This is a genomic window from Marinobacter psychrophilus, from assembly GCF_001043175.1.
Lineage (GTDB): Bacteria > Pseudomonadota > Gammaproteobacteria > Pseudomonadales > Oleiphilaceae > Marinobacter > Marinobacter psychrophilus.
The window spans coordinates 633978-690796 of record NZ_CP011494.1; the positions used below are offsets into that span (position 1 = coordinate 633978).

Sequence of the window (56819 nt, forward strand, 5' to 3'; positions counted from 1 at the left end):
GTAATCAGTGCGGTATGGTGCTGCGTCGTATTGAAGTAAAGATACCGGAAATTGACGATCTTTCACTGCCCAACATCGTCAAAGAGTTGGCTATGACCAAGCGCGGGCTGATCATGTTTGTCGGCGCCACCGGTACAGGAAAATCTACCTCGTTGGCTGCGATGATTGGCTTCCGCAACCACAACAGCCGCGGCCATATCATTTCTATTGAAGATCCGATTGAGTTTATCCACCAACATCAGGGTTGCATTGTGACCCAGCGCGAAGTGGGCATAGACACCGACAGCTTTGAGGTGGCGCTGAAAAACACCCTGCGCCAGGCGCCAGATGTGATTTTGATTGGTGAGGTGCGAACCCGCCAGACCATGGAATATTCGGTACAGTTCGCCGAAACCGGTCACTTGTGCCTGGCGACTCTGCACGCCAACAACGCCAACCAGGCTCTGGACCGGATTATCCAGTTTTTTCCGCCCGAACAGCACGGCCAAATCTGGATGGACCTGTCGCTGAATCTGCGTGCCATTGTGGCGCAGCAACTGGTGCCCACGCCAGACGGCAAGGGCCGGAAAGCGGTTATTGAAGTGCTGATCAATACCCCGCTGGCGGCCGACCTGATTCGCAAGGGCGATGTGCACAAGCTTAAAGATCTGATGGCTAAATCCAACGAAATTGGCATGCGCACTTTTGATCAGGCGCTGTATGAGCTGTATTCCGAAGGTTCAGTGACTTATGAAGATGCTCTGGCACATGCCGATTCAGCCAACGATTTGCGTTTGATGATAAAGCTTGGAACCGACGCCCAAGGGGCGGACAAGTTGTCGTCTTCGGTGGACAAGCTGACCATTCAGCAGGATTAAAGCACTCACAAAAATGTATTGAAGAATGTGTTATAAGCAATTGATGACAATTGCAATTGTGACGGCCGCAACCACCTGAGTATACTCCGGCCGTTCATAATCAGGAGTCATCAATAAAATGAAATCGACCCGTCTTGCCCTTGCTATCCGCCTGACCACTCTGGCTGTCATCGCAGCGCCCGCGACTGTCTATGCCGGTGGTTTTTCCCTTAACGAGCAGAGCGCCAGCGCGATGGGCGTGGCGAATGCGGGTGCGGTAGCAAATCCGGAGAACGCATCCACGGTGTTTTTTAACCCGGCGGGTATGAGCCAGTTAAAAGGCACCAATATGTCATTTGGTGTGGCTGTTCTGGATATTGATGCTGAAGCTAAAAGAGGCAGCACTATTGCGACGGACGCATTAGGCGATCCAGTTAAGGGCTCGGGCGGTGGCGATATTGCCGGCTTGGCCGTGCTGCCCAACTTTTTTATGACTCACGAAGTGAATGACTCTATCGATGTGGGTTTTGGTATCCATGCCCCTTACGGGTTGGCGGCGGACTACGATGACGATTTTTCTGGCCGCTACTTTGCCGATAAAACCGAGCTAACAGCGATTTCTTTTACCCCTACTATCGCTCTTAATAATGGCAAAGGTCTGTCAATGGGCCTGGGCATCAACATCATGTATGCCGAAGCTCGGCTGACAAAGTTTCAAGATATTAGAGCAGGGTTTGCAGCGCAAACTAGTGACGCCACGGCTCGCATGCTGGCAGAAAACTACGAAGCGGCTTACGGGGCGCCCTATTCTGATGTTAACGGCGATGATATTGCCGTTAACTTTCGCGTTGGCTTTTTGTATGAACTATCTGACCGAACTCAATTTGGCCTGACGGCACAAACCGGAACCGAGTTCGAGTTGAAAGGCGATGCCGAAATAAGTGGTTTTCCCGAGCCGCAAGCGCCAGGCGTATTTGTGCCGATCACGATGAAAGAAGGGGCCAATGTGCCGCTGGCTATCCCGGAGAGCATTACCGTAGGTGCTCGCCATCAGCTGAACGATTCAGTGACCCTGCTTGCAGGCGCCACTTACGCGCGCTGGAGCCGGTTCGAAGGCCTTGACGTGTTCAGCACGGAAGGTGACGGTGGCCAGATATCTCAGGCTCTTGGGCGTACAGGTGATCAACCGCTCAGTCACGTGACTGAAAAATGGCAGAATACCTGGCAGTTCAACGTTGGTGGAATCTGGCAAGCTACGCCTACATGGGCGTTCAAGGCTGGCTACGCGTGGGATGAGTCGCCGGTCGACGAATTCGTAACCGCCCGCGTTCCTTCATCCGACCGTCATTGGCTAACACTGGGTACGCAGTGGAAAGACGCGCAAAGCGGCTGGACGGTGGACGCCGCCGTTGGCACGTTGTTGTTCACAGACGATCCAAAGATTGACGAGTTCGTTTATCAATATGATGCCCCCAGTCAGAAAGATCCGGCCGCGCGCGATTCAAACTACAAAGGCGAATACGAGCTCGACGCCTGGAGTGCCTCGGTGCAAGTCAGTAAAGCCTTTTAACGACTGATTTCAAAAAAATAAAAGCAGACTGGTTTAACCTAGTACCTGTCCGCGGTAGATAATTTTTTTCTTCCGCGATAGGTCCGCTTCTTGGCCTGCTCCCGTTATCCTGGCTACTTCTGTGTCATCGATAATGTCTATTCCCCGATAGATTTTTTTGGAGTGTTCCTCCGTTTTCATTCTCAGTTCCGGCACCTGGGCCAGCAGGCACTCCCAGGTATCGACTAACGTCTGGGAACTGCTTTTACCGGCATAGGCTGCTAAATGCTGCTCTAGGTGTTCTTCTGTCAGATGCAGTTGTACTCCAAATTCGGATCTAATTAGTCGGCGGCACTGATAAACAAGTTTTAGCAGGTTGCGGTCAAGTAACCAGCTGCGCTCACGGGTTAGAGATGTCATTTTCAGGTACCGTTATGGGTGTCACAACATGGGCGCCACCGGTGCGATGGTGAGCAGGCGACGATCGACTTGAAAGAGGCAGCGAATTTCGTGCCATTCCGGAGTCTGAGGCCAAGGCGGGGGGTTGAGTGCGGAAGAGCGGGGGTTTGTAAAGTTTTACGATGCAAATGCGCACAATTTCAGTGCGCGAGCGGCTGAAAATGCCCCAAGCTGGGTTGTCTATTGTAGCTCCCCCGGCTGGGGGAGCTTTCAGGGAGAAGCCCCCTTTTGAGGCTCGGTAGGTTTACTAGTTAGCCAGAAAGAGTACTAGTGTGCTTGGTCCCAGTTATCACCCACGCCAGCCTCTACCAGCAAGGGCACAGCGAGTTCCGCAGCGCCCGACATGCGCTTGATCAGTCCTTCGCGCACTGCTTCTACCACTTCTTCTTTTACTTCGACGATCAGTTCGTCGTGCACCTGCATGGTCATGCGGGCGCTGTCCGGGTATTCGGCCAGCAGCCAGCGCTCCACTTCAATCATCGCGAGCTTGATAATGTCGGCAGCGGTACCTTGCATGGGCGCGTTAATCGCGGTGCGCTCGGCTGCTTGCTGCAGTTGCTTGTTGCGGGTGTTGATCTCAGGCAGGTACAAGCGCCGGCCAAACAGAGTTTCCACGTAGCCGTCTTCATGGGCCTGTTTGCGAATCTTGTCCATGTATGTCAATACGCCGGGGTAACGCTCAAAGTAGCGGTCGATGTATTGCTGGGCTACTTTACGCTCGATATCCAGTTGCCGCGCCAGGCCAAACGCCGACATGCCGTAAATCAGTCCGAAGTTGATGGCTTTAGCGCTACGCCGCTGGTCGCTGTTTACTTCTTCCAGTGTTACCCCGAACACTTCCGCTGCGGTGGCTTTGTGAATGTCTTCGCCCTTGGCAAACGCGGTTAGCAGGCCTTTGTCTTCCGACAGGTGCGCCATAATGCGCAGTTCAATCTGGGAGTAGTCTGCTGCTAGCAGCTTGTAGCCTTTCTCGGCGACAAACGCCTGGCGAATGCGTCGGCCTTGCTCGCTGCGAATGGGTATGTTCTGCAGATTGGGCTCTGACGATGACAGGCGCCCGGTGGCCGTGACTGCTTGATGGTAAGACGTGTGCACGCGTCCGGTGCGATGGTGGATCAGCTCTGGCAGGGTGTCTGTGTAGGTGGATTTGAGCTTGCTCAGGCTGCGGTGTTCCAGCAAAAGCCTTGGCAGTTCGTGGCGGTGGGCCAGTTCCTGCAGCACCGGTTCGGCCGTTGAGGGCGCACCTTTGGGCGTTTTTTTGAGAACTGGCAAACCCAGCTTTTCATAAAAAATAACCTGCAGCTGTTTTGGCGAGCCAAGGTTGAAGGTCTCCCCGGCAGCTTCATAAGCGGCCGTTTCCAGTTCGGCCATGCGTTCAGCCAGTTCCTGGCTGTGCTGGCGTAGGGTGCTGGCACTGATTAGCGTGCCCCTTTGCTCCATGCGCGACAGCACGGGTACCAAGGGCAAATCAATGTCTTCATACACCGACTGCAGCTTACCGGTGGCGGCTAGTTGCGGGCGCAGTGCCTGATGCAATCGAAGGGTAATGTCGGCGTCTTCGGCGGCGTAAGGGCCGGCTTTATCAAGCTCCAGCTGGTTGAACGTCAGCTGCTTGGCACCTTTACCTGCCAGGGATTCAAAAGTTGTGGTTTCCTCGCCCAGATAATGCAGAGCCAAGGCGTCCATATTGTGGCGTGAGGACACCGAGTTCAGCACGTAGGATTGCACCATTGTGTCTTCGGCAATGCCTTCCAGACAGATGTCGTGGTTGGCCAGCACGTTTTTGTCGTACTTCAGATTTTGCCCCACTTTTTTATGATCGGGGCTCTCCAGTAGCGGTTTCAGCTGGGCCAGTACCGTGTCGCGGTCCAGCTGTTCGGGCGCGCCCATGTAGTCGTGGCAAAAGGGCACGTAGGCCGCTTCAAACGGTTGCACCGCAAATGAAACGCCAACCACCTCTGCAGCCATATATTTCAGGCTGGTGGTTTCGGTGTCAAAGGCAAACAGCTCTGCGGCGTTCAGGCGCTCTACCCATTCATCCAGTTCTGCCTGGTCGGTAATAATGCTGTAGTGCTTGTCGCGGGACTGAGCGGGTTCAGGCGGGCTGCTTTGATGTGCGGCGCTCTGATTAGACGCGCTTTGATCTGACTCGCTTTGATCAGATGTACCTGGGTCAGCACCGGATTGCGCAGCGGCAGGGCCTTTTGTTTGGTCGCCTAGGCTTTCAAGCTCGTTTATCCAGCTGCGCAATTCGTATTCGCGGAACAGCTCAAGCAGGGCGCTGTTGTTCTGCTCCCGTTCCTGAAGATCTTCCAGCCCGAACGCCAGTTCTACGTCCAGTTTGATGGTGGCTAGTGTCCGGCTCAGGGGTAGGGTTTCCCTGGCATCCCGAAGGTATTCCCCAACCTTGCCTTTGACCTTATCGGCGTTGGCCATCAGATTGTCAATGTCGCGGTATTCCTGCAGCCACTTTACCGCGGTTTTCGGGCCGCATTTGTTTACGCCGGGTATGTTATCGACTTTGTCGCCCACCAAGGCCAGGTAATCGATGATCTGTGCCGGTGTTACGCCGAACTTTTCTTCAACGCCGGCGGCGTCCATGTGAGTGTTGGTCATGGTATTGATCAGGGTCACGTGTGGGCTTACCAGCTGCGCCATGTCTTTATCTCCCGTGGACACTACGACATCTATGCCTTTGCTGGTGGCCTCGTGGGCCAGGGTGCCAATCACGTCATCGGCTTCCACGCCATCCACAATCAGCAGTGGCAGGCCCATGTGTCTGACAATCTGGTGAATGGGCTCAATTTGCAAAGCCAGGTCTTCAGGCATCGGCGGACGGTTTGCTTTGTAATCTGCGTAAAGGTCGTTGCGGAAGGTTTTGCCCTTGGCATCGAACACCACCACAATTTTGGAGCCGGGGAAATCCAGATCTATCCGGCGTATCATGGCAATAACGCCCTTGATGGCCCCGGTTGGGTGGTTTTTGCTGGTCATGAGTGGAGGAAGTGCGTGGTAAGCGCGGAAAAGATAAGAGGAACCGTCTACAAGAACCACGGGTGGAGTGTGTTGTTCAGTCATAGCTGCCTGGGCCTGCAATCGTGTTGAAGCATGGGTTGCCTTGTGTAACCTTAATAGTAACAAATGCACCGTAAACAAATGATCAAAAGGGTGTCACGAATATGAAAAGAATCATTTTACCACTCGTGTTGCTGGCCTGGCCGGTTGCGACCGTTATTGCTCAGGAAGCCGGCAATCTAGACGACACCGTTGTGGAAACACCAAAACAGCCGGTGATCATCTCGGATTATCAGCCGTCTAACGCTGGCACCCAGATTGTTATCCGCAGCGGCGAAAAAGAGGTGTATTACGAGTACCGGGTGAACGGCCAGGTGATGGAAATAAAGGTTGTGCCAGAGATAGGGCCGGAATACTACCTGGTGCCTGCCGACGGTGGCTGGGCCCGTGAAAGTGAATCCGGCATGCTGGTGCCAAGCTGGGTGCTATTCCGCTGGTAGTGATGAATGCGTTGTTAACCGGGCTGGCAGAATAATTTGTAAACGATGTTTGGTTTTAGTGTGAACACTCTAACTTTTCTCCTTAACCTGCACCCATCGATCGAAAACACTTTTGATCAAAAAGCGCAGCACAGGAGAATTACCATGGGTGTACTCACCACTTATCAGCAACAGCTTCAGGATATGGTTAACAAAGGTATCGACGCCGCTGAAAAGCAGCAGAAGCGTTTGTCTGCCAAGCCTTTCGATATGGCTGAAAAACTTGAAGAAAGCGCTCGCACTCACAGCGTAAAATCCTTGCGTAAGAGCTACTACGGTTACAGCGAAAACGCATTTGACCAACTGCGTGAATTGAACGGCATGGTTGGTGAGTTCACCTCTCAGCTGATCTCACGCGTTGAAAAGCAAGTCGCTGAAAGCGCTGATGTCGTAGAAGAAGGCGCAATCGATGTTGCTGCAACCGCAGAAGACGTAAAAACAGCGGTTGAGCCTACCAAACCGGCGCGCAAGAGCAGCCCTAAGAAAGCCAAAGCCGCTCCTGCAGCTGCTGCCAAGGCTGAAAAGGCCGAAGATAGCAAAGAAGTAAAAGCGGAAGAAGCTGAGCCGGCCAAACCCAGCGACGCGAAAACTGAGAACACAGCCGCTGTCTGATCGCGTTCAACGGCCCGTAAACTCACCAAGAGTGTGGGTTGGCTGAAATCGGCGAATGCCAATAAAAAAGGGAGACTGATTTAGTCTTCCTTTTTTTTGTCGGTCAATTGTTGCAGCCGGCGAATATCTATTTCGTAAATGTCCTGTTGGGTCTGAATGTGTTGGGTCTGGGTTTTAATTTCCTGTTCAATATCCAGTATCTGCGTCTCCAACCGCCGCATTTTCTCCAGAGTCGCCTCGGGAATCTGTCGCCCGGAGCGTTCCAGATCGGCGGCGCGGCTCTGTTCAGCGTTTAACTGCCCGGAGATGACGGTAATATTGCCTTTTTTCAGACGGATCAGCCCTTCCAGCTCGCGAACTTTCCGGTTCATGGCGCTGCGCGCCTGATCTGGGTGACTGAAGCGTTTCAGCAGTTTTCGGTCTTGTTCGCGTTGGACATCGAGGGCGTCTTGGCGTTGTTGCTCGGCGCTGCGTTCGGCCAGTTCCTGTTCCGTTGGGGCGGGCGCAATAATGGTAACGACACGCCCATTGTTGTTAAGAATGTCATAGCCGCGTTGCGTTGCTTCCTGTGGAACGCTGCTGCCAATGACCACCTGGCCGTTTTCATCCGTATACCGGTACATGCCGGCGTGGACCGAAGTGGCACTGATGGCACTGGTGCCAATCAGGCTGAACATGAGGAGTGAAGCGGTCAAGTGTTTTGCCATTCGTTAAACTCCGTAAGATTCCCGGTAGCGCGTCACCGCATCAGCGTGTTGGCCGAAAGCGGGGTTGCGACTGATGTAGTCCAGTACCTGGTCAAGCCCGATAATGCTGACCACGGGTATGCCGAATTGCTGTTCTACTTCCTGGATGGCAGACAATTTGCCTTTGCCTTTTTCCTGGCGGTCCAGTGCGATCAATACCCCGGCCGGTTTGGCACCGGCCTGATGGATGATCTCAATTGCTTCGCGAATAGCGGTGCCGGCGGTAATGACATCATCTATAATCAATACCCTACCGTTCAGTGGTGCACCGACGATGCTTCCGCCTTCACCGTGATCTTTCTTTTCCTTACGGTTAAAGGCAAAAGGTTTATTGTTACCCGCTTTTGCTAACGCCATAGCCGTTACGGTAGCCAACGGAATGCCCTTATAGGCGGGCCCGAAAATAATGTCATAATTCAGAGCACTGCGTTCAATGGCTGCTGCGTAGGCTTGGCTTAACTGTAGAAGATCATTACCGGTATTGAACAGGCCCGCGTTAAAAAAGTAGGGGCTGATGCGACCGGATTTGAGTGTAAATTTGCCAAAACGCAGTACATTGCGCTGTATGGCGAACTCGATAAAATTTTTCTGGTAGTCATGCATAGCGCGGCTTCTAGGGCTGTTGGTCTTTAAAATCTGCTCAAAATCGGTATCATACACACAAACCGAATCAGGGAATACGTATGCGGGTAGTATCAATCAGCGTCAACGGTCTTGAACAGGCTGTTGGAAAAGGTTTTTTTGACTGGATAGCAGGGCAGGATGCCGACGTTATCTGCGTTCAGGACCATCGCATGCGCGCCTACGAGGTTGAAGACCGCCAGCTGGTGCCAGAAGGCTATGAAGCCTATTTTATTGACGGCGAAAACAATGAAGATGGCGGTGTTGGAATTTACACTCGTCACTTCCCCAAAGCCATCATGTATGGCTTTGCGAATGAGCAAGCTGACCGCGAAGGCCGGTTTATCCAAGCCGATTTCGACAAGGTCTCCGTAGCCTGCGTGCTGGCGCCCTGTGCCCTTGGTCTGGAAGACGACCCGATTGGTGGGGATGACCTGACCGTTCTGGATCGTAAAGACGATTTTATGGACGCGTTTGGCGTACACATGCAAAAAACCCTGCGTAAACGCCGGCAGTTTATTGTGTGTGCCAACCTGCAAAGCGCTCATCACGTCACCGATGCCAGTCCGCGCTACCACAAATTGGACGTATCCGGTTTTTTGCCTCACGAGCGGGCCTGGCTAGACCGTCTGTTTGAAGAAATGGGCAGCATTGATGCGTTCCGGGATATTAACAAACAAAGCAATCAGTTTACCTGGTGGCCGGAGTGGGCTGCAGGTTGGCGCAAGCAGTCGGGTATTCGGGTGGATTATCAGATTGCTACGCCAGGTATTCGCAAGACCATTCAAGATGGCTGGATTGACGACGACACGCGGTTTTCCGATCATGCGCCGGTAGTGATGGATTACGACATTGAAATTGGATTTTAGGTTGGCCTTGAACATAGGGGACGGATTTAAAATCCGTCCCCGGTTTGGGCCAAATCTCTGGCCCTCAACACCCTGAGTTTTGAGTTAGCCGTTGAGCGCTTCGTTTTGCAGCGCGAATAACGTTTCAATACCCTTTTTTGCCAGCACCAACATGCTGTCCAGTTCTTCCTGAACAAAAGGTGCGCCTTCTGCCGTGCCCTGGATTTCGATAAAGCCGCCTTTATCCGTCATCACCACGTTCATGTCAGTTTCCGCAACCGAATCCTCCGGATAGTCCAGATCCACAACCGGTTTGCCTTTGAATACGCCGACGGATACCGCGGCAACCATCTGCTTCAGTGGCGATTTCTTCAGGCGCTTTTGTGCTACCAAGAAATTCAGCGCGTCTACCAGCGCTACGCAGCCACCGGTAATGGCGGCCGTGCGGGTGCCGCCGTCGGCTTGAATAACATCGCAGTCGATGGTGATGGTGTGCTCGCCCAGTGCCTTTAAGTCCACCGCAGCGCGCAGCGAACGGCCAATCAGGCGCTGAATTTCAACCGTGCGGCCACCTTGTTTGCCGCGGGCTGCTTCGCGCCCCATACGGCTATTGGTAGAGCGGGGCAGCATACCGTACTCCGCGGTAATCCAGCCCTGACCTTCGCCGCGCAAGAACGGCGGCACCTTGTTTTCCACCGATGCCGTACAAATCACCTTGGTGTCGCCGAACTCGATCAGCACAGAGCCTTCGGCGTGACGGGTGTAGTTACGGGTAATGCGAATGTCTCTGGGTTGTTCGGGGGTTCTGCCACTGGGTCGCATATAAAAGATTCCTGATTGGTTAATGATCAGCGTGTCTGGGCCGCAGGCCCGCTGGTGTAAATGAATGGGCGCGAAGTATAGCACGGCCGTGCCGGCTTCCGACCCGCCAGACCCAAGCAGCGTGGCGCCGCCGCGGAATCCGCTTACTGCGGTTCGCTGCTCGGCGCTCTAGCCTGATAGACTCTGTAAAAGCCTGGCTGATCAGGCCGATAAAACGATGCTGGAGTTATCATGATTCGAAGTATGACTGCCTTTGCGCGCCAGGAAACTCGTGGCGACTGGGGTGTACTCACCTGCGAAATTCGCACCGTTAACCATCGCTACCTGGAGCCGTCATTTCGCTTGCCGGAGTGCCTGCGAGGGCTGGAAAACGATTTTCGCGAACAGCTGCGCAAACAATTGAAGCGCGGCAAGGTAGACGTCAGTCTTCGGCTGCACGCCAGCGACCAGGTCCAACACAGCTTCGCTATCGACGTGCCGCTAACCCAAGCGCTGAACGACGCGGCCAAACGTATTAGCCGGATTCTGGACAACCCTGCCCATATCAGTGCGCTGGACATATTGCGCTGGCCGGGTGTTATGGCAACGCCCGAGCAGGATTACACCGAGGCCAAAGCCGCAGCGACCAGCTTGTTTGAGCAAACCGTAAACGAACTGGTGGCGGCACGAACACGTGAAGGCGAGCGCTTGCTGGCTATTTTGGAACAGCGTCTGGTCGCCATACACGCCCAAGTGGCTGACGTGCGTGAACGTATGCCTCAGCTGCTTGAGGCTCAAGAGCAACAGCTGCGCGAGCGTTTTGAAAAAGCCAAAATAGAGCTCGATTCGGAACGCATAGCTCAGGAAATGGTGATGTTGGCGCAAAAAAGCGATGTTGCCGAAGAACTGGATCGGCTGGACGCCCACGTGGCTGAAGTACGCGATACCCTGGCCAGTGAAGACGCCGTCGGCCGACGCCTGGATTTCCTGATGCAGGAACTGAATCGCGAAGCCAATACCTTGAGCAGCAAAAGCATTGACGCAGGCCTGACCCGCGCCGCGGTGGACCTGAAAGTGTGGATTGAGCAGCTGCGCGAGCAGGTTCAGAATATAGAGTGATGTTCCTTTGGCTTGCGGTTAGCAATAAAGCATGAAGTAAGCTTGGTCTATTGCAGCGGGGAATGAGCGCATGGGTGCACTGGTTCAAGTTGGTGATGACTGTGGCACAGGTGATAGTCGGCACGTTTTTGAGGCTATTGCGGCAGACTTGCTGGAAAAAGGCTACAGCATCAAACCCAACGCTGTACCCACAAACCTGTTAGACGGGCTTTGGCAACAGCTGCGCAGTACGCCCAGCCATCAGTTTGATCCCGCGGGCGTAGGGCGGCAGCGAGCTCATATGGTCAACAATTTTATTCGAAGTGACACCATAAGCTGGATCGAGCGCGAAACGGTTGTGGGCGAGAATTGGCTGAACTGGGCGGCCGAGTTGCAGCAATATCTTAATCGCCGTTTGTTTCTCGGTTTATTCTCTTTTGAAAGTCATTTTTCGCACTATGCGCCGGGTGACTTTTATAAGAAGCACCTGGATGCTTTCAAAGGGCAGTCAAACCGGGTGTTGTCGGTGGTGCTGTACCTGAATCCGGACTGGATGCCGGACGATGGCGGCGAGTTGGCTCTTTATCACAGCGATCATAGCCATCACGGCGAACGGAGTCAGAACGTGCTGAAAGTAACTCCCAACATGGGCACCTTCGTGGCCTTCCTTAGTGAAGAGTTTCCCCACGAAGTCCTTCCTGCCAAGCGAGACCGCTACGCCATAGCCGGCTGGTTTCGCGTGAACACCACCAGCGCCGAGCGGGCAGACCCGCCGAATTAGAACGCCTTTGGTTTGCTTTTTAGCCGGTTTTACCCCGATTACGATTACGTCGGCAGCGTTCTGAACAATGCACTACGTGTTCCCAGCAGCTTTGCCACTTTTTACGCCAGTGGAACGGGCGGTCGCAGGTGGGGCAGGTTTTTTGCGGCAGAGGTTTTTTGGCGGTCATTAGCGTCTTCTTTGATGGAAGTTGTTACTGCCGGGGGCATTTACGTGGCGTTGTAATACCCGCTCGGCTTCCTGTTTTACGTCCGGCCTGCTGCGCCAATCCCACAAGCGATCTCTAGCAGCAGCAGATGCCGGTGCGAGTTCGAACAGCGGTGCCGGGTAGTGGTCACCAATGTGCAGGCCGAACATCTGTTCTTCCATCGGCGTCAGTAACCAAGGCTTATGCAATAAAGTATCTGGCAGCTCTGCCAACTCCGGTACCCATTGACGAATAAATGTGCCCTTTGGGTCTTGCTCTTGCGACTGCAGTACCGGGTTATAAATCCGGATGGTGTTAATGCCCGTGACCCCAGCCTGCATCTGAAATTGCGAATAATGAATACCCGGTTCGTAATCCAGAAACAGCCGCGCCAAGTGATGTACGCCCCGCCGCCAGTCGATATTCAGTAAATGGCACAAAAAACTCACCAGCATGGCGCGCATGCGAAAGTTGATGTAGCCGGTAGCGTGCAGGCAGCGCATACAGGCATCGACCAGCGGGTAGCCGGTGCGGCCGTCTTGCCAGGCTGCCAGGTCGGCGTTTACGCCATCATCTGTGCGGTAGGGGTAAGCCAGATAGCCACGATTCACGGGCCGCTGCTCCATGGCGCATTCGCTTTCAAATTTCTGAATGAAATGGCAGTGCCAGTGCAGCCGCGAGGCAAAAGCTCGCAGTGATCGGTCCCAGCCCGGGGTTTGTCGGTTGGCGCGATACGTCTGATAGGCCTGGCGCAGGCTGAGATTGCCAAAGGCGAAATAGGGTGAAAGCCGCGAACAATGGGTGCGACTTGCAATGGGGCTAGATACCGAGCCACTGTAAAATTGGCCCCGAGCGTTGAAAAAGCTATCCATCCACTGGTTTGCGGCGAGCTCTCCGCCCGCTTGAAACTGCGAATCGGGGCGCTGCCATTCGTGGGGAGGCTGCCAGTCGGGCAGGGCTGTAAGGCGTATAACGCGAAGCTGCCGCAGGTCAGCATTTTGCTGCGGGGCGCCTATTACCTGTTGCCAGTGGCGGTCCCAGCCATCGCGGTTAAACGCTCCTCGAATCACCGCGTTGGTGGCGAATTCCTGCCAGTGTGCGCCCTGCTGCTGGCACCAGTGTGTTATCTTTTGGTCGCGTTCAAAGGTGCTGGCATCGCCGGTTTCTTCATGGCTGAACAGGGTGTGAATACGGTGATGTTGTTGCAGTTGTTCCAGCGCCTCAACGCATTCGCCGTGTACCAGCGTAACGCCGGCCTCACAACCAGCGCGTTTGAGCTGGTTGTTCATATCGCTGATCGACTCAATGATAAAGCGCCAATGGCGCAGGCTAAGGTGCGGGTTCTGCCGCTGTGACGGTTCCACTACGTACAGCAGTAATATTGGCAGCCCCGATTGGCAGGCCACGTGCAGAGGTGAGTGGTCTGTCAGCCTAAGGTCGCGTTTGAACCAGACCACGTTGATCAGTGCTTGCTGAGGTGTCATATCGTGCGTGTTCCGCATACTTTGGATGTAATGCTCACATTAAAATGATGTGGAGTAATGCCATGCAATCCCGAAGTTGTTTTACGTTGCGTTGCGTCAGTCGGGTTGCTGATACGTTCTTGGTATTTTTTACCGAAGGCGGCATTATTTCGCAGCAACCGAAAAGATAAGCCGATAGTAGGGTGTTTATACCCTGTTGTTTCGCCGTGGTTCAAATAAGGAAAGGGTCAGAGTATGTTACACACCGTAAGCGACACTTTGCCCACCTATGCCGATGTTGTCGATCTGACCCGCTATCCGATACACCGGCTGGACAGTGACGAAGGTCGGGCATTAATAAATAACTGTCGCTGCGTGCTGGCGCAAGACGGCTGTTGCACCTTACCGGGTTTTTTACAACCGATTGCGGTTGCCGAAATGGTGCAGCTTGCAAATCGCCTTGAGCGCAGCGCTTGGGTCAGCAACAATCGTCACAACGTCTATTTTGAAGCGTTTGACAACAGCGTCGAACCGCATCACCCGTTAGCCCATCAGGAACGTTCTGCCAAACACGGCATTGCTTACGATCAGATTCCAGACCAGGCGCCACTGCGACGGTTGTACGAGTCAGACGATCTGACGCGTTTTATCGCTGCAGTGCTGGAAAAGTCGGTGTTGTTCCGCAGCGCCGACCCCTTGGACGCGCTACAGATTACCCGCTTCCACCCCGGTGAAGAGTTGGGTTGGCACTTTGATCGCAGCGAATTCTCCGTCACGGTTATGTATCAGCGCGCCGAAGAAGGCGGAGACTTTGAGTACGTGCCGGAGTTGCGCACCAAACAGGATGAGCGACACGACGATGTGACAAAAGTGTTGCAGGGTGATCGCAGCCGAATAACAGTGCAGTCCGCTGCGCCGGGTACTTTGGCGTTTTTTCAAGGCAACTGTGCCATGCATCGGGTTACCTTGGTGAAGGGTAGCTTGCCACGTATTAACTCGGTGCTGACCTACGGCGAGCACGAAAACATGCGCCTGAACGACCTGACGTCGCAGCTGTTCTACGGCCGAACGTCGCCGGCGTCTGCCGAGTTGTAAAAGCCGGCGATGCGCGGTGAAACTGAGGTGACTTGATTGCGCCAGTAGCAGCAGTTCGGGTGCGCTGGGGTGCGGTGCCGGGTCAAAGGCCGTATAATTTCGTTTTAATGGTTCTGCTGACGGGCCGCCATTTCAGACTGGGAGTTATTTGCATGAGTCATGCCGGAGAGCAGGGCACCCTGTTTATTATTTCTGCCCCCTCCGGGGCCGGTAAAACCAGCCTTGTAGCGCAAATGCTGAAGCACGATGAAAAGCTTGGGGTGTCGGTATCACACGCGACCCGCGCGATGCGCAGCGGTGAGCAGGATGGCGTGAACTATCATTTTGTCAGCCGCAGCGAATTCGAGCTTATGATTGGTGGCGGGGATTTCCTGGAACACGCAGACGTGTTCGGCAACTACTACGGTACGTCGAAGTCATGGGTGCGCCAGGCTCTTATGGCGGGGCGTGATGTCGTGCTGGAAATTGACTGGCAGGGAGCCCAGCAGGTTCGGCGCTTGCAACCAGATTGTGTGAGTGTTTTTATTGTGCCGCCGTCTGCCGAAACACTGCGGCAGCGCCTGATTGGCCGTGGGACCGACAGCGTGGAGGTGGTTGAGAGGCGTTTGGCGGAGGCTGAAGATGAGTGTAGCCATGCCGTCGAGTTTGATTATCTTGTTGTTAATGACGATTTCGACCATGCCCTGGCGGATTTGCTAGCCATTGTTCGCGGTCAGCGTTTGCGTATGAACGTGCAGCAGCAGCGCCATGCTGCGCTTTTGGCCGGGCTTTGCAATCATCGCGGGCTGCACGGGTAAGGGCTTTTACGGTATACAAATTGATCGCCTGGCAGTACACTGGCTGGTCTGCAAAATTAGTCATTCTATTTGTCGGGGAAATCATGGCACGAGTTACCGTTGAAGATTGTCTTGAACACGTTGATAACCGCTTTCAGCTGGTGATGCTGGCTACCAAGCGCGCGCGCCAGATTGCCACCAAAGGTGCAGAGCCAATGGTTCCGCCAGAAAACGACAAGCCGACTGTTATCGCGCTGCGTGAAATCGCTGCGGGTTTGGTCAGCCGTTCGTTACTGACCGAAGACTTAGACGAGTAGTAATAGGGCATTGAAATCTGTCCGCACGGTTTTATAGTGTCACTATAGCAGCGCGCTTTAAGGACTATGGAAGGACCCGAATGCATGCATTCGGGTTTTTTTGTTTCCGGGGATCATAAATAAGTGAGGGCACGGTGTCATCAGAAGCAGCGGTAGACATGTTAACCAGAGAGCTGAGCAGCTATCTGGACACCAATCGCATCAATCAGGTGCGCAGAGCGTATTATTTTGCGGAACAGGCCCATGAAGGGCAAATGCGCAAGAGTGGTGACCGTTATATAAGCCATCCCTTGGCCGTCGCCCGCATTCTTGCTGAAATGCGGTTGGATCACCAAAGCCTGATGGCCGCAATGCTGCACGATGTGATTGAAGATACCGGCATACCCAAAGATGCGCTCGCTGACCAGTTCGGTGAGGATGTTGCTGAGCTGGTGGATGGTGTCAGTAAACTGACGCAGATTGAATTTCGCACCCGCGCCGAAGCCCAGGCCGAAAATTTCCAGAAAATGACGCTGGCCATGGCCCGCGACATTCGCGTGATTTTGGTAAAGCTGGCGGACCGCCTGCACAACATGCGCACCTTGGGCCCCATGCCCTATGAAAAGCGCAAACGCATCGCGACTGAAACATTGGACATTTACGCACCCATCGCCAATCGCTTGGGCATGCATAGCATTTCGACGGAGCTGGAAGACCTCGGGTTCTCGACGATGTATCCCATGCGTTCGAAGTTCATTTCCAAAGCAGTGACCAAGCTGCGCGGCAGCCATCGGGAAATCATTGATGAAATTCGTGGCCGCCTGCACGAAAAGCTGGAAGAGCGGGGCATGCCCGGCCGGATTTTAGGGCGCGAAAAACACTTGAACAGCATTTACAACAAGATGAAGTTCAAGCAGAAATCATTCCGTGAAATCATGGACGTATACGCGTTTCGTATCATTACTGACAACGAAGACGATTGTTATCGAATCCTGGGTGCCGTGCACAGCTTGTATAAGCCCATGCCCGGGCGTTTCAAAGACTATATCGCCATGCCCAAGGTTAACGGCTATCAGTCGCTGCACACCACCTTGTTTGGTATGCACGTGAATATCGAAGTTCAGATTCGCACCGAAGAAATGGAGAACATTGCCAACAACGGTATTGCCGCTCATTGGCTGTACAAGAATGAGCCGTCTAACGGCACTAGCGTAAACCAGGCCCGGGTAGACCGCTGGGTGAAAGGCCTGATGGAAATGCGCGAGCGCGCTGATGATTCGCTAGAGTTTATTGAAAGCGTTAAAGAAGACCTGTTTCCTGACGAAATTTACGTGTTTACGCCGCGCGGAAAAATCATGGAACTGCCCGGCGGTGCCACGCCGGTGGATTTTGCCTATGCCATCCATACCGATATTGGCAACGCCACTGTGGCTTGCCGTATCAACCGTAACCTGGGCTCGCTAAGCCAGCCTCTGCAAAGCGGGCAAACGGTGGAAATCATTACCGCGCCCGGCGCCAGGCCAAATTCGGCTTGGCTCAACTTTGTGGTAACCGGCAAGGCTCGTGGCAGTATTCGTCATGTGGTTAAAAGCGATAAGCATGCCGAGTCTTTGGAACTGGGGCATACGCTGCTTAAGCGTTCTCTGAAGGGCTTTAATACGCGTCTGGGTGACATTACAGAGGCTCAGAAACAGCGGGTTGTGGCTCACAATCAGGTTAACAGCTTCGAGGATCTGATTAGCGAAATTGGCCTGGGCAACCGCATGGCGTTTCTGGTGGCACGCCAGTTGGTGGTGGGCGCGCCCGAAGCAGAGGGTGATGCCCCAGCGGCTAGCGCGATTGAAGAGAGTGGGCGTCAGGGCCCGGTAACCATTTGCGGCTCAGACGGCCTGCTGCTGAAATTTGCCAGTTGCTGCAAACCCATTCCCGGTGACCCGATTGTGGGCATCATGGATTCGGGTAATGGCATGTTGATTCACTCGGATACCTGCTCACATCTGCCAGACGACGAGCAGGGCAGGGCCATGCTGACTGATCTGAAATGGGCGAAGGATATTACCGATCAGTTTTCAGTAGAGTTGCGGGTGGAAATGGAGCGGCAGCGTGGCATTATTGCGGAGATGGCCAATGCAGTAGCAATGGCCGACGGCAATATTGAGCGCATTAACGTGGAAGATCAAAATGCCCGTTTTGGCGTTGTCAGCCTGGTGGTACACGTGACCGGCCGACACCATCTGGCGCGGGTAATGCGACGGGTACGCAATATTCGGGCGGTTACCCACATCAGCCGGGTTCGCTACTAAAGGCACCTAGGTCTCTGTTATCGTAGGTTTGCCAGATTTGACACCCGGCGTTATGGCGGGTGAGGATTTTTATTTATTAACAACAGGGATATAAATAACCATGACCAACAAATCGATTATTGAAACCGAAAATGCACCGCAAGCAATCGGGCCTTATTCTCAGGCTGTAAAGGCTGGTGACACCGTGTACATTTCTGGTCAGATTCCGCTGGTGCCAGAAACCATGGAACTGATACAGGGCGATTTTGCGGCAAACACCCGTCAGGTATTCGACAACCTGAAGGCGGTTTGTGTGGCATCCGGTGGCTCATTGCAGGACATTGTCAAGCTGAACATTTATATGATCGATCTGGCTAATTTTGCGGTTGTGAACGAAATCATGGCCACCTACTTTCAAAAGCCTTACCCGGCTCGCGCAGCGATGGCCGTTGCTGCGCTGCCAAAAGACGTACCCATCGAAATGGAAGCGGTGATGGTGTTGACCTAAGCGCCCTTGCGCTGACCGATCAGTTCACGGTATCCGGCGCGGAAGTCCGGATACCGGAATTCAAATCCGGTTTTCAACAGACGCCGGTTACTGCACAGTTTGCTGCCCACCCGGCTGCCATCGCGAGCGCCCTCTGCCGGTTCTGCGCAATCGGTATGCTGGCGAACCCATCGCACCACTTGATCCAGCCGTATCGGCTCGCAGTCGCTGGCCAGATAGCAGGCCTGCAGGGTTTCACCAGACGCCGCCATGGTGCTTAAATACACCATAGCCCGAACAGCATCTTGCTCGTGAATGCGGTTGCTGTAATTAGAGTGGGCCGGTGGATTCAGCCGCCCATCAATCACTGCTTGCAAAAAACTCTGGCGCGACGGGCCATAAATGCCACTGAACCGGACCACTGTGGCGGCCATGCTGCTGGCCAGCGCGGTCTGCTCTCCCAGCAATACCTGCTGGCCGCTGAACCCGCTCGGCTGCGTAGGGCTTCTCTCATCCACCCAACCGTCATCGTTTTGCCCATAAACCCCGGTGCTGCTTATAAAGAACAGTCGGTTTGGTGTCTGGCCCTGTAATTCCCATAGCAGATTTTCTAGGCCTTTTACATAGGCTGCGTGGTAGCCCTGCTCGGTATAATCCGACGGTGTCAGGCAATAAATAACCTGATCTAGCTGTGGCGGGAGCTTGTCACTCAGGGTTTCCGGTAGGGTCAAATCTGCGGTTATCGGCGTAACACCTTGGGGTAGTTGATCCGTTCTGCGGCGCAGACCAAACACCTCAGCCCCGGATTGCAGCAGCAGGGTGGCAATGGCACCCCCCAGATTGCCGCACCCTGCCAGCAAAATTCGTTGTTTTTTCAGGCCTTCAGCGATTGCCATAGACAATATCAATCCTTATGCTTTGAACCATAGATAAATCAGACACCGAACGTTGTTCAGCACCGGAGCCCGCCATGACTCTTACCGAGTTACGATACGTTGTTACGCTTGCCCGTGAAAGGCATTTTGGCCGCGCCGCGGAGCGCTGTCACGTTAGTCAGCCCACCCTTAGTGTGGCGGTACGAAAGCTTGAAGAAGAGTTGGGTATCCCATTGTTTGAGCGTAGTAAAAGCAATATTCGGGTCACCGAAAGCGGGCTGCGCATTGTTGAGCAGGCGCAGCGGGTGCTGGACCAGGTGGGTGTGATTAAAGACATGGCCCAGGATGGCAAAAACCAGCTTAGCTCTCCGCTAAAGGTCGGAGCCATTTACACCATAGGTCCCTACCTATTTCCGCATTTACTGCCGGAGTTGCGGCGAGCAGCGCCAGATATGTCGTTGTATATAGAAGAAAACTACACCGCGAGTCTGCGCCAGAAACTACGCCATTCAGAATTGGACGCTATTATTGTGGCGCTGCCGTTCGAGGAAGCCGAAGTGGTTACCCTGCCGCTTTATGACGAGCCCTTTGTGGTGCTACTGCCGGCAGATCATCCGCTGACCGCCTGCGATGAAATTACCGCGGAGCAGTTGGCGCAAGAGCAGCTTCTGCTGTTGGGGCCGGGGCACTGCTTTCGCGACCAAGTGCTGGAGTCCTTCCCGCTTTTGGTTGCAACCGTTACCCGGCGCAGGGAAGGCAATGGCCCCACGCTGGTGACCGAAGGCAGCTCGCTGGAAACCATTCGCCATATGGTAGCCTCGGGCCTGGGTGTGACCGTTTTGCCGCTGTCAGCGGCAACCGGTATGCGCTATCACGAAGGTGTGCTTGCGGTTCGGCCATTTGCTGCCCCCGTGCCATTTCGGACCGTAGCTCTGGCTTGGAGGGTGACTTTCCCGCGGCCCAAAGCGATTGACGTGCTGTCGCTGGCGGCGAGCCAGTGCCGGGTTGTGGCAAAGGCCAGTGCCGCTAAACCAGCAGCGGCTAAGGGCTAGGCCGGCGATGATGGCACTGGACGATATACCGGTCACTCAGCTTAAGGGCGTTGGCAACGCACTTGCAGAAAAGCTGGGCAAGCTGGGTATCGCCTCGCTTCAGGATTTGCTGTTTCACTTGCCTCACCGCTATGAAGATCGCACCCGCATTACAGCCATGGGCAGCCTGCGCATTGGCGACGTGGCAGTGGTGGAAGGTGAGGTCATGAAAACCGACATTGTGATGGGCAGGCGCCGCAGCTTGCAGGTCACTCTCAAAGACCACAGCGGCTTTGTCAGTCTGCGTTTTTTTCATTTTAACGCGGCCCAGAAGAACCAGTTTGCCGACGGCACCCAGGTGCGCTGTTTTGGCGAAGTGCGGGCGGGCCGTTCCGGCTACGAACTGTACCACCCCGAATATCAGACCCATCCGACGCCTATGGCGGATGAAGGCAGTGCCACATTAACTCCGGTATACCCACTTACCGAGGGTATTCAGCAGCCTCGGGTGCGGGCTTTGTGCCAGCAGGCGGTAGCGTATTTGAAGCGTTATCCCATTTACGACTGGCTGCCGCCCTGGGTACTGGTGGACTATCAGTTACCGACTATCACTGCCGCAGTAGAACTGGTGCATTCACCACCGGCTAGTGCTTCGGTGGCGCAATTGCTGGAAGGACGCCATCCGGCCCAGGAGCGGTTGGTGATGGAAGAACTGCTGGCGCATCAGTTAAGTCTGTTGCAAGTGCGCGAACAGATTCAGACGCGCCAGGCGCTGCCGTTGCTGCCGCAGGGCGATTTAAGCGAGCGCTTTCTAGAGTCTTTGCCATTTCGCCTAACCGGCGCTCAACGCCAGGTGCTTCAGGAAATCCGCCAAGACCTCACCCAGCCACTACCGATGCTGCGTTTGGTACAAGGTGATGTTGGCTCTGGCAAAACCGTGGTCGCGGCGCTGGCGGCCTTGCAGGCCATTTCAGCGGGCACTCAAGTGGCGTTGATGGCACCCACTGAAATTCTGGCGGAACAGCACTACCAAAATTTTTGCGCCTGGCTTGCGCCGCTGGGCATCCAACTCACCTGGCTGACGGGCAAAGTGAAAGGCAAGGCGCGCGCGCAAGCCATGGCGGCGCTTTCAAGTGGTGCCGCTGGCATTGCTATTGGCACCCACGCGCTGTTTCAGAACGACGTGGCATTCGACCGTTTGGCTTTGGTGATTATTGACGAGCAGCACCGCTTTGGCGTGCATCAACGTCTGGCATTGCGGGAAAAAGGCGCCGCCGGCGCGCTGGCGCCCCATCAGTTGATTATGACGGCCACGCCCATTCCGCGTACGTTGGCTATGAGCGCCTACGCCGACCTGGACACATCGGTCATTGACGAACTGCCTCCAGGGCGCAAACCCATCGAAACGATTGTTGTGCCCGACGGGCGCCGTGACGATGTGGTAGAGCGAGTACGCAATGCCTGTCAGGCCGGGCGGCAGGCATATTGGGTGTGCACACTGATTGAAGAATCTGAGGTGTTACAGTGTCAGGCGGCAGAAGTAAGTGCGACTGAACTCGCCGAACGCTTGCCAAACCTGCGCATCGGACTGGTTCATGGGCGATTAAAAAGTCAAGAAAAAGCGGAAGTTATGGCACAATTCAAGAGCGGTGCGTTAGACCTTCTAGTGGCCACCACCGTAATAGAGGTGGGAGTGGATGTGCCCAACGCGTCGCTGATCATTATTGAAAATCCTGAACGCCTGGGTCTGGCCCAGTTGCATCAGTTGCGGGGCCGTGTAGGGCGTGGCGAACAGGCCAGTTACTGCGTGCTGATGTACCATCCACCGTTATCGCTCAACAGTAAAGCGCGGCTGCAGGCCCTGCGCGACAGCCAAGACGGTTTTGTGATTGCGGAAAAAGACCTTGAACTTCGTGGTCCCGGTGAGGTTCTGGGTACTCGCCAGACCGGCATGATGCAGTTCAGGCTGGCTGATTTCGAGCGCGATCAGCACTGGATTGAAGTGGTTCGTGAAATAGCTCCGCGACTTATGGGCAATAAAGTCGCGGTGCAGGGGCTGGTGCGGCGCTGGTTGGGTGAAAAAACCCGCTACGGTGAAGTCTAAATCTCGTCTGCATTTAATGAAAGGCTACGTTGTTATCCTTAGGTGGGCTACTGTGATAACAGAAGAATGGTAAATACGAGGTTATGCCCAATGGAAGTTCCGGCTACGGTTCGCCAGGCTCTTGGTGAATGCGCAACCAGCATTGCATTGCGGGACGTCGATAAAGCCGACCCGGATCAACTGCTGCGAATGGTGTTGCTGAGCGACGGCTGCCATAAGCTTCAGGTAATCTACCGCAGTTGTGACTTGCTGGACCTTGAAGCGCTGAATACACATTTGCGCCATAGTTACACACTGCTACCTGCTGCCGAACAGCAAAGGCTGTGTAGCCGGCTGGGGCTGTCTGAACTGTCTGAGCTGCCTGCGCTGCCGGCTCTGACTGGTTGGCGTACGGTTATCGATTCGGCGGTAGATGCGGGCTCTGCAGTGGCCCTGATGTTGCAAAATCCTCACTTGGCCATGGTTATGCCCGCACATGATTTTATGGATCTGTGCGGCGAGGCCGGTCGCCTGAACTGCGCAGTTGCTGTAGCACCCCTGGTCGAGGCTATTGCAGACCACGGGAATGATCGCGAGCAGGTTCATTTTGCCATCAAGCGCTTTTCCAGTTTGCGGATACGCCAACGCCTGGAAGACACGCTGGAGCTACCGCCGCTTCCGGAAACGGCCCGCCGTATTATTCGCCTGCGCACAGATCCCAATTCTGTAATGGCTGATCTGGTAGACATCGTGGAGAGCGATCCCAGCCTTGCAGCGCAAGTCATCAGCTGGGCATCGTCGTCGTTTTACGCGGCTCCCAGCCGGGTAAACTCGGTGCACGATGCCATATCCCGTGTGTTGGGATTTGATATGGTGATGAACTTGGCAATGGGGCTATCGCTGGGCCGGGTGCTGCGTCCGCCGACACTGGGCATTCGCGGCTACGAGGATTACTGGCAGCAGGCCGCTTGGCTGGCTAACGGTGCCGGGCTGCTTGCCAGCCTGATAGCCGGCGCCGGGCGCCCTGTTTTCGGTTTGGCTTATCTGGCTGGCTTGCTGCACAATTTCGGCACTCTGGTGCTGGCTCATGTGTTCCCGCCCCATTTCAGTCTGCTGTGTCGCGCGCAGGAGGTAAATCCGGGCCTGGACTCGTCCATCGTCGAGCGCCACTTGCTGGGTATTACTGGCGGGCAGATTGCAGCACAACTGATGGAAAACTGGAGCATGCCGGAGGAGGTAACCAGTGCCGTTCGTCAGTATAAAGACCCTGCTGCTGCGAGCGAGCATCAAGTTTATAGTCAGGTACTCTGGCTGGCACGGCAGCTGTTGATTGAACGCGGAATAGGGTTGGGAGTGGTTAAGCCCATCACCCCCGGAATTTACCGACAGCTAGGGCTGGATCCGAAGCGGGTGCACGAGCGTTTCGACCGGCTGGTTACTAATCGCGATAGTGTGCTGGAGATGGCCAGTATGTTAACGCCCCGCTAGCTCACACCCTCGCTAAAAACATATGCCCGAATGGCAGTGGCTGCGAGGCGAATTTCGTCGGCGTGACCCTGTTCAATGGCATAGCGTTCCTTGTCCATCTTACTGACAAACTTCGGCTCAGTTTCTAGCCGGGCCTGATGGGTGGGCATGTGTTGTAGTTTGTCGTGCACCTGCTGAAAAACGGCAAACGGCGATTTTTGTAGCAGCGTCGGCTCCACGTGATCCAGCAAGCCTTTGATCCGCAAACAGGCCTCAGAAGACTCAACCTGACCCGCCTCTACCGCCTGTGCCAAGATACGAATACTTTGAATCATCGATTCCCGCCGCTTGCGCGCAAACTCGCCCGCTTTTTCGCTACGTCGCTGATCAGCGCTTAATGCATCGCGTTGGCGGTATATAAACAGTGCCAGAAGGACAATGGCGCCCAAACCAAACGCAATTAACAGCCATTCTTGCCAGCTTTCCATGGAGTGCTCCGTGTTGACGATATGTATGCGGGCTCTGGATGTGCTTTAAGCTTTTGCAAATATACGAGTGGTGGGCCTTGCTGGACTTGAACCAGCGACCAATCGATTATGAGTCGACTGCTCTAACCAACTGAGCTAAAGGCCCGTAACGCGGGGTATTCCAATGTTTCTGTTTGCGCAGTACAAACAAAAGCGAGCGCCAGTATAGCGATGAGAGCAGGCGCTCGCCAGTGTTGTGACGCTTAAGTGTTGCCTTGATCGTCGATAAAGCCGCGCAAATGGTCTGAACGCGATGGATGACGCAGTTTACGCAGGGCTTTGGCTTCAATTTGACGAATCCGCTCGCGGGTAACATCAAATTGTTTACCAACTTCTTCCAGCGTGTGGTCGGTGTTCATTTCGATACCAAAGCGCATGCGCAGTACTTTTGATTCGCGGGCGGTTAAGCCGGCCAATACCGAGCGAGTGGCTTCGCGCAGGCCTTCGGCGGTGGCGGAATCTACCGGCGACAAGGCTTGGATGTCTTCAATGAAATCGCCCAGATGGCTGTCTTCGTCGTCGCCAATCGGGGTTTCCATAGAGATAGGCTCTTTGGCAATTTTCAGCACTTTGCGAATCTTATCTTCCGGCATTTCCATCCGCTCGCCCAGTTCTTCCGGCGTGGGCTCGCGGCCCATTTCCTGCAACATCTGGCGCGAAATGCGGTTCAGCTTATTGATGGTCTCAATCATGTGCACCGGAATACGGATGGTGCGAGCCTGATCCGCGATGGAGCGGGTAATGGCCTGACGAATCCACCAGGTAGCGTAGGTTGAGAACTTGTAGCCACGACGATATTCAAACTTGTCAACGGCTTTCATCAGGCCAATGTTGCCTTCCTGAATCAGGTCGAGAAACTGAAGGCCGCGATTAGTGTATTTTTTGGCAATGGAAATCACCAAGCGCAGGTTCGCCTCTACCATCTCTTTCTTGGCGCGGCGGGCCTTGGCCTCACCAATGGATACGCGGCGATTGATTTCCTTGATGTCGACAACGTCTAAATCTACTTCCAACTGAACGTTTTTGATGCGCTTTTGCAAGCGCACGATTTCGTCCAGGCGCTCGGAAATCGCAGAAGCATAGGGCTTTTTGCTGCGAGCAATTTTTTCAGCCCAGTCTAAGTTGATCTCGTTGCCGGGAAACGATTTGATGAATTCTTTACGATCCATTTTACTTTCGCGAATACAGATGCGCATGATGGTGCGCTCATTCTGACGGATCATGTCGTTGGTGGAACGAACAACGTTCACGAGTCCATCAAACGCTTTGTTACCTAGTTTAAACGGGGCAAACACCGCGCCCAGCTCGTTCAGGGCTTTCTGGGTACGTTTGTCGCTGCGGCCATGCTGTTCTAACAGCTCATTGGCGACGGCCAGTTTTTCTTTTAGCAGGTCAAAGCGCAGACGGGTCTCTTCGGGATCTGGGCCGCTCTCAGTTTCTTCTTCTTCGGCATCATCCGCATCGTCGTCGCTGTCTGATTCTTCGGCGCTGGCAGGCACCGCTGGGGCAGGCTCTTCTGGCATGAACGGTTCGGCGTCGTCCGGATCAAGAAAGCCGGCAACAATATCGCTCAACCGGCCTTCATTCTCGACAATGCGATCGTAGCCCTGGATGACCGTGCCGGTGGTGCCGGGAAAGTGTGCAACCGCCGCCATCACGTCGCGAATGCCTTCTTCGATACGCTTGGCGATAACAATTTCGCCTTCGCGGGTCAGCAGTTCAACGGTACCCATCTCGCGCATGTACATTCTAACCGGGTCGGTGGTGCGCCCAGCGTCGGATTCTACTGCAGCCAGAGCCGCTGCGGCTTCGGCAGTTGCGGCTTCATCGGCGGTTGAATCACCATCAGTCATAATCAACGTATCAGCGTCTGGTGCAACTTCAGTTACCTGAATGCCCATGTCGTTGATCATGCGAATGATGTCTTCGACCTGATCCGGGTCAGCGATGTCTTCCGGAAGGTGATCGTTCACCTCGGCGTAAGTCAGGTAACCTTGTTCCTTGCCTCGCGCGATGAGGTCTTTTAAACGTGATTTTTGCGAATTGCCCGACATAGACACCCTGTAAGCCCGCTAAAGTAAATAAATATTAAGCAACCAGTATAGCTGCCGACCTAATGCTCTGCCACCGAATGGATAGATGGTGACCAGTGCTTAAATTTTCAAGTCCCGTTGTTCTTTGTGCCACTGCCTAATGTACGTAATTCGATGCGTTCTTCGGGACTCAGATTGGGCAAATTACGCACCAATTCGACAAACCTTTGTTGCCGCGATGCTTCCTCAGTTGGGCTGAGAAGTTCCCGTGCCGCTTCCAGTGTGTGCTCGCGTGCGGGTATATGCTCAATGCCGTCAAACAAATGAAAAAAACGGTCTCTGGCTTGAACATCTGTCGCTAAAGCGCTAATGAGTGCCGGTTGATTGGCGAGTTTGCTTTCTAAAATCCAGTTGGCGAACGCCGCTGCCTGAATAAATTGCCGTGAGCCACGAGCAGCTTCGGCTACTTCTGAGGCCAGATCTGGCGCTTCCGTCAAAGCGAGACACAGTAAGCTGTCTTTGCTCAGTTTTACGTCAATCCGCTGTTCTTGTATTCGTTCCCGTTGCCAGCTTTTGTTGCCGCCCCGTTCTTGCCAGGGTTTTTTTTGCCATTGGTCGCGACCGCTGCAAAGGCGAAGCATTTCATGCCACATGGCGTCGCGTAGCGTGCACTTGGGCATTTTGTTGAGCATGGGCTCAGCCCGGGCGCGCAACTCTCCGCGGTGCTCGGGCAGTTGCAAGTCGAGGCCATCGCTCTGGCGATCGAACAAATAGCGTGACAGCGGTATAGCCGCTTCAATCCGTTTACTGAAGGCTTCGGCACCTTCTTTACGAATCAGAGTGTCCGGGTCTTCGCCTTGGGGCATCATCAGAAATTGCAGATGCAAACCGTCGGCCATCAGTTCCAGTGCGTTTTCCAGCGCGCGATCTGCCGCGTGATAACCCGCTGTGTCGCCATCAAAACAGAACACAATGTGGCGCACCTGGCGCATTAAAGCGCTCAGATTATCCTGATTGGTGGCGGTACCCAGTGTGGCCACAGCAAACTTGATGCCATGCTGGGCTAGGGCGATGACGTCCATGTAGCCTTCAACAACCAACAACTTGTCCAGCTGTTTCAGGTTTTGCCGCGCCTCATAGAGACCGTATATTTCACGGCTCTTATGAAAAACGTCAGACTCCGGCGAGTTGATGTATTTGGCTTTGTCGTCACCCAGAGTGCGCCCGCCAAAGGCGATGGTTTTGCCGCGGGTGTTGCGGATTGGAAACATCACCCGGTTGCGAAACAGATCTCTGGGCCGGCCATATTGGTCGGACACCGTTTTGGTTTCCAGCAACGGTTCTTTGAAGCTGGTGCCTGCAGCGTCGCATAATGCCGTGCCGCCAGCGGGGGCAAATCCGATCTGATATTGCTGGATAATGGCCTGGTCCAGCCCGCGCTGCTGCAGATAGTCGCGGGCAAAAGCACCGGCGTCGCTGCCCAGCGCCTGCTGATAAAAACGGCTGGCGAAATCCAGTGCCTCTGTCAGTGTTCGAGTTTGCTGCATTTCCTGCTTGGCAGCCTGATCGTAGGGCACTTCCATTCCGGCTCTGCGCGCCAGATCTTCAACTGCTTCGGTAAAACCCAGGCCTTCGAATTCCCTTAAAAAACTGATCGCGTCGCCGTGTGCGCCGCACCCGAAGCAGTGGTAAAAGCCTTTGTCTGGCCGCACATTAAACGACGGTGTTTTTTCATCGTGAAACGGGCAGCAAGCTTTGTAATTTGCACCGGCTTTTTTCAGGGTGACGCGAGAGCCAATCAGCTCGGCCAGATCGATCCGGTCTAGCAGATCTTCAACAAATCGTTGCGGGATCAGTCCGCTCATTCGGGCTCCGGGTGTGGCCTTAGACGGGGCCGTAATAGCAGAATAGGCAATAAATAAAAATGCCGCCGAAGCCAGGCCTCGGCGGCATTTTTAAATCGCTTTGAGCGGCCTGTAGCCGTTCAGGCGATTAATTTTTGCAGTCAAGCGGCGTTGCTAAAACTTAGTACAAACGCTCAAACTTACGTTGTTCACGCTGAAGCTTCTTGAGGTGACGCTTAACGGCCGCAGCAGCTTTACGTTTACGAACAGAAGTCGGCTTCTCGTAGTGCTCGCGACGGCGCACTTCGGAAAGGACGCCTGCTTTTTCGCAGGAACGCTTAAAGCGACGTAGGGCTACGTCAAACGGCTCATTCTCTTTCAGTTTAACAGCTGGCATTCGAAAATCACCTACCTGGGTATATTTGGTTCTATGGGTTCCGCTGGGCTTGCCCTGAGCGGTTCTAACACTGGCAGGAATGATCAAAACTCGCCCAGTGCGTAATTTAGGGCGGCAACTATATCCCCTGGGTAGGGCTTAGGTCAATGTCTGTTCTGTGAAACTGCAAGTGCGCCTCAGGTTTCTGCTAAAATGCGTCACCTCTGGATTATTTTGCTTCTTTTACTTTAATGGCGAATAACTATGCTGATTTTAGGTATTGAGACGTCTTGTGACGAAACCGGCGTGGCACTGTACCACACCGAGCGTGGTTTGCTGGCCCACGCGTTGTTCAGTCAGGTAGCGATACACGCTGACTACGGCGGGGTGGTGCCGGAGCTGGCCTCCCGCGACCACGTTCGGAAACTGTTGCCGTTGATAGAGCAAATTCTGGCCGAGGCAGGGCTTGCGCGTGCAGACATTGAAGGCATTGCTTACACCGCAGGTCCTGGCCTCGTGGGTGCGCTAATGGTGGGCGGCGCCGTGGCTCACGCTTTGGGTTTCAGTATGAGCATCCCCGTATTGGGCGTGCATCATATGGAAGGGCATTTGTTGGCGCCAATGCTTGAGCAGAACCCACCGGCTTTTCCTTTCGTTGCGTTGCTAGTGTCCGGGGGCCATACCCAGCTGGTGCAGGTCAGCGGTATCGGCGAGTACATTCTTTTGGGTGAGTCGGTTGACGACGCCGCTGGAGAAGCGTTCGACAAAACCGCCAAAATGCTGGGACTGGATTACCCGGGTGGGCCGAGAGTCGCGGCATTGGCTGAAAAAGGGCAAGCCGGGCGCTATCGATTTCCGCGGCCTATGACAGACCGCCCGGGCCTTGACTTCAGTTTCAGCGGGTTGAAAACCTTTACTCTGAATACTGTCAATGCCGCGCGCGCGGCGGGCGATTTGGGCGATCAGACTCGTGCTGACATTGCCCTGGCATTCGAATCTGCGGTAGTGGACACCCTGGCGATCAAATGTAAACGCGCGTTACAGCTCACCGGGTGCAAACGCTTGGTGATTGCCGGTGGCGTCAGCGCCAACACGCGGCTGCGGGCCGGCCTTGAGACGATGACGGCGAAACTTGGCGCGTCGGTGTTTTACGCGCGGCCGGAGTTCTGTACCGATAACGGAGCGATGATTGCCTACGCCGGGGCCCAGCGCTTGCGGGCAGGGCAGCAAGATGGTGATCGTATTGCGGCGGTGCCGCGCTGGCCGCTGGATACCTTGCCGCCCTTGAATCAGCGTTGCGATGACGGCCTGGCGGGTGCCTGATGGTTAGAATGTGTAGTGCAGTTAGCACTAATAAATTGAAGGCAGTGCTGGCTAGAAGCGGGTTTCGCGCCCCTGCGCCATTCGAATCAGGTTATTGCGGTGGCGAACTAGCACCAGTAACGCCAGTAGGCTGAACATTGGCAGAGTGTGGGGTTGAAGCATCGCGCTGAGCAAAGGCCCGCTGAGCACTGCTACCAAGGACGCCATCGCCGAGATGCGCCAGCGCCACATGGCCAAAAGCCATATTGCGGCCATTAGTAATGTGGTTGTGTGTGCCAGTGCCAGGCCGGCACCGAGAGCTGTAGCGACGCCTTTGCCGCCCCTGAAGTGATAAAACACCGGGATCATATGACCGGTGACTGCGCACAGGGCGACCGCCGCCTGAAGGGTTGTTGATAGCCCCCATTGTTGCGCCGTCCACACTGGCAGCCAGCCTTTGCCGGCATCCAGCAACAGCGTTAGCGCTGCTGGCATCCAGCCTCCGCTGCGAAATACGTTGGTAGCGCCCGGATTGGTGGAGCCCAGAGCGCGTGGGTCTGGCAGCTTAAAGGCACGGCTGACGGGTATAGCGAACAGCACCGAGCCGCCAAGGTAAGCGGCGGCACACAGCAGTACCGTTAAAAAAGGGGCACTGGAAAATATCATAGCGATGTGTCCTAGCTGGCGCAGACGGTTTGAGTCAAACTGTGCGACCATCGTCAAATTTGTCGAGTCTGGTAGCTAACTTTAGCTGCGCTGTCGGGCCGATTCAATCCGGAAAAAATACAGCATTATGTGGAGTGCCTGTGGCAGATCGTGTGTTTATTGAAGGCTTGGAGGTCGAAACCGTTGTAGGGGTATACGACTGGGAGCGGGACATCACCCAGCGCCTGGTGATAGACCTGGACATGGATTGGGACAACCGCGTGCCCGGCGCGTCTGATGACGTCAAGGACGCGCTGGACTACGCCGCGGTGAGTGACTGCGTGATCCGCTGTCTGCAGGCGCTGCAACCCAAATTGCTTGAGCATGCCGCAGAGGTACTGGCGGCCGAGTTGCAACGGGCGTTTGGTATCGAATTTTTGCGACTGAGCATCCGCAAGCCCGGCGCCGTCCCGGCAGCCTCTGCGGTTGGCGTCAGGATCGAGCGTGGGCGCCGCCTGTGAGTACTCCGGTGCTGGTGGGTATAGGTAGCAACCAAAATCGCGAAGCCTGTTTGCAGGCCGCGCTAGATGCCTTGGCCGACTGGTTTGGCGAGCTGGCTTTGTCGCCGGTGTATGAAAGCCCGGCGGTGGGTTTTGACGGTTCCCCGTTTTTGAATATGGTTGCGGGATTCAATACCGCCATGCCGCTGGCAGAGTTGTCGCGCCGCTTTAAAAAGCTGGAGACCGATCATGGCCGGGTTCGGGGCAGCACTCGCTTCGCAGCGCGCACGCTGGATATTGACATTCTGACTTACGGCGATCAGGTCGGGGTGTTTTGCGGTGTGGAATTACCACGTGCCGAAATATTGGTGAACGCGTTTGTGCTTAAGCCCCTAGCGGATGTGGCTGGGTCGCGTTTGCACCCCCAGTGCGGACAAAGCTATCAAGATTTATGGCAGTTACACCGCGCCGGCCCGCCTTTGCACAAGATCAACTTCAGCTGGCGCGGCGGTATAATTTCAAATGCCGTTGGCTGCTCGAAAGCGAGCGATCAGGGCATCGGTTGAGCTGTCGCTATTACCCGTGTTTGCCGGTGCCGGCTGGGCCAGCAGGCGCGGCAGAATGTTTTGTCCCAGCTGCTTGCCCAACTCTACCCCCCACTGATCAAACGAATCCAGGTCCCAGATAACGCCCTGTACAAAGGTGCGATGTTCGTACAAAGCCATCATTGCGCCGAGCGTCCAAGGCGTAAGCTGCTGCATCATCAGAGTGTTGCTGGGTTGGTTTCCCGGTACCACTTTGTGCGAGGCCAGGCGGTCGACGTCTTGCGCTGACCGGCCTTCGGCGATCAGTTCGAACCGGGCTTGTTCCAGCGTTTTTCCGGCCATCATGGCTTGGGACTGGCTCAGACAGTTGGCGAACAGATCGGCGTGATGATTCGCAATGGGGTTATGGCTGACCAACGGAATAATGAAGTCTGCTGGAATCAGCCGGGTACCTTGGTGAATTAGCTGATGGTAGGCGTGCTGTCCGTTGGCGCCGAGCCCACCCCAGATGATGGGGCCGGTATGGTAGGTGACCGCAACGCCTGCGCGAGTCACGCGCTTGCCGTTGCTTTCCATGTCCAATTGCTGAAGGTAATCTGGCAAGCTGCGCAAATACTGGTCATAGGGCAAAATGGCGTGGCTGCAGGCGCCCCACAAATTGTTGTACCAGACACCTAACATGGCCATTACCACGGGCATGTTCTGTGCCAGTGGTGCTTGTATGAAATGTTCGTCCATGGCTTCGGCACCCGCCAGCAATTGGCGAAAATTGTCCATGCCAATGCTCAGGGCAACCGGTAAACCAATGGCTGACCACAGCGAATAGCGCCCGCCAACCCATTCCCACATCGGGAACAGGCTGTCTGCTTCGACACCGAAGGCTTTAGCGGCGTCAACATTAGCGGATACTGCCGCAAAGTGGTGCGCAACGGCGTCTGTTTGCGGGCAGCGCTGAACCAGCCATTCACGGGCTACTTTGGCGTTTTCCAGGGTTTCGGGGGTTTTGAAAGATTTTGACTGCACCAGAAATAGCGTGGTGTGCGGGTTTACTTGGCGCAAAATCTCGCAGATTTCAGTGCCGTCGATATTGGCTGCGTAATGGCAGCGTATGCCGCCGTGGTGATAAGGCGTTAGCGCCTCTGTCGCCAACTTTGGCCCGAGGAAAGAGCCACCAATGCCAATGCTGACCACGTCGGTAAAACGCTCGCCCGTGCAACCGCGGCGTTCACCGCCGGTGACCGCGTTAACAAACCGCTGCATTTGTTTCAGCGTAGCGTGAACTTCCTCTATCACGTTCTTGCCGTTCACCCGAATAGTCTGACCTGCACTTGCCCGCAAGGCGGTATGAAGCGCGGGCCTATTTTCAGTGTTGTTCACCGGCTCGCCGGCGAACAGTGCCTGGCGGCGGGAGGCCAGTTGGCACTCTTCGGCCAGAGCCATCAGGTCGGCGAGGGCGCCATCATCAAGGCGGTTTTTGGAGAAGTCCAGGGTCAGGCCAGCTGCTTCAATCATATAGCGTGATGCCCGTTGGCTGTCCTCGGCGAACAGCTGTGCCATGGGCTTCGTGGTTAGCCGCTGTCGATGGTGCAATAATGCTTGCCAGGCTTTGGTGGCGGCGGGTGTTGATGAATGGCCTTGCATGATGGCGTCCTTCGCAAAATGGCCAGCGCTTGGGTCGCCGGGCACAGAGTCTTCCGTAACAGGGCGGAGCCGGTCAGCGGACCAGTGAAATATTGTCGATGAGCCGGGTAGCGCCCAGAAACACTGCGGCCAGAATGGCGAGCTCGCGATCATCGGCGGTTGCTGGCTTCAGGGTCTGGCTGTTAACAATGTTAACGTAGTCGGGTCGCAAACCCGCATTCAGCAGTTCTGTTTTCGCATGTTCGGATAGGCGTGCAAAGTGGGTGTCACCAGATTGCAGGTCTTTTTCAATGGTCTGGAGAATCTTGTATAGAGCCGGCGCAAGTGCCCGGTCTTCAATGCTGAGATAGCCATTACGGGAACTTTTTGCCAAGCCGTCGCGGTCGCGCACGATGGCGACGCCAATGATTTCGACCGGCAACATCAGGTCGCGCACTAGCTTGCGAATAATCGTTAACTGCTGCAGGTCTTTTTCGCCAAACAGAGCAAAATCCGGTTGCACCATGTTTAGCAACATAGTGACAACGGTGGACACGCCGTCAAAGTGGCCAGGCCGGCTGGCACCACAGTGGCCTTCGCTGATGTCAGACACCATCACTTTGGTCTGATGAGCCAGACCAGCCGGATAAATGTCCGCGGCGGAAGGCGTAAACAGCAGCGTGTTACCGGCTCCCGCCAGCATGCTCTGGTCTTCCATCAGGGTGCGGGGGTAGCTGTCGAGATCTTCGCTGGCACCAAACTGCATGGGGTTCACAAAAATGCTGGTTATCACAATATCTGCGGCTTCTGCGGCTTTGCGAACCAAGGACAGGTGACCTTCGTGCAAGTTGCCCATGGTGGGCACCAGAGCGATGGTTTTACCTTGCTGACGCCAGCTGCGCACCATGGCGCGCAGCTCTTTAACGGTGTTGACAGTTCTCATGCTTTGAACGTGTGCTCCTCTGCGGGGAATGTACGCTCGCTAACGGCTTTGGCGTAGGCTGCCAGAGCGTTGGTAACGGAGCCGTTTTCAGCCAAAAAGTTTTTCACAAAGCGCGGTTTGCGGCCGGGGGTCATGCCAAGCATGTCGTATACCACCAGCACTTGGCCGTCGGTGTCGGCGCCGGCGCCAATGCCGATCACCGGTGCTTTGACGGCTTTTGCGATGCGTGCAGCCAGAGCGGCGGGCACGCATTCCAACAGAATGACATCGGCGCCGGCGGCTTCCAGCTCGCAGGCGTGTTCAACCATCAGGTCTGCTGCCTTTTCGTCGCGCCCTTGAACTTTATAGCCGCCGAACTTGTTGACGAATTGCGGTGTCAGGCCTAAGTGCGCGCACACTGGAACGCCACGTTCGCTGAGCGCCTGAATGGTATCTCGCATCCAGCCGGTGCCTTCCAGTTTGACCATGTGGGCGCCGGCACGCATTAACTTTGCCGCGTTTTCCAGCGCGGCTTCGGTGGTGCCGTAGCTCATAAATGGCATGTCGGCCATCACCAGCGAGCCGCGATTGCCTTTGGCGACGCAGCTGACGTGGTACACCATTTGATCCATGGTGACAGGCAGGGTGCTGTCGTTGCCCTGCAGTACCATGCCAAGCGAGTCTCCTATCAAAATGACGTCTACGCCGGCTTCGCTGACCAGCTGGGCAAAGGTGGCATCGTAGGAGGTCAGCGCGGAAAATGCTTCGCCGCGCTGTTTGTATTCTCGCAGTGTGTTGATGGTAACGGCCATAAATTCCTCGCCTTTGCGATGGTTGGTCTAAATACCGGCTATGCCGGGTGTCCACAATTGCATCTGCTGCTGAAACAGTGTCATTCCAACCCTAACATTAGCAAATTTCGGGTGTTTAGGAGTGATCGTTTCTAGCGACTGGGGGCAGTTTGCGTAATTGGTTATCAGGGCACTGCTGGCGCAGCAGTGCTAATGCTGTGCCGTCGGGTAGGGTCAGCTTCGGGTTTAAGTCCAGTAAGGGTTGCAGGGCAAAGTCCCGCTGCGACAGTTGTGCGTGGGGTACTGTCAGGCGGTCATCGTTTAGCGTTTGCTGGCCGTATAGCAGCACGTCTAAGTCCAGCGTGCGTGGCCCCCAGTGTTGCAGGCGCTCGCGGCCGTGGGCCTGTTCAATATTCTGCAAATGGTTTAGCAGTACGTGAGGCTTCAGGCTGGTACTCAGCCATGCCGCACCGTTGACATAATCTGGCTGGCCCTGAGGGCCTACCGGTTTGCTGGCGTAAAATGGAGATTGAGCAACCAGCGAAGTGTTCGGTAACGCTGCCAGTTCTGCAATGGCACGACCCAGCTGCGAAGCCGGGTCTGCCAGGTTGCTACCCAGGCCAATAAATACGTCTGTCATCATCAATCCTGCGGCGGCCGCTTAACCGGTTTACGCCGGCGCTTGCGAGGTTTGGCTTCACCGCTGTCAAGATCTGTAATCATGCGTTCCTGGGCGCGTTCGTCCAGGCGCTGAAACTGTGTCCACCACTGACCCAGACCGGGCTCAATCTCGCCGGCGCTCTCACGCACCAATAAGAAATCATAGGCGGCGCGAAAACGCGGATGCCCTAAGGTGATCAGTGCGCGTTTACCCTGGCGCCGTGGCAGGCGCATTTGCAGTTCCCAGATTTCCTTCATGGGCCCGGAAAAGCGTTTGGGGATAGACGTTGCCTGTACCTGGCGGCCAATCACTTTGGAGATCGCACTGTGCAGAGCCGGCTGTACCGGATCGCCGTTGTCTTGACATCGGCGCCATTCGGCTTGCAGCGCAGGCCATAGCATAGCGGCGAACAGGAAATACGGGGTGACCGACTTGCCTTGGGCTATGCGTGCGTCAGTGTTGCGCAGCGCTTGGCGAATTAACTCGTCGGGTTCACCGGCTGCCAGCGCGCTGGCGGTGTCGGGAAAGAGCGGTGCCAGCAAATCGTAATGGCGCAGTTTGTCAAAAGTTGCTTCGCCATAACCGGCTGAAAACAGCTTTAGCACCTCGTCAAACAGTCGCGCCGCGGGAATGTGGGTCAGCAGCGGTGCCAGCTCGCGAATGGGGGCCTCGGTGGCCGGCTCGATGGCAAAATCGAGTTTGGCGGCGAAACGAATGGCGCGCAGCATGCGCACAGGATCTTCCCGGTAACGGGTTTCCGGGTCACCAATTAATCGCATCTGGCGGTTGTTCAGGTCATCAACGCCATTTGCGAAGTCAATAACACTGAAATCGCGGATGCAGTAATAAAGGGCATTGATGGTGAAATCCCGGCGCAGCGCATCCTCTTCGAGGTTACCGTAGACATTGTCGCGCAGCAGTTGCCCGTGTTCGCTGGTTTTGCGATCGTCATCGTCATCATCGGCGGGATTGGCATTGCCGCGGAAGGTTGTCACCTCGATGACCTCGCGGCCGAAGACCACGTGCACAATACGAAACCTGCGCCCGATCAGGCGCGAGTTGCGAAACAGCTCGTGCACTTCTTCAGGCGTTGCATCGGTCGCAATGTCGAAATCTTTGGGTTGGCCACTGAGCAGTATGTCGCGCACGCCACCACCCACCAGGTAGGCTTCATAGCCCGCTTTGTTGAGGCGATGCAACACTTTTTTGGCGGGCTCACTGATGGCCGTGCGGGAAACACTGTGCTGGTCCCGTGAAATGTCCCTCCGCTGATAGCCAAGGGGTTTTTTCCGGGAGCTGCCGGGCATGAACGAGCGCAGTTTGTCGACGAGTCTTTTAGGCATTGAAATCCGTTGCGGCCATAGCGGCGATGAGCAAAAACAAAGAGTCTAACGGTTTGCGCCGCTTTTGCACACGTTTGCTGTGGATTGCTATGGTTTGCCCATGCCCGGGCATTCACCTGGGCCCATAAATTAAAGGGCGGATTCGCTTACACGAACCCGCCCGCTAAAATCTGACGATCTAAATTATTTTTATTATTACTGGGATTCTTCTTATTTATTGTGTCCCACCGTAAGCCCCAATATCGGGGTATTTCAAACAAACAGAAAGCTTTGAATACTTAGAGTGGTCAAAAGCTTTATTCAAGCCTTGCGTGTCAGCAGCGACGTCTAGTGAACGTTTCTTATCTGCTTCAACAACTTTCACAAACTAAGGGACCGCTAAAAAGCAAGGCATCCAAAACACTCAATTCGCTCGCGCTCTATTATTATTTTTGTTTCTGAGCGCTTCTCGCAGCTTATTTTTTTGTTTTTGTTGGCATGCTGCATTGTCACATCTTGTTTTTGTTGTTGTGCCCTATATTCAAAGCAGCCGCCGTGCCAGTTTTATAAATTCAATGATAAACAGCAGCTTGGCGTTTTCGTAGGGATAGGTGTTACCCCGTATTTGGGAAAAGTGTTACCGGTAGGTCATAAATGGCGAGGAAAGTGTTACCAGAGGAAACAGTCGGTAACACAAGGTAGAACGGTCGGCAGCGGCCGAGGTCAGCTGCCAGACGTTTTTTTGCGCGGAATGCCCAGCCGTTGTCGCCTCTCCCATAAAGATTTACGACTGATACCCAGTTTTTGGGCTAACTCGGTTTCACTCATTCGGTCCTGGTTCTCCAATACGAAGTGTTGAAAGTAGTCTTCCAGCGACAGATCTCCTTGGCTGCCTAGACCTTGAGCATCGGCTTGCTCGTTGTTACCAGCCACCAGGGTTTCGGGGATGTACTCACCGTCGCCGTTCAAATCCAGTAGTGCGGGGGTGATCAGTTCGGAGTCACATAAAATAGTGGCTCGCTCAATGGCATTTTCCAGCTCTCGTACGTTTCCTGGCCAGCGATGCCGCTCTATTGTGCGCACGGCATCTGCGCTGAACTGCAAATCGGGTTTGCCCATTTTGGCGCCTTGGCGCTTTAAAAAACGCCGCGCAAGTATCAAAATATCTCCCTGGCGATCGCGTAGGGGGGGAATACGCACCTGCATTACGTTCAGGCGATAGAACAAATCTTCACGGAATTCGCCGCTGCGGGTCATCGCTTTTAAATTGCGGTGGGTGGCTGCCAGCATGCGAACGTTAACTTTGATGCTTTGGGTGGAACCCACCTTACGAATTTCGCCTTCTTGCAAAACTCGTAGTAGCCGAGATTGAGCTTCAGCGGGCAATTCGCCTATTTCATCCAGAAACAGACTGCCGCCGTTGGCGGCTTCAATAAGCCCGGTGCGGGCGTTGACGGCGCCGGTAAACGCGCCTTTTTCGTGGCCGAACAGTTCTGACTCAATCAGGCTTTCGGGAATTGCGGCGCAGTTAACCGAAATCAGTGGTGCCGTTGCCCGTGGGCTCAGCAGGTGCAGGGCACGGGCCGCCAGTTCTTTTCCGGTGCCGGACTCACCCTGAATAAGCACTGTGGTTCCGGTGGGCGCCACTTTACGAATCAGGGTGAACACCCGCTGCATCGGTTCGCACTGACCAAACATGATGCTGGCTGGGTCGGAGTCTGCGGTTTGATGTGCTGTTTTAGCGGTCACGGCGCTGCTGCCATCCGCTGCTGCGATCGTGGATTTGCGCTCCAGAATGGCGGCTACCAATGCCAGCATTTCGTTGTGATCAAAAGGCTTGGCGATGTACTCCACGGCCCCCAGCTTCATTGAGTCAACGGCGGAGCGCAGGCTGGCGTAGCTGGTCATAATCAGCACCGGCGTTGTCGGCGCGCGTCGGATCATTTCGGTGCCCGGAGCACCGGGTAATCGTAGATCGGATATGATCAGATCGAAACTGCTCAAGTCATGCTCTTCGGCTTCCTCCACCGAGCCTGCGTCGGAGACGTCGTAGCCGGCGTGGGTTAGCATCTTGCGGACTGCGGAGCGAATGATGTGTTCATCTTCAACAATCAGGATACGGGGCATATCTGTGCTAGGACCTTTGATTCTGGCTGTAGGCAGCGGGTGTGTCTTCGGGCTCGTAAGCCGGCAGCTTCAGGCGAATGCAGGTGCCCGGGTTGGGGCTGTCTGCGGCGTTGAGCCGAGCCGGACCCTTCGCCGGGCTCTCCGCCTGAATGTTGCCATAGTGCTCTTCAACAATACTGTAAACCAGTGCAAGACCAAGACCTGTGCCTTTATTGGTGGGTTTGGTGGTGTAAAACGGCTCGAAAATGTGATCAAGCTTGTCGGCGGCGATACCGCTGCCCTGGTCGATGACTTCGATGATAGCTGAATAGCCATCGGCCTCACCAATTACCTGCACTTCGCCGCCATCTGGCGAGGCGTCACGGGCGTTGGTTAGCAGGTTTACAAACACCTGCACCAGCCGCTGTTCATCTCCCAGAATGAGCAGTTCTGGCGGACAGGCGTTGAGGTACGAAATGCCCAGCCCTTTATCGCTCAACGACAATAAATTAATGGACTCCTGCACGCAGCGGCGTATTTGTACCGGTTCGTAGCGGTTGGCGGGGGCGTGATTACCGGAGCGGGCGAAATTCATCAGCGACTGCAGAATATTCGAGATGCGCCGGGTTTGCTGCTGAATCTGGTCGGCGGTGTCGAGAATGTCCGGGTTATCGGTTTCCAATCGCAGATTTTGCGCCAGCGAAGAAATGCCGGTAACCGGGTTGCCGATCTCGTGGGCGACACCGGCAGCCAGCCGGCCCACTGAGGCTAATCGTTCGCTGTGCATCAGTTCGTCTTCGAGCAAGCGAATCTCGGTTTGGTCTTCCACCATAATAATGCTGCCGCTTTCGGCATGGTCGGGTCCGCTCAGGGCAGCTTTGTGCAAGTTCAGCCAGTGTGGCTGGCCACGCAAGTCCAAGCGGTGTTTGTAGCGGTGCACGTCCTCGCCCCGGTTAAAGTCGTCCAGAAGCTGGTGCCAGTGTGGCGGCAAGGTGGTCAGGCGCGCGCCAACCACTTCGTCGGCACTGATGCCGGTCAGGCGCTCCATGGTCTTATTCCACATCAGGATTTCGCCATCTTCACCCACTGAACAGGCGGGTATGGGCAGATTTAACAGAGTCTGACGATAATGCCGGCGCAAATTGTCTAGCTCGCCGGCCAACCCGGTGAGCCGGTTCTGATAGTCGCCCAAGGCGCCTTCCACGTATCGAATATCTTGGGCTGCACGCTGCATGGGTTTGAACCCCAAATGGCGTTTAACCATATCGCGAGCGATTTCTGGCCCCATCAGGCCCGACAGATTGGCTTCCACTTGGTCTCGCAGGCGCCTTAGCTGATAAGGACGGTACTCTACTTCGGGCAGTTTCAGTTGTAACAATGCGCGTTCCACCTCGCGCTGGGCGCCATCTTGTCCCAGAGGATCGCTGAGCTGGCGTACAAAGTCTGCAGACGAGGTGGCCAGCAATTCGCGCCGCTGCGGCCGCGACAAGGCTCCAAGCGAGCAGGCTTGGGCGGCGCTGCGTTCTTCACTGTTGCTGGAGCTAAGCACAGACACCACCACGAACATCACGACGTTGGCGCCGAGACTGAGGAACATAAAAAGATGCCAGTTACCGGCGTTCGGCACTATCGGACTGTCCAGCCACACCAGCAGGTTTGCAGCGCCGGAGAAGGGCAGCATCAAGGTAGTCACCCAGATTGCCAGCCCAGTCAGCATGCCGGCGATCAGGCCGCGGCGATTGCCCTCGGGCCAGAAGATGACTCCCAGGGCGCCGGGTAACAGCTGCAAGGTACCGGTGAGAGAGATTGCGCCAAGAATCGATAGCTGCAGATTTTTGCCTAGGGTTTCATGAAACATCAGAGCCAGAAACAGGATTAGAGCAATCAGCAGCCGCTTGACCCATTGCAGCCAGCGGTAGATGTCGGCCCGATCTTTGGGCGTCTTCAACGGCAGTACAATGTGATTCAGGGCCATGCCCGCAAGCGCCAGTGTGCTTACAATCATTAAACCGCTGGCGGCAGAGAGGCCTGCAATGTACATCATCAGCGTTAACGCGGGGCTGCCCAAGGCCTGGCCAATACCAATGCTGTAGTAGCTGGCCGCGGTGGTTACCCCGAGCTCCTGGCCGCCCCAAAGAATCAGCGGTATCGGCAGGCCGAGCAGCAACAAGTACAAGGGGAGGCCCCAACTGGCTTTGGCCAGCGACGCCGGTGACGGATTTTCGCTGAAAATCATGTGGTACATGTGGGGCAGTACCAGTACCGACGCGAAAGATAGCAGCATAACCGCCCGCCAACTGGCGTCGTCGATATTCATAGCCATATCAGCGACGGGCGCTTGGTTTTGGTCCAGCCAGAGCTGGAGGGCGTCGGGGCCGCCGAACACAGAAAACAGAATGATGCCGCCTAACAGTAACAGTGCCAGCAGCTTGATCAGTGAATCAAAGGCAATGGCAACCACCAGCCCACGATGGTTGCTGGCGTGGGCGTTGCGGCGGGTGCCAAACAAAATGGCGAATAAAACCACGGTTACGCTGAACAGAGCGCTAATAACGTTAGGCGACACATCGGGAGCAAGAATGCTGGCAGAGCTGGTGACGGCCTGAATTTGCATGCTCAACAGAGCTAGAATGGCTGCGCCAGAACACAGTGTGACCAACGTGCCCGCCCATTGACTGCGGTAACGATAGGCAAAGAGGTCAGCCAAAGAGGTTAGCTGGTATGCCCGCCCGATACGCATGTACGGATTCAGTAACACCGGCGCCAACAAAAATGCACCGCTGATGCCCACATAATAAGCAAGAAAGCCGTAACCGGTTTCCGCCGCCGCACCCACCGATGCATACACCGACCAAATACCGGCGTACACGCCCAGGCTAAGAACGTAAATAAGCGGGTGGCGTTCCAGCTTGCGTGGCAGTAACCCGCGCTCTGATATCCAGGCGATGCCGAACAGCAAACTCAGGTAGGCAACGCTGACCAGCAGCAGGCCAGCTGCACTAAAATTCATTGGGATCACGCCGCCATTCCAACCATACGCCAATGGCAATCAGCCCGGCCCAGATCAAATAAGGGCTATACCAGGCACTGCCGGACGATATCCACCAGTCGAGGATGTTGGGGGAGAAGACGTAAATCGCCAGGACCAGCAAAAAAACCAGACGATAAATATACATCTAGAGTAACCGTGCCGCTGTGAATTCATAATGTTATAGCACGATCGCGGCGCTGCTGTCAGAAATGGCGGGCTACCAGTGCTGGGCGGTCGGCACAGGAATCGCGCTGCGCTGCCAGTGGGTGTGAGCCCAGGCAAGAACGGTGGCGGGTAGTTGCCGGGCAAGTTGCGCTGACGGTTGCTGGCCTAAAGCGTTCAGTGCGGCCAGTAGATTTGCGCTGGCATTGGTGTCGTCCAGCGCCGGGGCGTGGTTCTGTTTGCTCAGCTTCTGACCTTGCTGGTTGCGTATCACAGGAATGTGCAAGAACTGTGGCACAGCCGCACCCAGTGCTTGAAACATCTGGTGCTGGGCGGCGGTCATGGTGCGTAGGTCTGAACCGCGTACCACGTGGCTGATGGATTGATCGATATCGTCAACCACTACGGCCAATTGATAAGCGTAGAAGCCTTCTTTACGCAGTATCACCGGGTCGTCTGTTTCTGCTTGCAGGCTCTGTTGCTGTTCACCCAGTAGCTGGTCGGTCCAGCGGCAGCGTTGGCTGCGCAAAGCAAAGCGCAGAGCGAAGTCACCGGGCGGCCAGGGGTGTTCGTTGGACACACTTGGGTTGAGGTAATGGTTGCGGCAATGGTTGGGGTGTTGACCCTTGCTGGCCTTCAGCTGTTTGCGTGAGCAGCGGCAAAAATAGGCATGTCCGGTTGCCACCAGAGTTTCAGCAGCAGCGCGGTAAGCGCTATAGCGTTGGGATTGGTAGCGCACAGGTTCATCGCCAATCAGGCCGTGGGCGCTCAGGCTGTGGAGTATTCGGGGTGTCGCATCTACCGGTTGGCGGAATGGATCCAGATCTTCAATACGCACCAGCCATTGGCCCTGGTGGTGCTTTGCCTCCAGGTAGCTGGCCAACGCGCTCACCAGCGAACCGAAGTGCAGCGGGCCGGTGGGCGATGGAGCGAAGCGACCGCGGTAAGAAACGTTGGGCGTCATTGTAAGTTACGCCGGTGCAATAGCAGCCGGCGCAGTTTTGACAGGTTGGTAGACAGGTCAGATGCCGGTCTGGCGCTCGCGGATTTCCGCCAGTGTTTTGCAATCAATGCACAGTGTGGCAGTGGGCCGGGCTTCAAGCCGGCGGGCGCCTATTTCTACACCGCACTGGTCGCAGAACCCGTAATCGTCTTTATCAATGCGATCAACGGTTTTGTCGATCTTCTTAATCAGTTTGCGCTCGCGGTCACGGGTGCGCAGTTCCAAGCTGAACTCTTCCTCTTGGGTAGCCCTGTCACTGGGGTCTGCGTAGTTGGCAGCATCTTCTTGCATGTGGTGCATGGTGCGATCCACTTCTTCCATCAGCTCCTGCTTCCATTTCAGTAGCAGGCCTTTGAAGTGTTCAAGCATGTCTGCGCTCATGTATTCTTCACCCTTTTTCATTTCGTAAGGAGTGAAGTTGGTGAAGTTTTCGCTTGAATTGGCTGTTTTACTGATCATTGAAACCGGCCTCTTGTGATTACTGCTACAAGAACGCTTTGCTTCCTTTCGCGTCAGCCCCCGTGGCTGTGCGGTATAAAACCTGGATTATAAAGCATTCGCACTGAAACGGGATTTGGCGGAAAATAGCAGATAAGTTGCGGGGGTGCCAGCTTTGCTGCAATACATATGACTCAGAGGTGTGCATGAAGTTTGAACAACCGTTGCTGGAGGGGCTGCTTATTCGCCGCTACAAACGCTTTTTGGCCGATGTGCGACTGGCCGATGGCAGCGAGGTGACCGCCCATTGCCCGAACACTGGCAGCATGCTGGGCTGTCAGCCGGCGAATGGAAGGGTGTGGCTGAGCCGCAGCGATAATCCTGCGCGCAAGTTGCCGTATACCTGGGAACTTGTTGAAACGGTTTCTGGCACCCTGGCCTGTATAAATACGGCAAGACCGAACTCCCAGGCCCGCGAGGCGATTGAAGCGGGCCGTATCAGTGAGCTGACTGGATATAGCCATTGCCGCCCAGAAGTAAAATATGGCGAAGAAAAAAGCCGGATTGATCTGTTACTTTCCGGGCATGAGGCGAAGCCAAATGCCTGGGTGGAAGTGAAAAACGTAACGCTGGAGGACAACGGCCAGGGCTTTTTTCCAGACGCCGTGACAACCCGCGGGCAAAAACACTTGCGAGAGCTTATGGCTCAGGTTGCACTGGGTGATCGCGCGGTGCTGTTTTTTGTGGTGAATCACACCGCTATCGAAACGGTGCAGCCGGCAGACCACATAGACCAACACTACGGCCAACTGCTACGCCAAGCTCGTGATGCAGGCGTAGAGATCATCGCCTACCGGGCAAACCTAGCCAACGATGACGGCAGCCCGTCCGGCGAGATCACTCTAACCGAACCGGTGCCGGTTATTCTCGAAGTCTGACCTCCGGCTCAGTTCAACGGTCCAGCCTCACTTGTCTATTTGTTACTTGTCGGTGCTGTACCGCATTCGCGTGCCGTGGTTTAGAGACATCAAAATCTCATTGGCTTGAAGCCGGTCAGGAAAAAAGCTACCGGAAATTTTGGCACCAGCAATACTGGCTCCTTCCAGGTTTGAGTGACTGAAATCTATACCCCTCAGGTCCGCGCCTCGAAAATAGGCGTGGCTCATGTCGAGCCCCTTGGCATCGATACCACGCAAGTCCAGTCCTCTGAAATCCCCATATGAAAAACTGGGCAGGTCGCCCCGGGTTAATTTTTTCGCATTGAAGGCGATAATGTCCTCCGTGCGAAGCGTTTCGTAGAGCGGGTCTTTAATATGATGCACGGCGTCGGTTGGCATGATATTTCCTCGTAGCGTTTTATTCGGTTCTATAACGAGTATCGCTCAATCAGTCTGTTTTGGCCCTGATAGCGCCACGAACTTACTTTGGGGGAAGCCCAAAATGCTGTCGAATTCGGTCTGCAACGGCCTCTGCCACTTGTTTCTGATCGGTGCGAAGATGTGCGGTATAAATTTTTTCTTTAGCTGTTAGGGGCTCAAACCAGTCTTTTTGGGCATCCAGCAATTCTTCTGTGGCTTCCGATGCGTCGTCTTTGCGTTTGCGTACCCATTCTTTTCGCAGCCCCTCTGGCGCTTCGCAGTGAATCAGTGCAAAGGGCACTCCCTGGCTTTCCGCAACAGCGGCAAACAGCGCGCGCTCCTGTTCTTTCAGACAGGCAGTGTCGGCTATAACCGGGAAGCCCGCAGCAAGCAGCCCGCTGGCAAGCTTCGCCAAGCGCTCATAAGTTTTTGTGTTGGCTTCAACGGAGTACAGGTTGCCTCCGGTAGGCGACTGACTGCGGTCCAGCGGCGCCAGCCCATGCAGACGTTTGCGTTCAACGTCAGATCGCAGCCGAATAAGACCCAGTTCGCCAGCCAAAGCGGCACTGACACAGGTTTTGCCACTTGCGGATAAGCCGACGGTGGCAATAAAGTAGCGGTTAGGAATGCTGCTGTAATCTTCTGCAAGCTGAGCGTAGGCGTTATAACGCTGCATCAGCTCTTCTTTTTCATTGTCGCCCAAGGACGGATTACCCATAGTGAACAGCGCAATCTTCGCTCGCACTATTGCTCGGTAAGCTTTGTAAAGCGGTAGTAGAGGCAGCGCCTCAAAATCGTCGCGATATTCCAGGTAAGTGTTCAACACCAAGTTGGCTTTGGCCGTTTCGCCGCGGGATTCCAGATCCATCAGCAAAAATGCCAGATCGTTAATAACGTCAATCCAGCGGAACGGCTCGTTGAACTCGATGCAGTCGAACACCGTTACCTGATCGTTATACAAAGTGATGTTTGCCAGATGCAAATCACCATGGCATTCACGCACCAGGCCTTGTTGGTGGCGCGCAGCAATCAGTGGTTGATGGCGTTCGAAGGTGGTGCGGGTCCAGATTTCCAGATTGTCCAGCTGTGCACGTTGGCTGGCATCGCTCAGCAGCGGCCGAATCTGGTCAAAATTCTCCTGCATGGCGGCGTAGACCGCGTCGGGTGCTCCCAGCGGGCTGGCGGGGTCAACCGGTGGCAGGCTATCGTGAAACTTTGCTGCTTGTTGAGCCAGCGTCGCCAGGCGGCCTGACTCCAGTTCGCCCCGTTCCTGCTGGCGATCGAACAAATCGTCTTGGCGGAACTGACGCATTTTCAAAACGTACTCAAAGGCTTCCCCGCTGCCACCCAGCATCGGATTTTGTGGCGTGCCGGTAATCGGGATGACTTGCAGATACAACGGCGCTGCCAGGCGCCGGTTCAGCCGGAGTTCTTCTTCGCAGAAATGCTTGCGCCGCGGCAAGGTGGAAAAGTCGAGGAAGCCAAAGTCCATCGGCTTCTTGATTTTGTAGGCAAACTCACCGGTCAGAACAACCTGGGAAATGTGAGTTTCGATAACCTGAAACTGGTGAACCGGATGGTCGTACAGAGCCGGATTTTGTAAAGCTTGAACCAGTGTGTTCGCAGGCGAATCGCTCAAAGTGTTTTCCTCGTGTTGCTTGAACCCATTAATTGTCTATATGACATCATAAGGGCTAGATTACGGAAATAACACACAACTGGCCTACTGCGACGGCTAGTGTCTTGTCTGGCGAATTCGCAAGCCCCTCAGAAGGTCGGTAGGTTTACCAATTAGTCACACTAGGCACCAGAGCGTTCGTTATACTGCCGCCATGAAAAATACCGATAAGACCCGCAAGCCCGGTCGCAAAAAACCGGCTCCCCGTAAACAACCTGCCGCCGCACAGTCCCGCCGCAAGGGTTTCTGGCGTATATTAATGCGTCTGGCGCTGCTTGGCCTATTCTTTTTGGCGGGCTGGATGGTGTATCTGGATGCGCAGGTCACATCACGTTTTGAGGGTCGCCGCTTCGAGGTGCCATCGCGGGTTTACGCCCGGCCGCTGGAACTTTACGTCGGTGCTCCTGTAAGTGCCGCTGCTTTAGAGCAGGAGTTGGCACTGGCGGGCTTCCACAAAGGCGATGGTTCACGCTCGGGCAGCTATCAGCGCAGCGGCGGACGCTTTCTGATCAGCAGTCGCGGCTTTAATTTTCCAGATGGCAAAGAGCCGCGGCGGCACTTGGCTCTGAGTATAGCGAGTGACCAAGTTCAGAACTTACAGGTTGTTAAAGGCCCGGATAGCGCGATTGTGCGTCTGGAACCGGCGCAAATTGGTGGTATTTATCCGGCGCATAAAGAAGACCGAATTTTAGTACAGCTGAGTAGATTGCCAGAGTTGCTGCCGGCTGCGCTGATGGCGGTGGAAGACCGCCGGTTTTATGACCACATCGGTATTGCGCCGCTGTCGATTGCCCGCGCCATGCTGGCGAACGTTCGTGCAGGCGGTATTGTTCAGGGTGGAAGTACGCTCACGCAGCAGCTGGTGAAAAACTTTTTTCTGACCCGCGAGCAAACCCTGCTGCGCAAGGGTAACGAGGCTTTGATGTCGATTCTGCTGGAACTGCACTACAGCAAGAGCGACATTCTTGAGACCTATCTTAACGAGGTGTATCTAGGCCAGGCGGGTGCACGCAGCATTAACGGTTTCGGTCTGGCCAGCCAGTTTTATTTTGCCGAGGCACTAGAGGATTTACTGCCCCACCAATTAGCGCTATTGATTGGTATGGTTAAGGGGCCCAGTTACTACAACCCTCGCCGCCATCCGCAACGTGCCACGGCAAGGCGTAACCTGGTGCTGGACCAAATGCAGCAGATGGGCCTGTTGGGTGAAGCCGACGCGCAGCGTGCCCGGTCTTTGCCTTTGGGCGTGAGTGACAAATCGTCTTTTTCACAGAATCGCTATCCGGCTTATATCGACCTGGTTCGCCGCCACCTGGCACGGGATTACAAAGAAGAGGATTTACGCAGCGAAGGCCTGCGAGTTTTTACAACCTTTAACCCCGCTATGCAGGTGGCTGCTGAGAAGGCGGTAACGGAAACCCTGGCACGCTTGGGCGATAAAGCGCTGGAGTCGGCGTTAGTAGTGACAGCGAAAGACAGCGGCGAAGTGCTGGCTCTGGTCGGCGGGCGTGACCCTCGTTACGCCGGTTTTAATCGAGCACTGGATGCCAGCCGCCAGATTGGTTCATTGGTGAAGCCCTTTGTGTACCTGGCCGCGCTGTCACAGCCGCAGCGTTACACGCTGATTACTCCGTTGCAGGACACACGCTTCACCCTGAAATTCGAGAATGGCACGGTATGGCAGCCAAAAAACTACGACGGTCTGGAACGGGGCGAAGTACCCTTGCATCAGGCGTTGTCTAAATCCTATAACCTGCCGGTGGTTCGGGTGGGTCTGGACATTGGGTTGGCCGAGGTGAAATCCACGCTGCAGGCGTTTGGCACCGACTCGGCTATTTCTGACTATCCGTCTATGTTGTTGGGCGCCGTAGCGATGACGCCGGTGAATGTGGCGCAGATATACCAGGGCCTGGCGACGTCAGGGTTTAACACCCCCCTACGCACCATTCGAGAAGTGACCGACGCGGGCGGCGAACCGCTTAGTCGCTACAGTTTGCAGGTGAACCAGGTGGCCGACCCGGCCGCAGTGCATCTGCTGCAGTACGCCATGCAGGAAACCATGCAGGAGGGCACGGGCCGCTCGGCCTATAACACTGTACCTCGCGCTTTGGCGTTGGCTGGTAAAACAGGCACCACCGATGACGGTCGCGATGCCTGGTTCGCCGGCTTTAGCGGCGACTTGCTGGCGGTCGTCTGGGTAGGACGAGACGACAACGGCGCTACCCCGTTAACAGGGGCCAGTGGAGCCTTGCCGGTGTGGTCGAAGTTCATGGCTCAGGTGCCGCAAAACAGTTTCACGCCGGTGTTACCCGACGGCGTGCAATACCATTGGGTCAATGCACAACAGCAGGCGTTAACCGATGAACAATGCGAGAATGCGCGACTAATGCCGTTTATCATCGGCAGCGAGCCAAAGCAGACAATCACCTGTGCTGGCGCTCTGCCACAAAAAATCCGTGGTTGGTTTGAAGGATTGTTTTAATGATCAGAGTGCAAATGAGAACGCGGGTGTTTCGTAGCGTAGTTGTTGGTGCCGTTTTGTTACTGGCGGGCTGTGCCAGCGGACCCGGTGGTGGTATTTACGTGCCTGTCGGAGAGCGTTCGCAGGCGCCTAAACCGCCACTGACCGGCGGCACCGCCAAACCAGCCGATGAACCGCAGGTATGGCGCAAAAGCGAACAGCCGCTTGAACAGAAATCACAACAGCAAACAGTCGTGCCCGGGTACCGCGAAGCTGGTGACCAGATGCCTGCTGCGGCAGTGGGCCTGGTAAAAGAGGCCGATACCTTGATGGCACAGAGTAATGGGGCGGCGGCGATTATCAGGCTGGAACGGGCGCAGCGCATTGCACCGCGGTCTGCGGCGGTGTATTTCAAACTGTCCGAAGCTTACGTGATGACCGGCCAGCTTGGCAGTGCTGAACAGTTTAGCCTTAAGGGGCTGTCGCTGGCGGGGCGTGATGAGCGCCTGCAGCGCTCAGGTTGGTTACTGTTGGCCGATATTCGCAGAGCTCGGGGCAATGTGGCCGGTGCGCAGCAGGCCGAAAGCCGCGCCGCTAGCCTGTAAGTCAGGCAAAACGGTAGATCGAGAAAAGCGGATAGAAAAAAAGGCCACTACTTTTAGCAGTGGCCTTTTTGCTTGGGGCAACGTCGTCACAACATTTTAAAGCGTTGCAAATACCTTGCGTGCCGCGTTCAGAGTGAACTCAATGTCCTCATCGGAAATGGCGGCGCTGGTAAAACCGGCTTCGAAAGCCGACGGCGCCAGGTAAATGCCCTCGGCCAGCATGCCCTGAAAAAACTTCTTGAAGCGTTCAATATCGCACTCCATTACCTGGTCAAAGCGAGTGACAGACGATTCTTTGCTGAAGAAGAAGCCAAACATAGCACCGGCACCTTGTACCGCCAGCGGAATACCTGCCTCGTCGGCTGCTGCCTTCAGGCCAGCGCAGATCTTTTCAGTCTTAAGGGTCAGCGCATCGTGAAATCCCGGTTCGGAAATCGCGTTCAGTGTGGCTAGGCCAGCGGTCATCGCCAGCGGATTACCGCTCAAAGTGCCCGCTTGGTAAACTGGCCCCAGAGGCGCAATGTGTTCCATGATTTCACGTTTGCCGCCGAAAGCACCTACCGGTAAGCCGCCACCGATCACTTTGCCCAAGGCCGTCAGGTCTGGGGTTACGCCGAACAAACCCTGGGCGCCGCCCAGTGACACCCGAAAACCGGTCATCACTTCGTCAAAGATCAACACTGTGCCGTATTCATCGCAGATCTCGCGCAGGCCTTCCAGAAATCCCGGAACCGGTGGAATGCAGTTCATATTGCCGGCTACCGGCTCTACGATAATGGCTGCAATCTCGTGGCCTATGGCGCGGAAGGTTTTGCGCACGTCATCAATATCGTTGAAGTTCAGGGTCAGGGTGAGTTCGGCCAGGCAAGCGGGTACACCTGGAGAATTAGGCAGGCCCAGGGTCAGCGCGCCGGAACCCGCTTTCACTAGCAGTGAATCAACGTGACCGTGGTAGCAACCCTCAAATTTGACCACTTTGTCGCGGCCGGTGTAGCCGCGGGCCAGGCGCAGCGCACTCATGGTGGCTTCGGTGCCGGAGTTCACCATGCGCACCAGCTCGATGGACGGTACCAGTTCGCACACTTTTTTGGCCATCTCGGTTTCGATGGCGGTTGGTGCGCCGTATCCTATGCCTTTTTCAATCTGCGCGTGCAAAGCTTCTTTTATAAGCGGGTTGGAGTGGCCAATAATCATTGGTCCCCAAGAGCCGATGTAATCGATGTAACGGCGATCGTCTTCATCGTAAAGATACGCGCCCTGGGCACGTTTGAAAAAAATAGGCGTACCGCCAACACCGTGAAAAGCCCGTACCGGGGAGTTAACTCCACCAGGAATGTATTTCTGGGCCTGTTCGAACAGGGTTTCGGAATGCGTCATGTCTGGGCTCCTGCTAAGTGCTTTGAAAAAATTGAGAACGATGTTGGACAAACAGCCGGCTAAATTCGCGGGCACGTTTTGCAGTGGCATCCACGTCGGTGCTGAAAAGTCCACCGGCTACCGCCAGCAAATCGGCGCCAGCCTGAACCAAGGGTTCGGCGTTGCGCAAAGTAATGCCGCCAATGGCGGTTACCGGGAGCTTGAACTGTTTGGCCAGTCCCAGGACGTGCGTGTCAGCCGCGGAAGCGTTGGGTTTTGTGGTTGATGGATAAAACCGGCCAAAGGCCAGATAATTTGCACCTTGCGCGCAGGCGGCTTGTGCCAACGCCAAGTCGGCGTGGCAGGTAATGCCAATAATGGCCCGTTCACCGAGCAGGCGCCGAGCGTCTGCCAAGGCGGTATCGCCTTGGCCCAGGTGCACGCCGGCTGCTTGCACTCGCAAGGCCAGCTCGATGTTGTCATTAATCAGTAACGGCACACCTGCATTGCTGCAGGCAGATTGCAGAGCGCTGGCCTGGCGTAGCTGTTCTGCTGCCGGCAAGTGTTTCTCACGGTATTGGACCAGTACTGCGCCACCTTCCAGGGCGGCTTCGACCGCCGTTATCAGTGTATCACCAGGGGTTAGGTGGCCGTCGGTAATGGCATACAAACCGGGTTTCAGCGTTAATGTTCCCATAGAATCCCTCGATCGGGCACAGGTTGCCCCTCACCCACTTTCAACGCCTGAAGGATGGCACGATGCACGTAGTTCTGCGCCTGCGCGATAGCGGCGCGCTGCGACAGGCCGCAGGCGCGGCCTGCAGCGATAGAGGATGCCAGCGTGCAACCGGTGCCATGATATTCGCCACCAATACGCTCGATATGCCAACGCTGGGGCTCGGCATCACGGCGGTAAAGCACATTGATGATGGTTTCGCCGGTGCCGTGGCCGCCTGTGGCCAGCACGTCACCGCAGCCAGCCAGTTGGAGTTTCGCGGCGGCTTTTTGCGGATCAGGTTCGCCGGTCAGCAATTCCAGTTCTACGCCATTGGGCGTTATCATTTCCGCCAAGGGGAACAGCCGCGTAAGCATTGCGTTAATGAGGTCCGAGTCTGCCAGATCACCGCCACCGGCGGCTTTAATCACAGGGTCCACAATCAGAGGTATGTGCGGGCGTTTGCGGACAAATTCTACCAGTACGTCCACCACGTCAGCATTACCCAGGGCGCCGGTTTTTATGGCGTGAATTGGCGTGTCGCCAGCCAGGCATTCAAGTTGACGACGAATCAAATCGGCGTCAATCGGCTCCGCAACATAAACGTTGCGGGTGTCTTGTACGGTTAGGCAAGTCAGCACTGGCAGCGGATGACAGCCCAGAGAAGTAACAGACTGAATGTCGGCTTGTACACCGGCACCACCGGAGGGGTCCAGCCCGGACAAAATCAATACTTGAGGACGGCTTCGGAGTTTGATGGCTCTCTCCTTGCACTGAGATTGTTGTTGGGAATCATAGTGTAGTGGCGGCCTAGAATGGCCGCACGACCGCAAGAATAACCACTGCCAGCAGCACAAATACAGGCACTTCGTTAAACCAGCGGTAAAACACGTGGCCTCGGGTGTTGCGATCGTCGCGGAACACTTTGACCAAGTGGCCACAGTAAAAGTGATAAACGATCAATAGCGCCACTAATACGAGTTTGACGTGAAACCAGCCTTGGCTGAAGTAGCCAGACACACTATAGCTGACCAGCCACACGCCAAAAAATACGGTGGCAATCATAGCCGGCATGGTAATCCCGCGATACAGCTTGCGCTCCATGATCTTGAAGCGTTCGCGGCCCGGTTCGTCTTCGCAGGCCGCGTGGTAAACGAACAGTCGCGGAAGGTAAAAAATGCCGGCAAACCAGCACACCATCGAAATTATGTGAAAAGCTTTTACCCAAAGCATGCTTAACTCCGCCGATATTGATAGTAACTTTCTATATCTGATTTCAGCACAACGCCATGAATTCTCTGGATCATTGGCGCCACGTGACGCTGAACATATAGAGCTTCTGCGCTGTTGTTATCAAATTCATTTAATGCCTCTTCAAGCGTGGCCTGATATTGCACCGGCGCCAGATCGCGACGATTTGCCGGTATGTTCATCAGATCAATCTGCTCGGAGATGGGCTGGTCTTCGGTTTTCAGCCGTTTTTCACTGTCCTCCAGAAAACGTGCCAGATCTACCGCCGGCATCAGCGACGTTGGTCCGTTGCTGCCGTCAATCACTAGCCATTTGGGCTCGGATTTCAGAATCTTGCGGGCTTGCTGAGGCGTCAGCCTGCGTTGAATACGGAGGATACTCTTATCCATGATGGCCGCCACCGATACCCGCCGCAATGCCTGAATGACCGGAGAGTTGTGATAGCTTAGGCCCTGAGACTTGAGAATGGTCAAAAATAGTGATTTACAGCCAAACGCTTCGCTAGTGACCAAGCTCGACGTGGTAATGATCAGCATTCCCGGCAGGATAATGTTGGGGTTACGGGTTAACTCCATCAAGGCCATCAGTGCCGCAAGCGGCGCCTGTAATACGGCGCCCATCATGGCGCCCATGCCTAACATGGCGTAAAAACCCACCGATGATGCCAGTTCTGGCGCAATTTTTGCGCCAATCAAGCCCATGGCGCCGCCCAGGGTGGCGCCCATAAAGACCGTGGGGCCAATCACCCCGCTGGGCATTCCCAGGCCTATGGTTGTAGAGGTAATCAGCAGTTTGGCTATCCCTGCGACCAGTAGCAGCCAGAACCCCAGCTGACCGTGAATAGTATCATTAACAGTGTCGTAGCCAATGCCCATGGTCTGCGGAATCAGCAGAGCAAAGGGCACCATCAATAGCCCAGCCACACACAGGCGCAGCAGCACCGGGCGTTGATGAAAACGGCCCATCACATCCACCAGCTTGATAAACATCGCGGCTGCCACACCAATGATGACGGCGATCACCAGAATCCAGGGTATTTCCAACAATGAATTCATGGTCAGCGCTGGCACACTGAAGGCGGGTTCGGAGCTGTACACCATCTGATTCACCACAGCCGCGCTCACCGCGGCTAGAATAATAGGGGTGAATCCAGCCATTGTGTATTCCATCATCACCACTTCCATCGCGAAGATTACTCCGGAAATGGGCGTGTTGAACGAGGCCGAGATGGCGGCCGCACAGCCACAGGCAACCAGGGTACGAATGCTGTTGTTGGGTAGCCGCATCCATTGGCCCATCAGGCTCGAAAAAGCCGCGCCCAAATGCACCGCAGGGCCCTCGCGGCCCGCCGATTGGCCACTGACAACGGTCAGTACCCCGCACACAAACTGCACAATGGCGCTGCGCAGGGAAATGTACCCTTGATGATAATTCAGGCGCTCCATCACATGAACGATGCCGACTTTGCGGTCGTGAATCGCCAAGCGATGCAGCATTAAACCCAACGTTAGAGCACCGGCGAGTGGCAGCAGTCCGCGAGTGATAATGTGCAGTTGCTCGAAAGATTCGAAACTATCACCTGGCAAAAAGTAACCCAGCGGCCATTCGATCGCCTGTCGGAATAGCAGTATCACCACGCCAGTCACTAAACCGGACAGCAGGCCCAGCACGGCCAGTTGAGGTAGCGCGTCTGCCCCGGATAACCGGCGTCGGAAACTGGCTTTCATTTTCGCCATTAGCGGGCGTGCGGAACGGATCATAAGGGGTGCATGCGGGGCCTGAGCCGGTTGATGATTCTTATGCCGGTACTAATCCGGCGCAGACTGTCTTGGGTATTGTAGCCACCCTTGTCAGGGCTGCAATAAGGGGGTGGCTTATCATGATAGAATATTGGCTAAAAATGCAATTTCAGGAAACAGACGAGTGGGAGCTTATACGTGATTAAAGTAGGTATTGTAGGTGGCACCGGATACACCGGCGTTGAATTGCTGAGGGTTCTGGCGGTGCATCCCCAGGCACAATTGCATTGTATTACCTCGCGTTCGGAAGCCGGTATCCCCGTTTCTGATCTTTACCCAAATCTGCGCGGCCACTTTGATCTGGCGTTTTCAGAACCCGATGTTGCCGTACTTTGCCAATGCGATCTGGTGTTTTTTGCCACGCCACACGGTGTAGCCATGCGAATGGTGCCGGAGTTAATGGCAGCGGGTGTGCGCGTTGTGGATTTGTCGGCCGATTTTCGCTTGAAAAATCTGGACGTTTGGGCAAAGTGGTATGGGATGCCTCACGAGAGTCCAGAGTGGGCGGGAAAAGCCGTTTACGGTCTGCCTGAAGTGGTGCGTAGTGAACTCCATGGTGCACAGCTGGTGGCTAACCCCGGCTGTTATCCTACTGCGGTGCAATTGGGTTTTCTGCCTTTGCTGGAAAACAAGCTGGTAGACAGCTCCCGCTTAATTGCCGATGCCAAATCGGGCTCGAGTGGTGCGGGCCGTCAGGCCAGCGTAGGTATGTTGCATGGCGAGGTGGGTGAAAGTTTCAAGGCCTATGGCGCGTCTGGCCATCGCCACCTGCCGGAAATTCGCCAAGGCCTAAGCCAGGCCGCAGGAACCGCGGTGGGCGTTACATTTGTGCCGCACTTGGTGCCGATGATTCGCGGCATAGAGGCGACGCTTTACGCTGAATTGCATAACGTAGGCGATTTTGACAGGCTGCAGGAATTGTACGAAGAGCGTTATCGCGATGAGCCCTTTGTGGATGTAATGCCGTTTGGCAGTCACCCGGAAACCCGCAGTGTGCGCGGCGCGAATCACTGTCGCATGGCGCTGCACCGCCAGGAAAACAGCAACGTGGTTATTGTTACCTCGGTGATTGATAACCTGGTGAAGGGTGCTGCCGGTCAGGCCGTACAGAATATGAACGTCATGTTTGGCCTCCCCGAAATAATGGGCCTGGAAGCGCCAGCCATGCTGCCATGAGCGCCGTAACCGCTTTAAAAAGAGCTGCTGGCGCGGTGCTCAAGGGTGGTTAACTCCGCCCTTCAAACAACCAAAACTGCAGGTGTTGGCTGGCGCTGGTTGATGTTGGCGCTAATGTGCGGGACGTTTTTGGCCGGCGGCTACTGGGCCGGTGTGCAGCACGGCACTGGTAGTGAACGTGCGCGCCTGGGCCAGGTTAAAGTTGAACGTGACCAGTTAGAAGCGTCTGCGACAGAGCTACGCAAACAGTATCAGGTAGCGCGGCAGCAAAAAATAAGTTTGGAGCGTGGGCGGGCGATTGACGAGCAAGCGTTGAGCCAGGCTCGGCAGAGCCTTGTGGCGCTGGAAACCAGTAATGCCCAGTTACGTTTGGACCTGGGTTTTTATAAAAAAATCATGGCTCCGGCAAGCGTGGCCAAAGGCTTACAGATTGACCGCCTGAGTATTGATAAAACCCCCGAAGGCGGTTTCAATTTTCGGCTGGTGCTGACCCAGGTTGGTAACAACAAACTCTATCAGTCGGGCGTGGTAGCCGTGAATCTGTTGGCCCAGCCCGGTGATAGTGCAGAGGCAATCCGGCTGCGTGATGTATCGCCACAGATTGATGATGTGGGTGTTAAGTTCCGTTTTCGCTATTTTCAGGAC

The 56819-nt window shown here is 55.2% G+C and carries 53 protein-coding genes and 1 tRNA gene (2 of these 54 cut by a window edge); 23 read left to right on the plus strand and 31 right to left on the minus strand.

Annotation, left to right across the window (positions count from 1 at the left end; translation table 11 throughout):
* Nucleotides 1-857: the 3' portion of a PilT/PilU family type 4a pilus ATPase gene (locus ABA45_RS02790; protein ID WP_048384255.1), read on the plus strand. 265 nt of this gene lie to the left of the window's left edge; 857 of the gene's 1122 nt are visible here — the last part of the coding sequence; the start codon falls outside the window, past its left edge; its stop codon occupies nt 855-857.
* 118 nt (nt 858-975) lie between these two features.
* Nucleotides 976-2406, plus strand: coding sequence for an OmpP1/FadL family transporter (locus tag ABA45_RS02795; RefSeq protein WP_084708264.1), 1431 nt, complete (start codon nt 976-978; stop codon nt 2404-2406).
* A 33-nt stretch (nt 2407-2439) separates the two neighbouring features.
* Here ABA45_RS02795 and ABA45_RS02800 read toward each other — a convergent pair whose 3' ends face one another.
* Nucleotides 2440-2805 (minus strand): hypothetical protein, encoded by a 366-nt coding sequence (locus ABA45_RS02800; RefSeq protein ID WP_048384256.1) that lies wholly within the window; start codon nt 2803-2805, stop codon nt 2440-2442.
* Nucleotides 2806-3111: 306 nt separating this feature from the next.
* The gene (gene polA / locus ABA45_RS02805) at nt 3112-5922 is read right to left on the minus strand and encodes a DNA polymerase I (protein WP_048384257.1); all 2811 of its coding nucleotides are present in this window, start codon (nt 5920-5922) and stop codon (nt 3112-3114) included.
* Between the two features lie 101 nt (nt 5923-6023).
* Between polA and ABA45_RS02810 the strand changes: the two genes are divergently transcribed.
* Entirely contained in the window at nt 6024-6359 is a 336-nt protein-coding gene (locus tag ABA45_RS02810) for a DUF2782 domain-containing protein (RefSeq protein WP_014869857.1), read from the plus strand.
* Nucleotides 6360-6503: 144 nt separating this feature from the next.
* Nucleotides 6504-7010: a hypothetical protein gene (locus ABA45_RS02815; protein ID WP_048384258.1), complete on the plus strand. Its 507-nt coding sequence runs from the start codon at nt 6504-6506 to the stop codon at nt 7008-7010.
* 80 nt (nt 7011-7090) lie between these two features.
* Here the strand turns inward: ABA45_RS02815 and ABA45_RS02820 are convergent, their stop codons facing one another.
* Nucleotides 7091-7717 carry a DUF4124 domain-containing protein gene (locus tag ABA45_RS02820; protein ID WP_048384259.1) on the minus strand — a complete coding sequence of 209 codons (627 nt, stop codon included), beginning with the start codon at nt 7715-7717 and terminating at the stop codon, nt 7091-7093.
* A 3-nt stretch (nt 7718-7720) separates the two neighbouring features.
* Nucleotides 7721-8359, minus strand: a complete 639-nt coding sequence (gene pyrE, locus ABA45_RS02825) for an orotate phosphoribosyltransferase (protein ID WP_014869860.1) — start codon at nt 8357-8359, stop codon at nt 7721-7723.
* An 80-nt stretch (nt 8360-8439) separates the two neighbouring features.
* On the opposite strand from pyrE, the gene ABA45_RS02830 reads away from it, so the two are divergent.
* Nucleotides 8440-9246 carry an exodeoxyribonuclease III gene (locus ABA45_RS02830; RefSeq protein ID WP_048384260.1) on the plus strand — a complete coding sequence of 269 codons (807 nt, stop codon included), beginning with the start codon at nt 8440-8442 and terminating at the stop codon, nt 9244-9246.
* A gap of 84 nt (nt 9247-9330) precedes the next feature.
* Here ABA45_RS02830 and rph read toward each other — a convergent pair whose 3' ends face one another.
* Nucleotides 9331-10047, minus strand: coding sequence for a ribonuclease PH (gene rph, locus ABA45_RS02835; RefSeq protein WP_048384261.1), 717 nt, complete (start codon nt 10045-10047; stop codon nt 9331-9333).
* Between the two features lie 231 nt (nt 10048-10278).
* On the opposite strand from rph, the gene ABA45_RS02840 reads away from it, so the two are divergent.
* Nucleotides 10279-11145: a YicC/YloC family endoribonuclease gene (locus ABA45_RS02840; protein WP_048384262.1), complete on the plus strand. Its 867-nt coding sequence runs from the start codon at nt 10279-10281 to the stop codon at nt 11143-11145.
* Between the two features lie 70 nt (nt 11146-11215).
* The gene (locus ABA45_RS02845; RefSeq protein WP_048384263.1) at nt 11216-11905 is read left to right on the plus strand and encodes a 2OG-Fe(II) oxygenase; all 690 of its coding nucleotides are present in this window, start codon (nt 11216-11218) and stop codon (nt 11903-11905) included.
* A 19-nt stretch (nt 11906-11924) separates the two neighbouring features.
* On the opposite strand, the gene ABA45_RS18405 is transcribed toward ABA45_RS02845, so the two are convergent.
* Together ABA45_RS18405 and ABA45_RS02850 are read right to left on the minus strand one after the other, a co-directional pair.
* On the minus strand, nt 11925-12074 hold the full coding sequence (locus ABA45_RS18405) for a DUF2256 domain-containing protein (protein ID WP_084708265.1): 150 nt from the start codon (nt 12072-12074) through the stop codon (nt 11925-11927).
* A complete protein-coding gene (locus tag ABA45_RS02850) occupies nt 12074-13576 on the minus strand; it encodes a cryptochrome/deoxyribodipyrimidine photo-lyase family protein (RefSeq protein WP_084708266.1) in 1503 nt (500 codons plus the stop codon). The genes ABA45_RS18405 and ABA45_RS02850 overlap by 1 nt, the downstream gene beginning before the upstream one ends.
* 234 nt (nt 13577-13810) lie before the next feature.
* Here ABA45_RS02850 and ABA45_RS02855 point away from each other — a divergent pair, with 234 nt between their 5' ends.
* The 5 genes from ABA45_RS02855 (at nt 13811) to ABA45_RS02875 (ending at nt 18512) form a co-directional block, all read left to right on the plus strand.
* Nucleotides 13811-14650 carry a HalD/BesD family halogenase gene (locus tag ABA45_RS02855; protein ID WP_048384265.1) on the plus strand — a complete coding sequence of 280 codons (840 nt, stop codon included), beginning with the start codon at nt 13811-13813 and terminating at the stop codon, nt 14648-14650.
* A gap of 152 nt (nt 14651-14802) precedes the next feature.
* Complete coding sequence (gene gmk / locus ABA45_RS02860; protein ID WP_048388623.1) at nt 14803-15447, plus strand: guanylate kinase; 645 nt, start codon at nt 14803-14805, stop codon at nt 15445-15447.
* An 83-nt stretch (nt 15448-15530) separates the two neighbouring features.
* Complete coding sequence (rpoZ, locus tag ABA45_RS02865) at nt 15531-15743, plus strand: DNA-directed RNA polymerase subunit omega (RefSeq protein WP_048388625.1); 213 nt, start codon at nt 15531-15533, stop codon at nt 15741-15743.
* 158 nt (nt 15744-15901) lie between these two features.
* The gene (locus tag ABA45_RS02870) at nt 15902-18025 is read left to right on the plus strand and encodes a RelA/SpoT family protein (protein ID WP_048384266.1); all 2124 of its coding nucleotides are present in this window, start codon (nt 15902-15904) and stop codon (nt 18023-18025) included.
* 100 nt (nt 18026-18125) lie between these two features.
* Nucleotides 18126-18512 (plus strand): Rid family detoxifying hydrolase, encoded by a 387-nt coding sequence (locus ABA45_RS02875; RefSeq protein WP_048384267.1) that lies wholly within the window; start codon nt 18126-18128, stop codon nt 18510-18512.
* Here ABA45_RS02875 and ABA45_RS02880 read toward each other — a convergent pair.
* Nucleotides 18509-19387, minus strand: coding sequence for an NAD-dependent epimerase/dehydratase family protein (locus ABA45_RS02880; protein ID WP_048384268.1), 879 nt, complete (start codon nt 19385-19387; stop codon nt 18509-18511). The two genes, ABA45_RS02875 and ABA45_RS02880, sit on opposite strands and share 4 nt — an antisense overlap.
* A 74-nt stretch (nt 19388-19461) precedes the next feature.
* Here ABA45_RS02880 and ABA45_RS02885 point away from each other — a divergent pair, with 74 nt between their 5' ends.
* The 3 genes from ABA45_RS02885 (at nt 19462) to ABA45_RS02895 (ending at nt 23968) form a co-directional block, all read left to right on the plus strand.
* The gene (locus ABA45_RS02885; RefSeq protein ID WP_048384269.1) at nt 19462-20418 is read left to right on the plus strand and encodes a LysR substrate-binding domain-containing protein; all 957 of its coding nucleotides are present in this window, start codon (nt 19462-19464) and stop codon (nt 20416-20418) included.
* 7 nt (nt 20419-20425) lie between these two features.
* Nucleotides 20426-22501, plus strand: coding sequence for an ATP-dependent DNA helicase RecG (recG, locus tag ABA45_RS02890; RefSeq protein WP_048384270.1), 2076 nt, complete (start codon nt 20426-20428; stop codon nt 22499-22501).
* Between the two features lie 90 nt (nt 22502-22591).
* Entirely contained in the window at nt 22592-23968 is a 1377-nt protein-coding gene (locus ABA45_RS02895; RefSeq protein ID WP_048384271.1) for an HDOD domain-containing protein, read from the plus strand.
* Here the strand turns inward: ABA45_RS02895 and ABA45_RS02900 are convergent.
* The 5 genes from ABA45_RS02900 to rpsU all read right to left on the minus strand — a co-directional run bounded on the left by ABA45_RS02900 (nt 23965) and on the right by rpsU (nt 28748).
* Nucleotides 23965-24435, minus strand: coding sequence for a DUF2489 domain-containing protein (locus ABA45_RS02900; protein WP_048384272.1), 471 nt, complete (start codon nt 24433-24435; stop codon nt 23965-23967). The two genes, ABA45_RS02895 and ABA45_RS02900, sit on opposite strands and share 4 nt — an antisense overlap.
* 68 nt (nt 24436-24503) lie before the next feature.
* Nucleotides 24504-24580 (minus strand) — tRNA-Ile (locus ABA45_RS02905).
* Nucleotides 24581-24677: 97 nt separating this feature from the next.
* Nucleotides 24678-26528: an RNA polymerase sigma factor RpoD gene (gene rpoD / locus ABA45_RS02910; RefSeq protein ID WP_048384273.1), complete on the minus strand. Its 1851-nt coding sequence runs from the start codon at nt 26526-26528 to the stop codon at nt 24678-24680.
* A 107-nt stretch (nt 26529-26635) separates the two neighbouring features.
* Nucleotides 26636-28372, minus strand: coding sequence for a DNA primase (gene dnaG / locus ABA45_RS02915; RefSeq protein ID WP_048384274.1), 1737 nt, complete (start codon nt 28370-28372; stop codon nt 26636-26638).
* Nucleotides 28373-28532: 160 nt separating this feature from the next.
* Nucleotides 28533-28748, minus strand: a complete 216-nt coding sequence (gene rpsU, locus ABA45_RS02920) for a 30S ribosomal protein S21 (protein WP_007350211.1) — start codon at nt 28746-28748, stop codon at nt 28533-28535.
* A 243-nt stretch (nt 28749-28991) separates the two neighbouring features.
* On the opposite strand from rpsU, the gene tsaD reads away from it, so the two are divergent.
* On the plus strand, nt 28992-30050 hold the full coding sequence (gene tsaD, locus ABA45_RS02925; RefSeq protein WP_048384275.1) for a tRNA (adenosine(37)-N6)-threonylcarbamoyltransferase complex transferase subunit TsaD: 1059 nt from the start codon (nt 28992-28994) through the stop codon (nt 30048-30050).
* A gap of 51 nt (nt 30051-30101) precedes the next feature.
* Here the strand turns inward: tsaD and plsY are convergent, their stop codons facing one another.
* On the minus strand, nt 30102-30695 hold the full coding sequence (gene plsY, locus ABA45_RS02930) for a glycerol-3-phosphate 1-O-acyltransferase PlsY (protein WP_048384276.1): 594 nt from the start codon (nt 30693-30695) through the stop codon (nt 30102-30104).
* Between the two features lie 140 nt (nt 30696-30835).
* Here plsY and folB point away from each other — a divergent pair, with 140 nt between their 5' ends.
* On the plus strand, nt 30836-31195 hold the full coding sequence (gene folB, locus ABA45_RS02935; protein WP_048384277.1) for a dihydroneopterin aldolase: 360 nt from the start codon (nt 30836-30838) through the stop codon (nt 31193-31195).
* On the plus strand, nt 31192-31740 hold the full coding sequence (folK, locus tag ABA45_RS02940) for a 2-amino-4-hydroxy-6-hydroxymethyldihydropteridine diphosphokinase (RefSeq protein WP_041635041.1): 549 nt from the start codon (nt 31192-31194) through the stop codon (nt 31738-31740). The genes folB and folK (ABA45_RS02940) overlap by 4 nt, the downstream gene beginning before the upstream one ends.
* Here folK (ABA45_RS02940) and pgi read toward each other — a convergent pair.
* The 10 genes from pgi to dksA form a co-directional block, all read right to left on the minus strand.
* A complete protein-coding gene (pgi, locus tag ABA45_RS02945; protein WP_048388627.1) occupies nt 31693-33360 on the minus strand; it encodes a glucose-6-phosphate isomerase in 1668 nt (555 codons plus the stop codon). The two genes, folK (ABA45_RS02940) and pgi, sit on opposite strands and share 48 nt — an antisense overlap.
* A gap of 73 nt (nt 33361-33433) precedes the next feature.
* Nucleotides 33434-34282 (minus strand): pantoate--beta-alanine ligase, encoded by an 849-nt coding sequence (panC, locus tag ABA45_RS02950; protein ID WP_048384278.1) that lies wholly within the window; start codon nt 34280-34282, stop codon nt 33434-33436.
* Nucleotides 34279-35073, minus strand: a complete 795-nt coding sequence (gene panB, locus ABA45_RS02955) for a 3-methyl-2-oxobutanoate hydroxymethyltransferase (RefSeq protein ID WP_048384279.1) — start codon at nt 35071-35073, stop codon at nt 34279-34281. Before panB ends, panC begins: the two co-directional genes overlap by 4 nt.
* 115 nt (nt 35074-35188) lie before the next feature.
* Nucleotides 35189-35695, minus strand: a complete 507-nt coding sequence (gene folK, locus ABA45_RS02960) for a 2-amino-4-hydroxy-6-hydroxymethyldihydropteridine diphosphokinase (RefSeq protein ID WP_048384280.1) — start codon at nt 35693-35695, stop codon at nt 35189-35191.
* Nucleotides 35695-37056: a polynucleotide adenylyltransferase PcnB gene (gene pcnB / locus ABA45_RS02965; protein ID WP_048384281.1), complete on the minus strand. Its 1362-nt coding sequence runs from the start codon at nt 37054-37056 to the stop codon at nt 35695-35697. Before pcnB ends, folK (ABA45_RS02960) begins: the two co-directional genes overlap by 1 nt.
* 702 nt (nt 37057-37758) lie before the next feature.
* Complete coding sequence (locus ABA45_RS02970) at nt 37759-39162, minus strand: sigma-54-dependent transcriptional regulator (RefSeq protein WP_048384282.1); 1404 nt, start codon at nt 39160-39162, stop codon at nt 37759-37761.
* 7 nt (nt 39163-39169) lie between these two features.
* The gene (locus ABA45_RS02975; RefSeq protein WP_048384283.1) at nt 39170-42151 is read right to left on the minus strand and encodes an ATP-binding protein; all 2982 of its coding nucleotides are present in this window, start codon (nt 42149-42151) and stop codon (nt 39170-39172) included.
* Nucleotides 42141-42317 carry a hypothetical protein gene (locus tag ABA45_RS19045; protein ID WP_048384284.1) on the minus strand — a complete coding sequence of 59 codons (177 nt, stop codon included), beginning with the start codon at nt 42315-42317 and terminating at the stop codon, nt 42141-42143. The genes ABA45_RS02975 and ABA45_RS19045 overlap by 11 nt, the downstream gene beginning before the upstream one ends.
* Nucleotides 42318-42389: 72 nt before the next feature.
* Nucleotides 42390-43298 carry a tRNA glutamyl-Q(34) synthetase GluQRS gene (gene gluQRS, locus ABA45_RS02985; RefSeq protein WP_048384285.1) on the minus strand — a complete coding sequence of 303 codons (909 nt, stop codon included), beginning with the start codon at nt 43296-43298 and terminating at the stop codon, nt 42390-42392.
* 57 nt (nt 43299-43355) lie between these two features.
* A complete protein-coding gene (dksA, locus tag ABA45_RS02990; protein ID WP_048384286.1) occupies nt 43356-43796 on the minus strand; it encodes an RNA polymerase-binding protein DksA in 441 nt (146 codons plus the stop codon).
* Nucleotides 43797-43981: 185 nt separating this feature from the next.
* On the opposite strand from dksA, the gene sfsA reads away from it, so the two are divergent.
* Nucleotides 43982-44713 carry a DNA/RNA nuclease SfsA gene (gene sfsA / locus ABA45_RS02995; protein WP_048384287.1) on the plus strand — a complete coding sequence of 244 codons (732 nt, stop codon included), beginning with the start codon at nt 43982-43984 and terminating at the stop codon, nt 44711-44713.
* 42 nt (nt 44714-44755) lie between these two features.
* On the opposite strand, the gene ABA45_RS03000 is transcribed toward sfsA, so the two are convergent.
* Together ABA45_RS03000 and ABA45_RS03005 are read right to left on the minus strand one after the other, a co-directional pair.
* Nucleotides 44756-45112: a pentapeptide repeat-containing protein gene (locus ABA45_RS03000; RefSeq protein WP_048384288.1), complete on the minus strand. Its 357-nt coding sequence runs from the start codon at nt 45110-45112 to the stop codon at nt 44756-44758.
* Nucleotides 45113-45194: 82 nt separating this feature from the next.
* The gene (locus ABA45_RS03005) at nt 45195-46772 is read right to left on the minus strand and encodes a bifunctional aminoglycoside phosphotransferase/ATP-binding protein (RefSeq protein WP_048384289.1); all 1578 of its coding nucleotides are present in this window, start codon (nt 46770-46772) and stop codon (nt 45195-45197) included.
* 193 nt (nt 46773-46965) lie between these two features.
* On the opposite strand from ABA45_RS03005, the gene mrcB reads away from it, so the two are divergent.
* Nucleotides 46966-49293, plus strand: coding sequence for a penicillin-binding protein 1B (gene mrcB / locus ABA45_RS03010; RefSeq protein ID WP_048384290.1), 2328 nt, complete (start codon nt 46966-46968; stop codon nt 49291-49293).
* Nucleotides 49293-49877 (plus strand): hypothetical protein, encoded by a 585-nt coding sequence (locus ABA45_RS03015; RefSeq protein WP_048384291.1) that lies wholly within the window; start codon nt 49293-49295, stop codon nt 49875-49877. Before mrcB ends, ABA45_RS03015 begins: the two co-directional genes overlap by 1 nt.
* Before the next feature lie 96 nt (nt 49878-49973).
* On the opposite strand, the gene hemL is transcribed toward ABA45_RS03015, so the two are convergent.
* The 5 genes from hemL to ABA45_RS03040 all read right to left on the minus strand — a co-directional run bounded on the left by hemL (nt 49974) and on the right by ABA45_RS03040 (nt 54959).
* On the minus strand, nt 49974-51254 hold the full coding sequence (gene hemL, locus ABA45_RS03020) for a glutamate-1-semialdehyde 2,1-aminomutase (RefSeq protein ID WP_048384292.1): 1281 nt from the start codon (nt 51252-51254) through the stop codon (nt 49974-49976).
* Nucleotides 51255-51267: 13 nt separating this feature from the next.
* The gene (gene thiE / locus ABA45_RS03025; RefSeq protein WP_048384293.1) at nt 51268-51930 is read right to left on the minus strand and encodes a thiamine phosphate synthase; all 663 of its coding nucleotides are present in this window, start codon (nt 51928-51930) and stop codon (nt 51268-51270) included.
* On the minus strand, nt 51918-52679 hold the full coding sequence (thiD, locus tag ABA45_RS03030) for a bifunctional hydroxymethylpyrimidine kinase/phosphomethylpyrimidine kinase (RefSeq protein ID WP_048384294.1): 762 nt from the start codon (nt 52677-52679) through the stop codon (nt 51918-51920). Before thiD ends, thiE begins: the two co-directional genes overlap by 13 nt.
* Before the next feature lie 79 nt (nt 52680-52758).
* A complete protein-coding gene (gene hemJ / locus ABA45_RS03035) occupies nt 52759-53181 on the minus strand; it encodes a protoporphyrinogen oxidase HemJ (RefSeq protein WP_048384295.1) in 423 nt (140 codons plus the stop codon).
* A 2-nt stretch (nt 53182-53183) separates the two neighbouring features.
* The gene (locus ABA45_RS03040; RefSeq protein WP_048384296.1) at nt 53184-54959 is read right to left on the minus strand and encodes a chloride channel protein; all 1776 of its coding nucleotides are present in this window, start codon (nt 54957-54959) and stop codon (nt 53184-53186) included.
* 177 nt (nt 54960-55136) lie between these two features.
* Between ABA45_RS03040 and argC the strand changes: the two genes are divergently transcribed.
* Nucleotides 55137-56174, plus strand: a complete 1038-nt coding sequence (gene argC, locus ABA45_RS03050; protein ID WP_048384298.1) for an N-acetyl-gamma-glutamyl-phosphate reductase — start codon at nt 55137-55139, stop codon at nt 56172-56174.
* A 45-nt stretch (nt 56175-56219) separates the two neighbouring features.
* Nucleotides 56220-56819, plus strand: partial view of a DUF6776 family protein gene (locus tag ABA45_RS03055; protein WP_048384299.1) — the 5' portion only. The gene runs 129 nt beyond the window's last position; the window shows 600 of its 729 coding nt (coding positions 1-600); it begins with the start codon at nt 56220-56222; the stop codon falls past the right edge of the window.

Excerpts from the sequence above, each read along its gene's own strand:
- ABA45_RS02885 (WP_048384269.1), top strand. The coding sequence starts at position 19,462 with ATGACTCTTACCGAGTTACGATACGTTGTTACGCTTGCCCGTGAAAGG.
- ABA45_RS02855 (WP_048384265.1), top strand. The coding sequence starts at position 13,811 with ATGTTACACACCGTAAGCGACACTTTGCCCACCTATGCCGATGTTGTC.
- pyrE (WP_014869860.1), bottom strand. The coding sequence starts at position 8,359 with ATGCATGACTACCAGAAAAATTTTATCGAGTTCGCCATACAGCGCAAT.
- hemL (WP_048384292.1), bottom strand. The coding sequence starts at position 51,254 with ATGACGCATTCCGAAACCCTGTTCGAACAGGCCCAGAAATACATTCCT.
- panC (WP_048384278.1), bottom strand. The coding sequence starts at position 34,282 with ATGAGAACTGTCAACACCGTTAAAGAGCTGCGCGCCATGGTGCGCAGC.
- ABA45_RS02875 (WP_048384267.1), top strand. The coding sequence starts at position 18,126 with ATGACCAACAAATCGATTATTGAAACCGAAAATGCACCGCAAGCAATC.
- rpoZ (WP_048388625.1), top strand. The coding sequence starts at position 15,531 with ATGGCACGAGTTACCGTTGAAGATTGTCTTGAACACGTTGATAACCGC.
- gmk (WP_048388623.1), top strand. The coding sequence starts at position 14,803 with ATGAGTCATGCCGGAGAGCAGGGCACCCTGTTTATTATTTCTGCCCCC.
- ABA45_RS02845 (WP_048384263.1), top strand. The coding sequence starts at position 11,216 with ATGGGTGCACTGGTTCAAGTTGGTGATGACTGTGGCACAGGTGATAGT.
- dksA (WP_048384286.1), bottom strand. The coding sequence starts at position 43,796 with ATGATCAGTAAAACAGCCAATTCAAGCGAAAACTTCACCAACTTCACT.
- polA (WP_048384257.1), bottom strand. The coding sequence starts at position 5,922 with ATGACTGAACAACACACTCCACCCGTGGTTCTTGTAGACGGTTCCTCT.
- plsY (WP_048384276.1), bottom strand. The coding sequence starts at position 30,695 with ATGATATTTTCCAGTGCCCCTTTTTTAACGGTACTGCTGTGTGCCGCC.
- ABA45_RS02795 (WP_084708264.1), top strand. The coding sequence starts at position 976 with ATGAAATCGACCCGTCTTGCCCTTGCTATCCGCCTGACCACTCTGGCT.
- ABA45_RS02895 (WP_048384271.1), top strand. The coding sequence starts at position 22,592 with ATGGAAGTTCCGGCTACGGTTCGCCAGGCTCTTGGTGAATGCGCAACC.
- recG (WP_048384270.1), top strand. The coding sequence starts at position 20,426 with ATGATGGCACTGGACGATATACCGGTCACTCAGCTTAAGGGCGTTGGC.
- ABA45_RS02970 (WP_048384282.1), bottom strand. The coding sequence starts at position 39,162 with ATGCCCCGTATCCTGATTGTTGAAGATGAACACATCATTCGCTCCGCA.
- ABA45_RS02850 (WP_084708266.1), bottom strand. The coding sequence starts at position 13,576 with ATGACACCTCAGCAAGCACTGATCAACGTGGTCTGGTTCAAACGCGAC.
- rph (WP_048384261.1), bottom strand. The coding sequence starts at position 10,047 with ATGCGACCCAGTGGCAGAACCCCCGAACAACCCAGAGACATTCGCATT.
- ABA45_RS02870 (WP_048384266.1), top strand. The coding sequence starts at position 15,902 with ATGTTAACCAGAGAGCTGAGCAGCTATCTGGACACCAATCGCATCAAT.
- ABA45_RS19045 (WP_048384284.1), bottom strand. The coding sequence starts at position 42,317 with ATGTATATTTATCGTCTGGTTTTTTTGCTGGTCCTGGCGATTTACGTC.
- ABA45_RS02815 (WP_048384258.1), top strand. The coding sequence starts at position 6,504 with ATGGGTGTACTCACCACTTATCAGCAACAGCTTCAGGATATGGTTAAC.
- ABA45_RS02820 (WP_048384259.1), bottom strand. The coding sequence starts at position 7,717 with ATGGCAAAACACTTGACCGCTTCACTCCTCATGTTCAGCCTGATTGGC.
- tsaD (WP_048384275.1), top strand. The coding sequence starts at position 28,992 with ATGCTGATTTTAGGTATTGAGACGTCTTGTGACGAAACCGGCGTGGCA.
- ABA45_RS03015 (WP_048384291.1), top strand. The coding sequence starts at position 49,293 with ATGATCAGAGTGCAAATGAGAACGCGGGTGTTTCGTAGCGTAGTTGTT.
- dnaG (WP_048384274.1), bottom strand. The coding sequence starts at position 28,372 with ATGAGCGGACTGATCCCGCAACGATTTGTTGAAGATCTGCTAGACCGG.
- pgi (WP_048388627.1), bottom strand. The coding sequence starts at position 33,360 with ATGCAAGGCCATTCATCAACACCCGCCGCCACCAAAGCCTGGCAAGCA.
- ABA45_RS03000 (WP_048384288.1), bottom strand. The coding sequence starts at position 45,112 with ATGCCAACCGACGCCGTGCATCATATTAAAGACCCGCTCTACGAAACG.
- ABA45_RS02840 (WP_048384262.1), top strand. The coding sequence starts at position 10,279 with ATGATTCGAAGTATGACTGCCTTTGCGCGCCAGGAAACTCGTGGCGAC.
- ABA45_RS02900 (WP_048384272.1), bottom strand. The coding sequence starts at position 24,435 with ATGGAAAGCTGGCAAGAATGGCTGTTAATTGCGTTTGGTTTGGGCGCC.
- folK (WP_048384280.1), bottom strand. The coding sequence starts at position 35,695 with ATGATGACAGACGTATTTATTGGCCTGGGTAGCAACCTGGCAGACCCG.
- rpsU (WP_007350211.1), bottom strand. The coding sequence starts at position 28,748 with ATGCCAGCTGTTAAACTGAAAGAGAATGAGCCGTTTGACGTAGCCCTA.
- ABA45_RS02810 (WP_014869857.1), top strand. The coding sequence starts at position 6,024 with ATGAAAAGAATCATTTTACCACTCGTGTTGCTGGCCTGGCCGGTTGCG.
- gluQRS (WP_048384285.1), bottom strand. The coding sequence starts at position 43,298 with ATGACGCCCAACGTTTCTTACCGCGGTCGCTTCGCTCCATCGCCCACC.
- ABA45_RS03040 (WP_048384296.1), bottom strand. The coding sequence starts at position 54,959 with ATGATCCGTTCCGCACGCCCGCTAATGGCGAAAATGAAAGCCAGTTTC.
- ABA45_RS02800 (WP_048384256.1), bottom strand. The coding sequence starts at position 2,805 with ATGACATCTCTAACCCGTGAGCGCAGCTGGTTACTTGACCGCAACCTG.
- ABA45_RS02880 (WP_048384268.1), bottom strand. The coding sequence starts at position 19,387 with ATGGCAATCGCTGAAGGCCTGAAAAAACAACGAATTTTGCTGGCAGGG.
- rpoD (WP_048384273.1), bottom strand. The coding sequence starts at position 26,528 with ATGTCGGGCAATTCGCAAAAATCACGTTTAAAAGACCTCATCGCGCGA.
- sfsA (WP_048384287.1), top strand. The coding sequence starts at position 43,982 with ATGAAGTTTGAACAACCGTTGCTGGAGGGGCTGCTTATTCGCCGCTAC.
- mrcB (WP_048384290.1), top strand. The coding sequence starts at position 46,966 with ATGAAAAATACCGATAAGACCCGCAAGCCCGGTCGCAAAAAACCGGCT.
- ABA45_RS02830 (WP_048384260.1), top strand. The coding sequence starts at position 8,440 with ATGCGGGTAGTATCAATCAGCGTCAACGGTCTTGAACAGGCTGTTGGA.
- pcnB (WP_048384281.1), bottom strand. The coding sequence starts at position 37,056 with ATGCCTAAAAGACTCGTCGACAAACTGCGCTCGTTCATGCCCGGCAGC.
- hemJ (WP_048384295.1), bottom strand. The coding sequence starts at position 53,181 with ATGCTTTGGGTAAAAGCTTTTCACATAATTTCGATGGTGTGCTGGTTT.
- ABA45_RS02975 (WP_048384283.1), bottom strand. The coding sequence starts at position 42,151 with ATGAATTTTAGTGCAGCTGGCCTGCTGCTGGTCAGCGTTGCCTACCTG.
- thiE (WP_048384293.1), bottom strand. The coding sequence starts at position 51,930 with ATGGGAACATTAACGCTGAAACCCGGTTTGTATGCCATTACCGACGGC.
- panB (WP_048384279.1), bottom strand. The coding sequence starts at position 35,073 with ATGGCCGTTACCATCAACACACTGCGAGAATACAAACAGCGCGGCGAA.
- ABA45_RS18405 (WP_084708265.1), bottom strand. The coding sequence starts at position 12,074 with ATGACCGCCAAAAAACCTCTGCCGCAAAAAACCTGCCCCACCTGCGAC.